The organism is Nonomuraea cypriaca (genome assembly GCF_015645445.1).
GTDB classification, from domain to species: Bacteria; Actinomycetota; Actinomycetes; order Streptosporangiales; family Streptosporangiaceae; genus Nonomuraea; species Nonomuraea cypriaca.
In genome coordinates this window covers 1-57,671 of record NZ_JADOGI010000007.1, presented here as the reverse complement: position 1 = coordinate 57,671, position 57,671 = coordinate 1, and the positions used below count along the sequence as shown (strand labels likewise).

Sequence of the window (57,671 nt, the reverse complement as noted above, 5' to 3'; positions counted from 1 at the left end):
ACGCGATAGTTGCGTCAGATACGCGACTTCTTCTTTCATGGGCGATATTTCCCGTGTGATCATCGCGCCGTCTTGATCGCCGGTTGCCTGGCCAGATTCCGAGCGATCGTCCTCAACGGCGTCGGCAGTCCTGTGATCGTCATCGCACTCTTTAGCTGAGAATGCATGTAGGACCGAGGCGAGGGATCGGGCGTGAGTTGCCACGTCGACCGTCGTACCGGCCGTAGATTGCTGCTCAAGGTGTAGATCGCGGTAGGGCTCGAGAATTAGCAGGCCGTCGCGGATCTCGATCACGCGACGATACAACCTGTACCCCACGGCATCACTAAGCGTGTGAGTCGGTTGCCTTCTCACATATGGCATCGCGGTCGTCAACGCCAGCCACAGGGGGTGGAGCTGGCGTAGCGCCCGTTGCTGAGTCGCTGCTCGCCAAGGTGTTGCCAGGCGGGGTCCCCATATGCTGATCGTGGGGCCGGAGAGGACAAGGAGCAGAGCACCGAGGCCAAGATACGTAGCCGCATAGGTGGTCGCCCCAGGCGGCAGGGGCAACGACAGGTAACTCATTACAACCGTGCCCCCCAGGTAAAGGCTGTACACCAGGCCGCAGATGTCGCCTGCCACGAGAAGATACATCCCCACCCGCAGATACTGCTGTTGCGCATAATTCTTATACCGCCAGGCCAAACGCAGCGTACCGATTAGGACTGTAACGATGTAGCTGAGGAATATCAGGTAAAAGCAGACCACTAGGTGGTTGCCCCCGTAGACAGCGAGGAAGCTCGCGCCCACGTCGTCTCGGGACCCGGAGCTGAGAAGCAGCACCCCCATGACAGCGATTGCACCGGCCGCCCATAACAGGCGAGTTCGAACCCGCGGAGGGTGGCTATCTCGGCGGCACGTCACGTAGCCGATCATCATCCAGAACCCTGCCATCGAGCAAAGGAAGAGGCTGAATGCAAGCCAACGACCGAGACCGTGGATACCAGTCCAAAGATCCAGCAGCGGGCGTACATCCGGGGACTGCACCAACGCTCCGAGAGCGAACGTCATCACATGCACAAGCCATGCACAAACCACTGGCGAGCGGCGGCGAATGGACAGATGGCGAACCGTTTGAACGGCGAGAGCCCAGACGAGTAAGGCCTCTATCCAATAAAGCGCGCTAGTCACGCAAGCCCCCCACCTGCGCACCCCAGGCGCGTTCGATGTTCCTGATCACATCGGCGATGTCAGGAGGCGGTTCGGTTGACGACATAGTGTCAAAGTCATGCGTGAGGGCCCGGGGAGCCAGGATGAGCTCGGCGAATGTTTCGGCTTCGTCTTCATTGGGGCTGACGTAACCGTTACGACAAAGAACGCTCTTTATCATCTTGGGGTCCAGGTCAGGCAGGAGCAGGCGGTGAAGATCCTCACTGCGCCAGCCGCTGTCATGGTGATCGAGCAAGAGATGCCCGAGCTCGTGCAGGATAATGTGGCACTGGTGCAGTGGAGATTTGCTGCGGGTATAGCAGAGGAAGTCAGTATCCTTTGTCTTAACATATAGGCCACAAGGGGCATTGTGAGACCCAGACATGGCGACCAAGCGAATTGGGCGGCCCCGTCGTTCCTCGACACGGTTTATGAAGATACCAATATTGAAGGGGTTGGGTAAGATCTCACTGTCCTCCAGCGCCTCAATCAATAGCTCGCAAGGCGTCCGCCGTTTTCTCGTGAATAACACCCATCCGGCCTCTCAATTGTTATGCCTCAGCCTCAGGGCATCGTGTATTACTGCACACGGCGCCAGCTCCTAAAGAGCGAGCTTAAGAGTGTACGTAGACACTGTAGCGCCGGTCCTCTTTGCGCCATGTTCCGCCCGCTGAGCTCATCCATCTGTTGTGTCCGGCGGCGTGTGGGCGGCTGGCGGGGCAGGGCCTATGGCAGCTTCCAGGCTGCGGATCGCCTCGATGATTCGACTGATTCGCTCGCGTCCATCTGGCGAGGGATCCAATAGGCGACCTACCAGCCACTGAACCTGGTTATCCCGCATACTTTGCAAGAGTTTCAGCTGCTCATCGATGCGGCGGATCTGGGTATCGACCCGGGCTTCGTCTTCCACACCCAACTGACCGGGCTCATAGAGATAGATCGGGTCAACGCCGAAGAAATTCGCTAGAGCGACGACTTTGTCGAGGCTTAGATTGCCCGGCCGGATTCCTTCGCGGATCATCTGCAAGTACTGGCGGGAGATGTGAACACGATCCCCGGTCTGCTGCCGAATAGCCTCCGCAACTTCTCCATAGGAGAACTGGCGTCGAGCGGGGTTCGAGTCCTCGGCGCGCTCAGGATGTAGGCGTAGCTGGAATAGGGTATCCAGCTTCTCCGCCAAGCTGAGTGATCTGTCTGAAGCAGGCATAGGTCTCCGAAGCCGATAGCAGCGTGTCAACCAATGTACAAGTGGATCAACTGCTGAGGAACCCCCGGGTTGCACTCTTCAGTGGCGCGAGCTGACATCTCGAGTTTGGCCGTTATCCCGTTGCGTAAGTCCAGGTCAGCTCGTCGTCGCTGATTTTCGTGGGGTCGGGTTGCGCGGGCCAGGTCGCTGAAAATCGTGAGGCGATGACCTGGCGGCGGAGCAGGGCGAGCATGTCGTCGAAGCTGGGCCGGCTCTTGGTGCGATACCAGGGAGCGCGGCGGCGGTGATCGGCGACGACATCCGCGGTGTGGTGGGCGTGGCGGGCGTACCAGATGATGACCAGGCTGTAAGCGATCATGCCCAAGGGCAGGGTGCGCTGGACGGCCTTGACCGTGCGGTTGCGAGCTTGACCGACTCCGAGCAGGTGGCGGGACTCCAGGAACGTCTGCTCGATGGACCATCGCCACGAGTACCGGACAACGAGATCCTCAGCGGCAGTGTGGAGGTCGGTGGTGACCAGCGCCAGGTCGAAGGCCTTGCCGGAGTCGAGGTGGCGGACCCAGATGACGCGCACCGGGCGGGGCCCGAAGGAGCCGTACCACAGACAGCGCAGCTCGCTGATGCGGACGGTCTGCTCCTTGTCGTACAGGGACAGCTTGCGGATCTTCCAGGAGCGGGTGGCGGCCAGCTCGGCGACCTGGCCCAGTCGTTCGCCTTTGGTGCGTGGTCTGCCGCGTCGTTTCCCCTGGGGTGCGGGTGGCAGCTCGTACAGGACGGCGTTGCGCGGGATCCGGCATGTCCAGGACACCTGCGTGGGCAGCTCACGCAGGGGTTTGCCGTGGTAGGCGGCATCGGCGGCGACGTGGATCAGCCGGTCGCCGCCGGCGTGGGCGAGCAGCGTGGTCAGCTCGGCGGCGATGGCGACCTTGCCCGGGCCGTCCTTGAGGTAGAGCCGGATGAAGACGGGCAGGCAGACCGCGCGGGGCAGAAACGGCAGGTGGACGACGATGCCGGCGGTGACGAAGCAGGTGCCCCGGCTGGTCTTGCGGCTGCCGGGCGCCGAACCGTCGTACTGCCAGAACGCGCCGTGGACCTTCCTGCCCGAGCGGCGGGTGACGCTGTCGTCGATGGCCACCACGATCGGCGCGCCGGCCGGGACGAACCAGGCGATGATCAGCCGGGTGAGCACGAGGCCGACGTGGTCGATGCACCAGACCGCGCGGGAGAAGCCCGGAGCAGCGAGACCGCTCGATACAACGCCTCGCCCAGGACCGGACCTGACCAGCCAGTGCCATCACTCATCGGCTCCACGCTGGCCGGTGGCTGGTGGTCGTAGGTGAGGGCAGCGAACCGCTGCGCGATCACGCTGGCGGTGCCGGTCGAGTGGCCGCACTCGGCCAAGGCGGTGCCCAGCCAGTCGGCAACCGGCACGTAGGTGGTCAGCGCGTGCAGGACCATCTCCGGGCTGATCTGCGCGGCCTGCTCGCGGCGCTGCGCAGCGAGCACATAGACGACCATGGCCGTCACGACGACCGCGTGGACCTGCTGCGGGATGTAGGCCCGGCCATTCCATCGCGGCGCGTGCCAGGGCGCAGCCCGGCGCACCGCGTCGGCCCAGGCCGGGTCGTCCTGGCGGGTGAGGTACTCGACGAACTGCGACAGGGAGTGGCCGTCGTGGTCGTCCTGGAGCGGGTGGCGGTCGCGATGCCAGGGCGACTCAGGGCTCACCTGGGCGGCGAGCTGCTGGGCAGCGTCGCTCACCAGGTCAGCCATCCGGTCGCCGTCCTCGCCGAGCAGGGCGGCGTCGTGGACGGGATCGAGGATCGCCCGCAGCGCTGGCCAGGGGGCCAGCTCATACTCGGACCGGCCGATCACCTCCGGGACGTCCCGCCACGCCCCACTGGGGTACTGTCGTCCCCCGGCCAGTCCTGGCGCCACCGCCCGCAGGCGACAGACGGCCCGGTAGGCGGCGGTCGACCGGCTCATCCTCGGGTCCTCGGCAGGCAGCCCCTTCAGGTCGTCCTGCGGGAAGGGCGGAGGCGGAAACTGCCCTCGGCTGTACCGGTCGACCATGACCGAGGCGGCTGCCCGGTAGGCGGCCAGCCGACACTCCCGCCATTCGTCGCTCTCCACCTCCATGTCCGAGAAACTGCGGGAGGGGGCGTTGGCGGTGAACCACGGCCAAAGGTCGGCGAACGATTCCCGCATCGCGATCCTGTACCGCTTCATAACTCATCGCGTGGTGCTTGATCTGCGGCTTTGACCTCCACAGGCCCTACGGGCAAGATCGCAGTTCGTGCCGGTTCGTCTGCTGTATCTGACCTTGATCCGGGTGTTCGGTTGGCTGGTGTTGCTGGGGCGTAGCCAGGCTTCCAAGGATGTCGAGATCATGGTGCTCCGCCACGAGGTTGCGGTGTTGAAGCGTCAGGTTGTGCGGCCGAAGCCGGACTGGGCCGATCGGGCGCTCCTGGCGGCCTTGGCCCGTTTCCTGCCGTCGGTGCTGCGCGCTCATCGGCTGGTCACCCCGGGAACCCTCTTGGCCTGGCATCGTCGTTTGATCAAACGCGCATGGACATACCCACACCGCACCGGCCGTCCCGGAACCAGCAAAGAGGTCCGGGACCTGGTCCTCCGCCTGGCCCGCGAGAACCCAAGATGGGGATACCGGCGGGTCCACGGTGAACTGGTTCGGCTCGGTTTGCAGGTCAGCGCGGCGACCGTGCGGCGGATCCTGCGTTCACGCCGGCACAGTCCGGCGCCACGAACCTTCGACACCTCTTGGCGGACGTTCCTGCGCCTGCAGGCGAAGGGACTGCTCGCCTGTGACTTCTTCCACGTCGACACGGTCTTCCTGAAGCGCTTGTACGTGTTGTTCGTGATGGAGGTGGAAACGCGACGTGTGCACATCCTGGGCGTCACCACTCATCCCACAGGCGCCTGGACGGCTCAGCAGGCGAGAAATCTGTTTATGGATCTCGGCCGTCAGGCAAGGTCATTTCGGTTCCTCATCCGTGACCGGGACGCCAAGTTCACCGCCGCCTTCGACGAGGTCTTCACCAGCTTGGGCATCACGGTGATGAAGACACCGCCACGAACGCCCCGAGCCAACTGCTACGCCGAACGCTGGATCCGTACCGTCCGAGCCGAATGCACCGACCGCATGCTGATCTACGACGAATGCCACCTTCGCTCGGTTCTGAACGAGTACGTCGAGCACTACAACGCGCACCGCCCGCACCAGTCCCGCCGGCAACGCCCACCTGATCAAGACGAGGACGTCGTGGTGCCGCTGGAAGGCCGGGTTCAGCGCCGGAGGGTGCTCAGCGGAGCCATCGGCGAGTACCACCGTGCCGCCTGACTAAACCGAAGAAACACCAGCTCAGACCACGTGCACGAGTTTTGAGGCGTTACAGGTTTGTTACCCGGTGGCGCGATCGACGGCCGAGGCGTAGGCGCCAGCTTGAGGATCACCAGAGGGGATTCGAGACACTCTCTCACTCTCGCGGACACCACCAGGCCGGGGTCTGTGGTGAGGCAGAAGTGCCGCCCAGGCCGGGGCCTTTGCTCTCCAGCGAACGCGGGCCTTTCACTTACGGCCATCGCGCACTTCACGGGATCGTCTTGTGGCGGTCCCCCGCTGATCGGTAGGTCGGGCCATGTGTCCAGGACCGGCCGCAAGGGTGGTTCGCAGGAAAAGTCCTCGACGTACTCCAGCTCCGGTTGAGCAAGGGATGGAACTGGTCACGACCGGGGCCGTCCAGGTGGACGTGGATGGTCCCGCAGGACTCGGCCGGTACCCGTAATTCGCGCGCGTCGTACACCGCCACGTCGGCCACCCCTTCGTCGCCCTCCGCCTGCGAATTCACCGATGATGGCGTGGGCTGGTGCGGGGACGGCCGCTTCGTCGTGGGGCTTGTCGGAAGGCGGGTGCCAGGCTCTGGTCCCCAGCCGAACGGATCGGGCAGAAGCCAGGCGGCCAACGTCACCACCAAGCTGGCTACGGCAAAGATCGCTGCGTTCCGTGACTTCTTCTGGGACTCGCCGGCGCCCTCCATGACGGCATCATGCTCCTGGAAGAGCGCAATTACACGGCGCATGGTCGTAGACGAGTAAAGCGGTCGATCACGAGCGGACCCGGTCCACAGGGGAAGCCAGTACGGCCGCCGCCACGAACGGCACGTGAATGTGGCCGGAGGCGGCTTGACCAGTGCTTGGACGGGTCTGCGGTCAAGCCGGGCGTGTTCCGCCCGCCAACCCTTCCACCATGATCTTCTGTTGGGTGTCGCTCGGGTCTGGCTTGACGATGCGGTCTCAGGCGGCCGATGCCCGGCACCGCAAACCGGCTCATTTCGATCACGCCGTCGGCCCGCCGATGTGCCGGACGCGTGCCGAAGAGCATGTGACGAGCAAGAACTCGGCCATCTCCACCTCGGAATAGAGGGCCGAGAATCGAGAAAGTGCAGGTCGGAAGGGGTATGGAGTGGTAGGGCGCCCGGGGCTCGAACCCGGAACCTACGGATTAAAAGTCGACAGCTTTTATGTTCAGCACTGTTGAACTATATCTGAATGTATCACTCTGCCCGCAAATGTTGTCGTCGAAAATGTCTAAGAATGCCGCCCGGTGCCATGCCGTGTCAGGTGCCGACGAGCATCCAACGAGCAACCACGGGGCGGATGGCATCCCTTGACCGTTCTTACTTTACTTCCGATTGACGAGCTGACGTCCCGGATGGTTTGTGGTCTCGAAGGGGATGGATGTCGTTCGCAGCGGACCTTTGATGATCGTTCATGTACCAGCGATTCCGGGACGGAGCCGTCACGCGTAGCCTGATGACCCCGTCACAGCCCCCTGGCCGGCGACCGGCCAGGCGTCACTGATAAAGGCATGCAAGCCGGATGGCCTGATCGGCGGAGTCCTTCGCGAATACGCACATGACGCTCGAATTATGTAGATGAGTTTTCGGGCACACGCAGGTCGGAGTGCTGGTTCACGCCGTCATTCTTCTTGGGCAAGTAGCCCTGATGATCGCACGCAGCGCGTCGGCTCATTTGGTCGTAATGATTGCGATGCATTCAGATGGCTGTCGGACCCCCCGAATCGTGAAGTTTTATCGGGCATGTTGTTTCTAGCTGATTGACATCCTCATCTGTGATTGTGCCGCGAAGACTGCCTCCGACTGCCCATCGTCCAGTTAGACGCCCATGCTGGCCTGCAACGATGGCGGTTCCCATGCCTAGTTTGGCAGACAGAAGTAGCAACTGCTGACGTGTGGTGGCCCGTGCGATCAGGTCGCGGGCGTTACCTGGGAAGAGCATTTCCTCGGCAAAAGAGTTAGCTTCCTGCTCGGGGGCGTCATCAGAATTTCCTTCCAAGTCCAGGAAGGTGGTTCGCCGGGGATGAAGGGCGATGTGGCCGATTTCATGAAGCAGGGTGAACCAGAAGATGTCGGGCTTGCGATTTCGTTCGGTCAGCCCGATGACCGGTCTATCGGCTCCCAGCCACCATGTGGCTCCACACACGCGAGTGCCAGGGACCTGCCGGACGAAGGTGAGAACCACTCCGGCCTCAGCGAGCGCAGCTCTGGCCGTCGCGAAGCCGTCGGTGATGGTTAGATTTGTCATCCCTCGGATAGCTCGCGCGGCTGAGCGAAGGGTGCTCACCCGCAGGCGCGGTACCTGCGCCTGTTCTGCACTGCATTCAACGAGGCGAAGCCATAGGGCAGTGTTCTGTTCCAGAACGGTGAAGGCCTGGCTTCGACGGAATGACACCCGTGGCCGTTGCCAAGTTTGCTCAAATGCTTCCGGGCTGGCTACACCGAAGAACTTGAGGATTTTATCCACTCTGTGGACGGGGTCGTCGTTTTGGCTCGTGACTCCGTGCCGAGCCAGTGTTGGCAGATCGAACGCCTTAGCCCATATTGTGTATTCAGCGAGAGCTGCCTTGGCGCGTTCCCGGCTGGAATAAGCTTGGTAGTCCGCATCGGCTCGAATCCAAAACTCTGCATCGATTCCGAGCGCTCGCTCAAGAAGCAATGCGACATCCCCAGAGATCCCGATGATCTCTTTCACGACCTGGTTGATGTGCTTCGGAGTCAGTCCTGTGCGTTCGGCGAGTTCGGATTGGCGAATCCCGCGGGCTTCCAGAACCTGTCGCAGGAGCGCACCGGGATGAAGGGACCACCCTGGAGTGATGCCAGCTGGTTCGTTCTGGGCGGTCACCCGACCATCCTGAGCCCGAGCCCCGACCGTCCACCGGCGACAAGGTCGGTGATCTCCAGCCTCCAGACGGCAGCAGGCTGAAGATGGGGCTGCAAGATGCTTTCGCCTTCCTGGCCCTTCGCGTTCGCGGTCATCACAACACTCCCGAACTTCAGTGTGATTTCAGAGGAGATCCTCTCAGGCAGGGGGATGATCATGGTGACCAGCCCGAGCTGGAACACCTCGACCAGGCTCGGCGCGGCCATCCGCAACACGTGGATGAGCATCATCACCTGATCGCTAGCGCCTGGCCACGTCTGGGCCAACGCCACGGACGACGTGATGATCTGCGCCAGTCCGGTGTCCATCGCGGTCATGATCACCCCTCCAGTATTCCAGCCATCGGTTGAGACAGCGAGCGACTCAGGTGACGCGTCCGGCCTCAGAAATTAACCGAGATCGCGAGATCTATGCTTCACTGGGAAGTGGATCAGGCCTAGATCTGGATGGCAATCTTCAAAGGATCATGAAAGGTAGGACGTAGATGCGTATCCACACCTACTCGGCTGCAGATTCAGCCGTGCTCACGCACTCCGAGGTCTCTCCGGGTACCCGCATGCGGGAACTGCTGACGCTGGAGGCCGATGACATCGCCTACCGGCTGGACGAGGAGGTCGAGCTCGACATCGACGCGACGGTCGCCGAGATCTTCGGAGACAAGCCGGGGCACGTGATCGTTCACCCCTGCCGTGCCATCGCCGTCACGGTTTCCTACGCGGGCTCCCAGGTCCGCATCACCACGGCCCCGTCCACTCGGCTCAAGCGGGTGCGGGCCAAGGCCATTGCCGAGTTCGAACTCAGTGACACCGACGCTGCTGACCTGGTCCTGCGCCTGCCCGGCTCCACCGACGACCTTCCCGCCACCAGCCCGATCGGCGTGTACGCGCCCAAGGGCACCTGCACAGCAGCGCTCGACCTGGTGCACCTCGTGCGCCCCCAGGGCTGAGCGCCACATGACTGTGCCTGGCATCGACCCCAGCAGCCAACGGCTCGACCTCGACCTCGCCTCCAACGAGTTCGAGAACGGGGTCGATGCCGGGCTCTGGCGACTGGTCACCCTGGACTGGCCGCACCTGCTCGTCGCGATCACCGCCGGCGACGGCCACGCGCTCGGCATGAAGATCCTGGTGGACGGCTACCCACGCCTGCCCCCCAGCGGACAGCCATGGGACCTGGAACAAGGTGCTCCCCTCCCGGTCGAGCAATGGCCCACCGGAGGAACCGCGGCGCAGATCTTCCGCACCGATTGGTCGGTGGGAAACCAGAACGCCCCGTACATGGCATGCGACCGCCAAGGGCTGGCCACCCACACGAACTGGGCGGCAGAGCATCCCAGCAGAGCATGGAACCCCAGCCGCACGATCACCTTCTACCTGCAGCAGATCTCACTGGAACTCCAAGACGCCGTACTACCCCAACCTGCGCCGGAGACCCCATGACCACCCCGAACCCTCGGCTCACGATCGACGCCGCTCTCTTCGAGGTACTCCTCCACGAACTCGCCCGCCGCGGGCAAGGAAGCCGCGAATCAGGAGCATTCCTGCTGGCAGGCGTCAACCCGATAACGGAGCCGCAGGAACGAGGAGAAACCGTGGTCAGCCTCGCGTTCTACGACGACCTCGACGAGAACTGCCTGACGGGAGCAATCAGCTTCGGCGCTGACGGCTACACCACTCTCGGCATGATCTGCCGCGACCAGAACCTCCGCGTCGTCGGCGATATCCACACCCACCCCCGTGCCTATGTCGGCCAGAGCAAGATCGACGCCGCGCATCCCATGGTGGCGCTGCCCGGACACATCGCGATCATCGCGCCCCGGTTCGCCCAGGACCCCATCACGATCAGCGAACTCGGCGTCCACGTCTTCGGCGGACGCGGCCACTGGACCTCGCACTTCGGCGACGACGTGGCCGACATCCTGCACGTCCACGCCTCTCATCACACCGTCAGCAAGACGGCGGCCACCTTCGCCGCGCTCCGGCGTTGGGGCGCCCGCCTCAAGCGCCGCATATCCCCTTGGAGCTCGCAATGACCGCACCTCTCAAGCCCGATGACATCAACCGCACCGCCCTCCTGGCCGCGCACGACGGTTCACAACCCACCCTCCAGGCGGCGATCACGGCGCACGCCGCCACCGGAATCATCATCTCCGCTGACAACGCCACATGCTTCGACGCCAACGGACAGGCGGCTCTGCTCACCGCAGTTGCGACCGCTACCAGGGCCTTCGGCACTGCCGCCGTCATTCTCGACGCACCAGAGACCCTCATCGCCAGGGGGCCCTTCACCGGCCGCACCCTCGCGGAGGCCATCACCGATCAGGGCGCCCACCTGGTCGCGAACGAGGATCGAGAAAGGATCAGCGCCGACTCTGCAGATTGGCCCGCTGTGCCCATCGGGGCTGACGCTTTCGTGCCCTCTGACCATGCCGGACGCCACGGCAAGCCGCGCCCCATATTCCGCGTCTCCTGGTCGGGGTGGGTCGCACACGTGCACACTGGCCAACCACCGGCGCCGCAAACGAATGGCCAGCCATGTGTCTTCGCGGCGATCACCGCTGCGGCGTTGGCGATCAGTGAAGCCTTCGCCTACATGCGAGCGCGACCAGGCAGTGATGCCGGCTTCCGCGACATCACTTTGAACCTGTGGAACCTCGGCCACGACGGCAGCGACAACGGCCCGGCGCTCGCTCACGCCCCCGACTCGTGGTGGCTCGTGGGCCTCGGTCACCTCGGCCAGGCCTACAGTTGGGCCATCTCTTGGTTGCCCTACCTGGATCCGGCCGAGGTTCACATCGTCCTGCAAGACGTCGATCGGACCGTGCCCGGCAACCACAGCACGGGGGTTCTAACTCCACGCGACTCACTCGGAACCCCGAAGACCCGTCTGGTCGCGGCAGCGCTGGACCATGCCGGATTCACCACGCAGATCATCGAGCGCCGCCTCGGAACAGACCTTCGCCGGTCCGCAGACGAAAGCCATGTCGCACTCATCGGCGTCGACAACCTCCGCACCCGCCGCGTGATCTCCAACGTAGGTTGGCGTACCGCCATCGACATCGGCCTCGGCAGCGGATCGGAGACCTTCTCCTCCCTCTTGATGCGCCGATTCCCCGGCGTCCAGGCCAGCGAACAGGTCGAGGGCTGGGCCACCGACCCACCCCCGGCAGCCGTCCCGGCCACCCAGGCATTCGCAGATCTGAGAAATCACCACAACGCTTGCGGAATGGTCGAACTCGCCGGCATAGCAGTGGGAGCATCGTTCGTCGGCATCATCGCCGCCTGCATCGCACTTGCCGAGGCCACCCGGGAATTGCACGGCGGCACAGGCTGCGACATCCTGGCCGTCGACCTCGCCACCATGGACCTGCAGAGCGCAGCCGCCAAGGCGATCGCTGACATCATCAGCATTCCGCTATAGGACCGGATGCGGCTGCTTGGTTCGGAACGGGGTTGTCTTCATGGATGAACGCAATCTGCGAGCGGGGTCATCGGCGTCCAGCGCTGCAAAGTGTTGAATCGCATTCGATTCATGGCCGACCCGCGTGGCCCTAGGTTCGCCACCCTCTCCCTCCTCCGAGACGGGATTTAAGGCGCATGGATAAGCGAGTAGAATTCTGCGAGCGGGTTGTTGATTTTCGCGCGAAGCGTCCCCTGGGACAAGAGCGCTTCATCGCACAAGGGGCCCAGCTCTGCCTCGCCGAGGACGATCGCTGCGACGAGCGCCCGGCGGAGGATCGATCTGACCTGTGTGGCGGCTTCGGTCAGCTTGCGCGGGCGTGGATCGCTGCCATGGGCAATGCTGCTGCGAACGTTGTAGGCGTCCTTCACGCAACGGAGTGTGCGTAGGCGGTCGCCGTCATTCTCGCCGATGAGGACGGCGGCGCGTTGTGCCGTCCTGCGAGAGAGATCTGTGTGGCTCTCACTGCCGCCAGAAAGCAGGTTCTCCAGTGACGTCACGTAGTTGAGCACCACCTGCGGCTCGTCATCGGAGAACGTCACATCGGCGCGGTAGCCGACCATGTCCGACGTACTCAGGAACCGCAGCGCACTACGCCGGATGCGGTCGTGGAGCTTGGTACCGAGTTCCCGCTCGGTGAGCCGGGTAGTGATCTCCGTCAGGAAGCGGATCAGCCGCTCGCTGTGGCTGTCGTCCACGTGAAGCGGCCCGAGCAGCGGGACCTCGCACTCATCGCCTGGTGATCCGATGTACGTGTAGGGGATCGAAGAGTACAGGCAGTCGACGGTCCGGCCGGGCTCCACCACATACTCGGCCACGACCCGGGCCGGCTCGTCCGACCACAGGTTGACAGCCAGGAGCGGCGCCCACACTGACCTTGTCGACGGACCGCGGGAGAACAACCGCAAAGGCAAATCCCGCACGGGTGCCAGCTCCGGGTCAGGGGTGGCCAGGACGACATGCCATCCCGACTCCAACAACGGATCCCACGCCTGGGTGGCCGCGTGGTCCGCTGCGATCGGGACCGGCCGCTGGGCTCTCCATTCGTCTGCGCCGGGTCGCGAAAGTCTCCATCCGCCGAGGTCGGTCGGACGTGGCAGCTCCCAGTCGATGTTGAGAACGAAGTATCGCCACAGGTCTTCGGGCGGCCCGGCTAGGTACGCGGCGAGCTGCCCGGCCAGAGCCTCGGCGTTGAACTCGTGGTTGGACCTGAGTAGGGCGGCGACCCCGAGCCGGAATAGCGCATCGCCCTGCAACGCCCGGCCCGCATGTCGATCGCCGCGCTCGCCGTTCAGATACCCGTTGGCCCGAGCGGCCGCGTTCGCCGCCCGACGTACGGTGTCACCTGCCGGCGACTCGGCGATTGCATCGGCTGTTTCCCGGTCGGTCAGATCGGCATGTTCGCCGGCTCGTGGTCGTGCATCGGAGATGAGGTCGACCAGCGCTGCCACCAACTCCAGATGTTCGGGGGTCACAGCGACAACGCTAGCCCTACCCGCGACGCCGCACACAGCAGAGACCTACACTCACCGGTCCGTCGTCCACGGCACCGTCCGCCCCTCAGCTGCTCTGCGGTGCTTATCGCAGGCCGCAACACCAGCGTGGTTGATCGTGCTACTCCTGAGTTGGGAACCCGTTGTGGCGCAATCTGGTTGCGTACGGTGGCGACTTGATGTCATCTAGTGATATGCGTCGCTGGGCCAAGCTGAACGAGCGCCAAATGGCGGCCCTGCGCCGCATCGCGGAGGGTGAATCGGTCACCGCCAAGGACAGTGATTTGGCTCGTACCGTGTATGCACTCCGGGACAGGGGATTAGTTTCGACCCCACGAAAAGACGGCATTTGGATCGCTGAGGTAACGGAGGCAGGTCGCTTCTACCTCGCGCATGGCTACTACCAGGGCGCCGCGGCTCTGACATCTCCCACCGTGAGTTCCAAGAGCGGAAGACGAACTGCCGACCTTAGGCCGCAATCACCTCGCGCCTTGGCGGCTGAACTGATCAAGCGCTTGCAGGACGAAGGGGGGACGCTGCATATCCATGACCCGGACAAGGCCACCAGGGCACTGCATCGACGGGCCTTGGACGCGGCCAAGCGTCACGGATTGATCCCTGAGGGCTTCCGCCTCCTACATACCGGTCGCGACCGCGGGGACCTCATCCTGCGACTGGAGGATGCTGCACATCCCGATGAGACGGACTGGAATCGCATCCGGTTGAGCGTCCGTGACCTGATCACCGACCCTGACGAGCTTGCGGCTTGGCTTCGGGAAGATCGTCATTCCATCGACGTCACCGACGGGACGATCGGCCGCGCGCTGGAAGTGGTACGAGCCTTAGCAGAGGATCTGCTGAAACGCGGCCATTGCATCGGCATATCCAGGCGAGGCAAGCCACACGGCCTTCACGCGCACGCGCGTGGACACCACTATGCACTGAACATCAAGGAGGAACTCGACCGCGTTCCTCACGTGTTCACCGAAGAGGAACTCCGGAGCCGAAAGCTCTACCCATGGCAACGGGTCACGCCCGAGTATGACGAGGTCCCCTCGGGCCGGCTCAGGCTCGAGCTGGGGGAAGGGCGCGGTCTGCAGAGCTGGGCGGATGACAAGCGTTCACGCCTGGAGGACAAGATACGAGCAGCCGTCACAGAGATTGAGCGGCGCTCCGAGGCTGACCAGCAGGCGGGCCTGGCGCGAGAGAAGGCTGAGCGGGAACGCGCTGAGAACTGGCGACGCGAGGAGGAGGAACGGCAACGACGGGAGGCGGCGCGGCGAGCAGAACGCGATACGGAACTTGCACAGGCCGCCGACCAGGCAAGGGAGGAGCACAGGCGGCGAGCCTTCGGCCAAGCGCTAGAGGGATGGGCTTGCGCTGCGGCTATCCGCGAATTCTGTCTGGAGCTGGAAGCACTTGCGGCGACGCTGCCTGCACAGGAGGCAACGATTACGCAGTGGGTGGCGTGGGCGCGAGCACAAGCAGATGACATGGATCCCCTGCACACGCCGAGCGTGCTGACCGAGGCGGACTTCGACAGCGAGCCGACGCTGAAAGCCCTGCGCCGCTACCTACGGGAAGAAAGGCGAGGCGAACGAGAATCACGACCGGAAGAACCCGCTGGTGTCAGGTATGACGATCTCTATCCATCAGCATGGCGATGGGGACGCCCAGGTCGCTTTCAATGGTGGCGGCGGTAGCCGTGGCCCCGCGCTTGCGCAGTGCCTCGACCGCCCGGTCGAGGAGCTGGCCAAGCCGTACAACTTCGTTGCGCAAGGCGATCAGCTCATCGAACCGCTCAACGGCCTCCTGTCCGCACCACTGCCGCACCATGGCGTGCACAGGTTCGCGCTCGCGCAGCCGTACCTTGCGCTCGTCGCGGGCATCCTCCCAGGATCGTCGATGGGAGTTTCCGTAGAGGGACTCGTCACGGAACTCAGCTTCTTCGCGGTGGATCGCTTCCATGACGTCCTCGGAGAAGACGCTCGCGATGGTCGGTATCAATCGCTGTGCCGCTTGCCAAGGGCTGATCAACACCCCATGGCGATCATGGAAGGCCCGCGAGCCGTCTCCTAGTTCTTCGGGCGTGAGCCCCAAGCGTTCGGCAACGCTCGTGGGGTTGTCGATCCGAAGGACTCCGGTCTCGCTCCTACTTCGTCCGAGGATCAGCCGTCGGCCAAGCCCGCAGTTTTTCACGACGAGCAACGCAGCTTCGTACTCCACCGTGCCGCCAGCTGTAGTCGACACCTCTCTGACTGCCAACAGCCGCCGTTCGTCGTTGAGCCGCGGTTCGATGGCGGCCCAGCGATCCAGCAGAGAGGTGTAGGAGACCCATTCCTGCAGCCCGGCGTCATCGCCGTCCAGCCGGCGGATCCTGATCGAGTCGTCGCTATCTCGTATCTTGACGATCGTGACGCGGTGCACGGGATCGCCCAGCGCCCTCGGCCGCTCGCGATAAGCCCACTCTTCTCCAACCTCCATGCCTGACATTAACTCCGGCCGTGTCACCGTGCGGTCACTTTACGCGACATCCGGCCGGTCGCTCTGCTGCGGCCGATGATCCTCATGCACGATGGGCGGAGGTGTATCAATCGGTTGTAGTTGCAGCAGGGGCCCGGGAGTGGAGGGGAGCCCTATGGGAGGCAATTGGGCAGAGGTTGAGCCGTCACCCGAAGCTCTGATCGTTCCTATTGCCCCGTTATGTGCCTATTTTCCGCTCAGCCGCAATCGCGCTAGCAAACTGGCTGGGAACTAATTGTTACCGAGATACAACAATAGGATGAGACCATCGAGCCGATGCCGTACCATCCGCTAAGGCGAACCATGTAGCTAACAACCTTCGAAGCGATGCGTGCGGAGGATACCGTTCGGATGGACTGCACTACTGCCGTGACCCACTCTGCGTCACTCTGTGCCCACGCACAGGTTGACGACCTTCGCTTCGCCTGCCCCTCAAATGTTCGTCCGGCTCCAACGCAGTCTCTTCCTTCAGACAGTTCTCTTCAGCTTTCCCTCAGGATCTGAGCGTCTGTGAACGGCCGGTACACGATCTTCGACCTGCTAGAGACTGCGGCACATGCCCAGTCTCTCGTCGACTCTCGTGTGGCCCGTACGATTACGAGGCTTGTCCGAGATGGCCTCGTCGCAAAGATGCCGTCTGATGCGGTGCTTGCTGTGGCATGTCTCGGTGACCCCATCTCTGCTGTTCGCCGCCTCGCTGACGCCGGCGTATTGCCCGATGAGCTCCCAGAAGAGCAACGCTGGGCTTTGTCGGAACGCCTGTCGCTAGGACCAGCTGACCTGAGCGCGCGGGCGGTGCTTGCGAATTCCAGTCGCGTAGCCGTCTTCCTCGGGCTACCTGAAGCCCACAGCGACAAGATAGCGGCTCTGCCCACCCAGGCCACTCCGGTGTATGGACTGTTTCCTCATCAGCGGCGGGCCGTGACGGAAGCGCGGTCTCTGCTAAGTAAAGGTAGGACTCGTCTTCTGCTGCACATGCCGACGGGGTCGGGGAAGACCCGCACGACCTTGAGCATGGTGTGCGACTTTCTTCGAGAACATGAGGGGCGACCAGTGCTCTGGCTTGCCTCGACGCGCGAGCTGCTTGATCAGGCGGCTCGAGAGTTTCACCGGGCCTGGAACGCGCTGGGTAACCGTGAAGTTCCTATCCTGGCCGCATGGAGCGGCCAGGATTGGAACAGCGATGACGTGATAGATGGTCTCCTCGTGGCGAGCTTGCAGACGATTTATGCACGCCGGAATGAGCCTGAGCTGCTCCGTGACCTCGGACGTCGGTTGGGGCTGATCGTCTTCGATGAAGCTCACCAAGCCATTGCGCCAACCTATCGGCAGGTGGTGGAACAGCTATCCGTGGCAGGGCAGCCGATCACGCCCATCGTTGGTTTGAGCGCTACGCCAGGGCGTACGTTTGTGGGCTCTACCGCGGACGAGGAGCTCGCCGCATTCTTCGAGCACACCAAGATTGAGCTAGATACTGCTACGGATGGTGGCGCAGCCGGACCTGTTGACTACCTCATACAGCAGGGCTATCTTGCCGAGCCGGAATTTCGCCTGCTTGGTGAGCTGCCAGATGCGGAGGAGGAGCCGGCACCTGTGGCTGATGACCCGGCAGAGCTGGGGATGGATGAGGATGGCTATCTCAAGGAAGTTGTCGCGGCAACGCTGCAGCTAGTCAAGGAGTCGCATCGCCGGATCATCGTCTTCGCGGCATCTGTTGATCTAGCCCACGTTGTCGCGGCGACCCTACGGGCGGCGGGGGTGCTAGCTGACGCGGTGGACGGTACTACAGCACCGGAGATCCGCGACACTGCGATCCGCATGTATAAGAGCTCGGCACGCGTTACTCGTGTGCTAGTCAACTATGGTGTGCTGACCACAGGCTTCGATGCCCCACAAACAAGCGCGGTAGTCATAGCCCGGCCCACGCGCTCGCTTGTGTTGTACAGCCAGATGGTAGGCCGAGGCATCCGAGGCCCGAAAGCTGGCGGAAACAAGAAGGCAGTGGTCGCCACCGTTGTTGACCCCTCCGTTCCAGCATTCGGCACCATTGCTGCTGCTTTCACGCACTGGGAGGACTTGTGGTAACACCAGGTATCGCGAGGCAGGAAGCACCCCTTCTTTCTGGTTCGCAAACAGTGAAGTCAATCCGTGACACCGGTTACAAGGGCACCGATTATGCTCTAGCTGAGTTGATCGACAACTCATTTCAGTGGGGCGATGCCAACACGGTGTTGCTGGTTATCGTGCAACGTACGGTGCAAGGCAAGCAGCGCGCTACGAAGCGGGTCGATGAGATATGGGTCATCGACGATGGCGGAGGTATGACAGAGGAGGCACTCAATCTCGCACTGTCTTTCGGCGGCTCAGGCAAATACGACGATCGATCCGGCATCGGACGGTTCGGTATGGGGCTGCCACAGGCGAGCGTCTCGCAGTGCAAGCGAACGGATGTTTGGACCTGGCAGAAGACACAGCCGGAAAACGCATCGCACACGTACCTCGATCTGAAGGAGGTCGAGGACTCAGCCAAGAAGGGAGCGCTGACCGTTCCCTGGCCGACCCAGCCGTCAAGCCCGGCCTACGTGGCCTTGCCGGACTGGGTCCTTGATGTTTATAAGGATCACGCTGTTCCCGATACCTCCATGGGCCAAGCGCTCTACAGCGGAACCGTGATTCGGTGGACGCACCTTGACAAGCTGCGTTGGGTGCGCGCTGAGACGATGTTTGCCCATACGGAATACCTTCTCGGGCGCGTCTATCGGGAGTTTCTAACCTCTGATACTCGACGGCGCAGTATTCAGGTAGCCGTGATGGAAGCGGACACGTTGGGCGGACCTGATGGGTTCCAGGAGGTTAGGCCGAACGACCCGTTGTACCTCCACCCGGTTGCTGAGACAACGCTGGGATACTGGGAAGCATCCGCCGAAGATGATGGAAAACCTCTGGTTCCCATCACGGACGAACCGCCCTTTGCCGAACACCACACGTCCCGCACGTTCGTCCTTCAACGACCGGATGGTGAGGGTACCTCGACCGTTCGCGCTCAGTTGTCGCTTGCGAAACCCGAAGCACGGCCGGGTCGCAACGCTGGAATCAGCACTCACCAGGGGCGCCACGCCCGTGACAATTCCGGTATTTCTGTCATGCGGGCTGATCGCGAGCTCGTCCTGGAGAAGACACTGGCTCAGGAAGCTACGGACCGTTGGTGGGGCGTCGAGATTGCCTTCGACCCATGCCTCGACGAGATTTTCGGGGTTACCAACAACAAGCAGGACGCCCCTAACCTCGCACAAGCACTTCGTCTGGCGCGGGAGCACCGTCTAACTAAGGACGAGGCGATCGAGGAGGGACTGTTCGACGAGGACCACCCGATCGCAGAGCTTTACGATATGGCCTACCAGCTCGTGGCCCTCGTCAACGCGATGAAGCAGGAAGGGAAGAACGCGCAGCAGGCTGCCTCGGGCGCTCGACGACCCCAGCCTGCCATCACGAGCGTCGCCTCCAATGTCAAGAAGACCCGCTCCGGTGTGAGTCCGACACCTGGCGAGGCTGACTTCGCCAACAACAAGCCGGACCCCATCAAGGCGGCCGAAGCGATCGATCACAAGCTGGAAGAGCAGGACGTGCCGGCGGAAATCCGTGGCGCGATCATTGCCAACTACCAGCGCGGCGTTACAGTGCAAGTAGTTGACCGCCCCGTGAAAGAGGCGCCAGCATTCTTCTGGCCCGACGAGGCACTCAATCTAGAGATTCTGTGTATTAACAATGCGCACCCGGCTTATAAGAGCCTGATCGGCCCCCTCCGCGTTGCTAATGACGAAATCGAGGCGATGAGCGAGGAAGAGGCTAAAAGGCTGTTGGTGCAAAGCGTAGATGCGGTGACATGGCTACTGCTCGCCTGGTCCCGGTATGAAAACGAGCACCGAACACACCCGTCCATAGGGATGATCAAAGAGATCCGCGAGGGGTGGGGCCGCCGTCTCGGAGAGTATGTTGGGGACGTTGCTTTCAAGGCCGCTTCACTGTTTGGCGGAGAGGATGATACTCAGGATGGGGACGGTGACGCGTGACCCAGTCGGGGCTTGATCCGCAACGCTGCGGTGAGCGTCTCCTAGGGCTGGCGCGGGATGCGGAAGGCCTGACAATAGTCTCGCCCTTCATCACGGTCTCAGGAATTGAGCCCTTACTTGCAGCGCTTCCTAGCGGATCCTCGTTAGAGGTATTTACGCGATGGCGACCAGATGAAGTTGTAGCTGGAGTGAGCGACCCGCGGGTCTTCGATCTCATTAGCCAACGCGGTGGGACTGTTGCACTTCACCCTGTTGTGCATGCAAAGGCATATATTGCAGGGCCTCGTGCCCTCGTCGGTTCTGCGAACATTACTTCCAACGGGCTGGGATGGCACCGGCCAGGCGCGGTCGAGATCTTGGTCGAGACCACAGCAGATGACCCCGCACTCGTGTCACTGCTAGCTGTGTTGCAGGGCACATCGGCGCCAGCCACAGAAGCTGATCGCGATGCGGTCATCGAGGCCGCTGCAATGCTGCCGACCGCGCCGGTCCGACCACCTATCGAGGCAACAGACCGCACAGACTGGCTGCCCATGTATCGCCCTCCAGAAGTCCTCTGGAGGGTGTACACCGGACAGCGTGAAGAAAGCGTGGCAGAAATCGTTCGACCAGAACTAGCCGCATTGGGCGTACCCACAGGTCTAGCGACAGAAGAAGCATTCAATAGATATGTAGGGGCTATACTTCGGCAAGGTTTTACCGGACGAATTGCGCGCGAATGTAGCAATCTGACCACTATGAAGGCTGTTCAACGACTTGTTGAGCTCTGCGGAGAGACTGGGCGCACGATTAGCGATCCTGCAGACGCATGGGAAACGCTTGCGGCCTGGATCGCCCATTTTCTTCCCAACTATCAGCGCATCTCTGGAGGCACGCGCCTGATCGGCTAACGCCACATCCCAATCGGTCGCCCGGTCTCGGGATTCAGGATCCTTTCGTGTTCCGGAAACGATGGCGATTCTGCGCTCTCGGCGCCGGACCGAGGGACGCTTCCACACCGATCAAGAGCCGCACGCAACAGGCCAGCGGCTCTTGACATACCGTCGGCTTCAGCCGCGGTCAGAAGACGGTGGGCACTTGTCGTTGCCTCGGTCTCCACAAGACCACCGAATCCGCCTGCCTCGACCAGGCTGCCAGAGTTGGCCGCTGGCTCACTAATGCGTTTGCGCATCCGGGCAATCTCATCTCGCAAGATTGCGTCGAAGCCCGGTGTCGAAGGTTCGTTATCGCCCCGGGGCTCCTGAACGAGGGCAAAGAGCCTTGCCACCGAGTCCGGCACGCCGCTACGACGGGCGCGCTCTAGGTTCCTCGCGCGTTGCGCCTCGAACCGGCCGCCGTTCAAACCAGCCATCTGCCCCGCTCTCGCATCAGATCGATCGCGCGCCCTTGCCTGCATCGATGCTGAACGCGAGCGTCAGCGAGTGTTGCCCTGACAAAGTCAACACCAACGCGGCCGAGGCATCCCTAGGGTAGCGGAAAACCAACCTCTATCACGCTTTGAATTTGTGCTATAACCACCTGCTCTAAACCTCCGCACCACCATGACGGCGCAAAGAGCGCGTTGCCGGAGAGCCCGCCTGAAGGAGAGTCTTGGTGGGCATGCGGTCAGAGGCCGTCACCGGGCGACTTGGGCAGCTTGGTGACCTTGCCTGCCAAGGCAAGCCGACCCTGTTGATCGCTCCTCGAGATGCGCCAAGTCGCGATTGATCGTGCATCGCTCCAGCGGTGCGTCAACTCCTCATCCCGGTGCACAGGCATGATCCAGCGGTGTGCCCTTGGTCGCGGTGGGGTCTACGATGGGCCAGGTCGTATGACACTTACGGTCGGTCGTCGATCTACCTCTGAGCCAGCCGGCTGAGCCACCGGGTCCGCTATGGCGGGAGAAGTGCCGCGTAGTGACCGGTCATGGGCGAAGACGCCGGACTGCCCTAGGGACTTACTCCATTATCCGTGAGACAGCCCACGATGTCGCAGGGGTTAGCTAGGATCTCAGTGCACTCCTGGAGGGATGTGAGACGCCTGCGAACCTCGCCACCAGGAGCCACAAGAGGAAGGCATGGGGCGGTGGGAGCTAGCGTGTCGACTGATACTGGTCGTGCGGACGTGGTGTACCTCGACTACAATGCGACGGCTCCTCTGAGGCCGGAGGCGCTCGAAGCCATGCTGGAGGCCCTGGGAAGCGTCGGCAATGCTTCCAGCGTCCACATGGCAGGCCGTGACGCGGCATCGCGTGTCGATCTAGCCCGCCAACGACTTGCCCGCTTGCTCGGCTGTACGCCCGGCGAACTCATCTTCACATCTGGCGCGACAGAAGCGAACAACCTAGCGCTTCGTGCGGGCTATTCGAGCGGTGAGATTCTTGCCACTACGGCTGTTGAGCATCCCGCGATTCTTGAGGTGGCCCGCGCCATCACTGCGGAAGGCGCAGGCACACTGGTGGAACTGCCTGCGGACCGAGACGGCGCCGTCGAGTTGGCACCTTTGGAAGCGGCGTGCCATCAAGGCAAGGTGGCGATCGTCTCGGCAATACTGGCCAACAATGAGACAGGCGTCCTAACCGACCTCGGCCCCATCATCAAGCTGGCGCATGAGGCAGGAGCGCTCGTGCACAGCGATGCCACTCAGTATGTGGGTCGCCTTCCGCTGGATCTGAACGAACTTGACGTCGACCTGCTGTCGCTGTCCGGTCACAAATTTGGAGGCCCGCAAGGAGTCGGTGCGCTTTTTGTTCGTCGCGGCGTATCTCTGCTTCACCGCCCCCTTCTGATCGGAGGTGGCCAGGAGCGGGGTTGGCGCGCAGGCACACTGAACGTGCCCGGCATTGCTGGTCTAGGTGCTGCCGCCGAGGCTGCCCGCGTTCGACTGCACGACGAAGCCGCTCGTATCGTCGGACTGCGTCATGTACTTGAGGATGGATTGACCTCTCGTCTACCCGACTGCCGTATTAACGGTGCCCGCGCAGCCCGGCTGCCTGGTGTCACGAGTGTCACCTTTCCAGGGGTACCCGCGGATGCGGTTCTGGCCGCGATGCCGGAGATTGCTGCCTCTGACGGCAGCGCCTGTGCTTCGGGTGCTCCAAGTCCGAGCCACGTGTTGGTGGCGATGGGGCTAAGCCGCCAGGACGCTGACTCGACGCTGCGTTTCTCCCTCGGATATGCCACTACCGAAAACGACATCGAACGGACGATAGCGGCCACGACCCGCGCCGTCATAGAAGTTCGAACGGCCATGGCAACCACTGCAGAGCCCTAAGCATCCGCCATCACGCGGAACTAGCCCTACCACCCACCGAAAGGTTCCAGCGCATGTCCGACAGTCGGCTAGCAGAAGCGACAGAGCCGAGATTCGCCCGGCACGAAACCTTCGCTCCTCGCTATGGCTGGCTCTATAAAGCCCACACCGAGATTGTTCGGGACGGCGAGGGCGGCAGCGACATCTTCCACCGGGAGAACGCGCCTGTGCTGCTGGGCGTCGGCCGGAACATGGTGAACGCTATCCGGTTCTGGTCGCAGGCGTTCAAGGTCACACGAGAACACCCACACCGAGACCCCTCCAACCGGGCCTATATCGCCTCTCCGACCTGGAGGGCGGAGTGGCTGCTAGGTAAGAACGGCGCGGACCCTTACCTGGAAGACACCGGAAGTCTGTGGTTGCTGCATTGGTGGCTGCTGTCCAGTGAAGACGGGGAGCACGGAGCCAAGTGCATGGTGCCCAGCTGGTACGTGATGTTCCACCTGGCGCCGTTCTCCAAGGTCACGACCGCAGAGATGATCACTCTGATCACCCGGCATGTGCACGAGAGCTACCCCGAGAACGCTGTGCCGGCCGCAGAGTCGATCAAGCGGGACGTGGACTGCCTCATCAAGATGTACGCCCTCGACCTGGAGCCCAATCCGCAGTCGCAGGGCAGCTTTGAAGATCAGCTGATGAGCCCGTTCCGGGAGCTCGGTTTGCTGGAAGGCCAGGGCAAGGGCAAGAGCCGCGTCTGGCGGTTCACCACCCGATCCCGGGTTAATCTGCCAGCAGCGGTGCTGCTCTACGCCTGCCTTGACTACGCCTCGCACGTCACCGGGGGCAATTCCATCTCTTTGGCCCGGCTCGCGAACGAGCCAGGCGCTCCCGGGCGTGCCTTCCGCATGCGAGAGCCCGAACTCATCAAGGTTATAGAACCGCTCGTCACGGATCAGGATGATCTGCAGATCACCGACTCGCTGGGCCAGCGGAGCCTGTCCTTTGCCGTAGATCCTCAGCAGCTGGCCTGGGACATCCTGGATCGGCACTATGGACACATTCGTCGCCAAGCCGACCTTCCGACCCCTGAGGAGTGGAAACAGCGCTATCCCGGTCTGGAGCGCGCCAGCAAGGGCCGCAAACGTGAACAGCAGTCTGAGCAGCCCGAAGTTCTGGAATTGACCGAGGAGCAGGTGTGACCATGGCCACCAATCCCCTTCCTGGCACCCGTGAGGACCGAGCTAGCGCGCAGCTTCCCGCCGGCATCACGCTGATCGGGTCGGAACTACGTTCCACCAACCTTGAGCGCGATGTCCGCGATCCGAACTTGAACTCTCCCTATGTGGGAGCCAGGGCGCTGGACGTTCTGGATCGTGTCGCTAACGCGGTGGCAGACCTCAAACGGACACGTGCATGGTCCTTCACCGGCCCCTACGGCTCAGGAAAGTCGACCCTGTCGAACCTGCTCGATGCTTTCTTGGGCCATGACACGGATCGGCAGAGGGAAGCTCGGCAAGCCGTGGAGGCTACAAGTCCGGGCCTCGCTGCGCGAATGGAGCACGCACGTGATGAACGTGCCGAAGAGGGGTTCCTGGGTGCCGTGGCGACCGCACGCCGCGAACCCCTGGCTGCTACCGTGCACCGAGCGCTGGCCACTGCGGTGGAACGCAGGTGGGGGAAACGGCCGCCGAAGGCCGTGGCACAAGCTCTCCGTGTCTGTGCGGAGCGTGAAGTCCCTACGACCGAGAACCTCCTGGATGCGCTCACCGCACTGTGTGACACTGGCCACCCGGTTCTGCTGATTCTCGATGAGTTCGGCAAGTCGCTGGAATACCTCGCCGCCTCGGGCGACTCTGGCAGCGCCGAGAACGATGTGTTTCTGCTGCAGATGCTCGCTGAGAAGGGCGCGGGACGGTCAGGACTTCCGCTGTTCATCTTCACCCTGCAGCACCTGGCCTTCAGCGACTATGCAGCGCGATCCAGCCTGATCCAGACCAAGGAATGGGCCAAGGTCCAAGGCCGTTTCGAAGACATCACCTTCACGCCGAATCTCGGCGATGCCGTCCACCTCCTGCAAAGACGCCTCGATCAGTCGGCCGTCGCCGAAGCCGGCCAGCGGCTCATCCGCGACCAGGCGGAAGCGGCTGCCCAAGCCTGGACCGAGCATGGACTGGATTCTGTGGTTCACATCTCCCCGGAGATGCTCGCCGGCCTCTACCCCTTGCATCCCCTTACCGCCGTGACGGCACCGCTCCTTGCCTTCCAGATCGGTCAGCACGACCGCAGCCTCGTCGGATTCCTGACCAACGACGAGCCCAACACGGTCCGCCGCACCATCGACGAGGCTTCAAGCTCCGAGCCCAAGCGTGCCTCCACCATCAGGCTGCCCCAGCTGTATGACTATTTCTTCGCCTCCGGTCGCACCACCATCCTGGCCTCGTCCAACGCCAGTCGCTGGTTGGAGGTGGACAACCGGCTCAACGAGGCCCACGGGCTTCCCTCTGAGGATCGAGACATCCTCAAAACGATCGGCATCCTGAATCTCATCGATGTCGATGGCGTTCTGCGGGCAACTCCGGCGATGATCCAGTTCGCCATGAACGATCCGAGCAGCGCCGCGGATCCTGAGCGATTTGAGATGCTGCAGCAGCGGTTGCACCATCTCGTCGAAACCGGGTTCCTAACCCATCGGACCTACAGCAATGAGTACCGGGTCTGGCAGGGAACCAACATCGACATCGATGCCCGTGTCAAGGACATCGCCGTCCACGTCGCCCCCAGCCATGTCGTCGACCACCTCGGCGAGCATCTAGGGACGGTTCTTCCCAGGGAGGTGGTTGCTGGAGCGCACATGCAGCGCACCGGGATGATGCGATATTTCCGCACCGCGATCAGTCTCCAGGCTGACAAACTCGACGGTCCTGGCGTCGTGAGCGACGCCGCCGATGGCATGATCATTTTCCATCTTGGAGAGCCCGGTACGCGGCCACTGGTCAACTCCCCACTGCCCGTACTCATCGGAACCACGAAAGACCCTGCTGCCATCCTCGATGCAGGGGTCACTCTCAGAGCTCTCGAAGACCTCCGGCACCAGGACGACATCGATCTCGTGGCAGGACGCGAGATCGAAGAACGCATAGCGGAGATTTCACATGAGCTGGGAACCCGACTCGACGAGGCATTCAACCCGCAGGGCGATGAGTCCTCCTGGTACCTATGGCAGAGTGGGCAGGACACACGTTCTGAGCAGCGCGAGTCCATCGAGGCCCGCAGCTACGGCGCGTTGGTGTCGGCTGCCTGCGACCGGGTGTACCCGCAGACACCGCACATCCGTAACGAGATGGCAGGCCGTCACGAACTCACCAGCAATGGCGCGCGTGCACGACGTGTGCTTCTGTCCGACTTGGTGACTAACACGGGTCTGGCGGTGCTGGGATATGACACCACCAAGTATTCGCAGGAACGGGCGATGTACCACGGTGTCCTGGAGTACCTGGGGCTGCACCGTGCTGCCAAGGAGGTAGGCCAGGCGATACAGGATCAGACCATCGCCACTCACGGTGTCTCGCGTCCGGATCCGAAGAAGCATCCAGAGGTCATTCCTACCTGGGAGAGGCTAGAGCAGGCACTCATTGATGCTGCTCAGCCCACCCCGATTGTCGACATCTATGAGAAGCTCATGGCGCCGCCCTTCGGCGTCAAGGCTGGCGTTGTGCCGATCCTGATGGTCGCTGCGCTGATCCTCCGGAGCTCTGACGTCGCGCTTTTCGAAGAGGGAAATTATTGCCCGCGGCTCAACCCGGAGATCATCGAGCGCCTGCTTGCGGACACGGGGCCAGACCGGTTCACCGTCAAGGCTGTACCCATCGGGGAAGGACAGCGGAGCTTGGTTGTCGAGCGCCTTGCTGCGGCTCTCAACGTGGATGCTCCTCGTTCCCGTATGGCCCGCAACCCGGCACTGCTGTCAGTGACTCGGGCAATGCTAGAGCGCGTCATGGTGCTTACTCCTTACGCGCTCCACACCAAGCGCCTCACCCCGGAGGCGCTGAAGGTACGACAAGTTCTTTCCGAAGCAACCGACCCCGACCAACTGGTCTTCACTGCCCTGCCACAGGCACTTGCACTCAACGCCATTCCTACTCACGCGACTAAAGACGAGCAGGCCGCCGAGGCGTACGTCACTCGGGTGACCAACGCCCTAGACGCTATCTCTGGAGCCAGCACAGCACTGCGGCGAGACGTTGTAGCCGCAATAGGCCAGGCTTTCGGTATCCCCGGCGACCTCACCCAACTGCGCGCAGGGCTTGCTGAGGCTCTTAGCGGCTTCGCCAGCGCCAGCCTCGAGCTTGATTTGCAGGGGTTTGTCTCCCGCATCCTCAACACCAGCCTGCCGAACGAGGACTGGCTCGATCCGATCATCATTCGCCTCACTAATAAGGCGCTCGGCGACTGGACCGACCAGGACGTCGACAGCTTCTACCCACGTGTCAAAGAGATGGCCCGCCGACTGGACCGCGTCGGTCACCTCTACCAGGTGCAGGAGGTACCCGCGCCCCAGACACGTGCGCCCGAACCCAAACAGATCAACACCCACCTGCTGACACTCACCACACCCCAGGGGACAGAAGTACGCACGCTCATCCATGTGCCCAAGCAAGCCAGGGACATTGCCAAGAACTTGGTTGTCGGTGTCATAAGGCAAGCTGAGCAAGAGCTAGGGCCTGGCGGTGCGCGCATCTTGCTCGCCGCCCTCGCGGAGCGTCTCACCGCGACGGACTCTGACCATGACCCCCAGGAGGAGGAGAAGCTGTGACCAAGACCAACGACTCTGGCAGAGGGACTCGGCATGTGCTGGGCATCTCTGGAGGGAAGGACTCCTCAGCCCTGGCCATCCACATGCGCGACCGGGTCCCCGAGATGGAGTACTTTTTCTGCGATACCGGTGCCGAGTTGCCTGAGACCTACGAGTACCTCAACCGGCTGGAAGCTGCGCTTGGCAAGCCGATCGAACGGCTCAACTCCAGTCGCGACTTCGATCACTGGCTCGAGGTCTACCAGGGGACGCTTCCAAGCCCTCAGATGCGCTGGTGCACCAAAAATCTCAAGATCAAACCGTTGGAGACTTGGGTCGGCGATGACGACGTTATCTCCTACGTAGCCATCCGTGCAGACGAGAACCGCCTCGGCTACGTCAGCACCAAGCCCAACATCACCGCCGTCTTCCCCTTCCGCGAAGATGGCATCGACAGGGCCGGGGTCGACCGGATCCTCGACGAGGCCGGCATCGGCCTGCCGGCCTACTACGAATGGCGTACCCGCTCGGGTTGCTACTTCTGCTTCTTCCAACGAAAGCACGAATGGGTCGGGCTCAAGGACCGCCATCCCGAGCTGTTCGAGAAGGCCGTCGCCTACGAGGAAAAGGTCAATTACCAGCAGACAGCAATGAAGGGGCGCAAGTACACCTGGTCGCAGGGCGAGTCGCTTGATGAGCTCATCGAGCGACGTCAAGAGATCGAGGCCAAGCACCGCGACGCGATGGAACGTGCTGCGCGACGAACCAAGCCGAATCGCCCCCTTCTCGAGATCCTCTCCGACGCGCATGACGAGGACGACGACCAGGTTGGATGCGCTGTCTGTCACCTCTGACGCGCTGTGAGCTTCGTCCCCTCCCCGCGCTGATGCCAGGGAGGGGGCGATGAATCACATTGGCTGCGACCCTCAGCCGTCCTGCAAGGACGCGGCGCTGCTGATCCGTGACCGTCTGATAAGCCTCAGCGAGCCATCTGGAGGAGCACGCTAGTGTGACCTCTGTACGGTCTTGATGAGCCCGCGAGGCTCGGACGGCGTTGGGGAGAACGTGGCCATGAGCACGGAGCGTATCCCGTACCTGCTTGGCTATCACGAGATCGCGCAGCTCTTTCGGGTAGCCCGCGACGCCCCGCTGCTATGGCGCAAGCGTTCTCTTCTCGGGGATCCTGATCTGATAGTTTCTGGCAGTCCTTACTGGTTACTCCCCACGGTCCTGGCCCTCACCAATTCCGGTTACCGACAGATAGAACCGCAAGCGCTCGACGACTACAAAGCGGGCATCCCAGGCGGCTACGTCGCAAGCGGTATGGATCAACTACCTATTCTGATCGGAATCCAGGAAGTCTCCTGGGTTTTTAACAAGACGCCAACCGCTATCAGTCAGTGGCGCAATCGCGGCACTCTTCCTAGCCCCAACCTCGCTCTGTCAGGCTCACCTCTCTGGACACTGGAGAGCATTCTCGCGGACGCTTCCCAGCGAAACCGCCCTATGTCTGGAGAAGCTATCGCGCGGATCAGAGCCGGGGAGAGAGCGCAGCCGAGGCGACGGCGGCGCGCCGACTCCCAAGCAGATGAATCAGAAACGGCTCCTGCAGTGCAGACTTTCACTTGTGACGAGAACTCGGCCGCCGCTGACTTTCTTGAGAACGTACTAAGGGCTGGCTACAACGTCGAAATTCGGCCATTTTCTTAAGGTATGACTGCTTTGAAGCAACCTGAATGAGCACCAATACTCCACGTGGTGGCACGTTCACATAATTCGCGCCTCTCGCCGCGCTGGATCAATCCGCACAAGTTTCGCATCTATCCCATTATGCAAAGTGCTTGACGCGCTGACCATAACTAATTATGGTCGTAATGGAGGTGTCGAAATGTTTAATTCTGCAGGTACGGGGGCTCGCGTCGAGGGGTCCGTCGAGCTCGACCGAGCCGAAAGCTTGAGGGTGATCTCGTACGGTGGAGGGGTCCAGTCAACGGCATTGCTAGTGCTTGCCGCGCAGCGCAAGATCGACTTTCTGACATTCCTATTCGCCAACGTCGGAGATGAAAGCGAGCACCCAGCCACTCTCGCGTATGTACGGGAGATCGCCGCGGCGTACGCCGGACGGCATGGCATTGCCATGCATGAGCTACATCGTCAACGACGTGACGGAAGCATAGAAACGCTCTGGGAACGTCTCCATGAACCCCGGCTGCGATCAATCCCGATACCTATCCGCATGGACAACGGCGCGCCGGGGAGGCGATCTTGTACATCGGACTTCAAAATCAAAGTAGTAGCTAAATGGCTTAAAGAGCGTGGTGCGACACCACGCAATCCGGCGGTTGTCGGAGTAGGAATCTCCTTGGATGAGATCCATCGAGCAAACAAGCGTCGGTGCGAACCGTATGAGCAGATTGATTACCCTCTACTCGACCTCGCCCTCCGCCGGGATGACTGCGTTCAGATCATCACTACTGCCGGCCTTCCCGTTCCTCCCAAAAGCGCCTGCTTTTTTTGCCCTTTCAAAACGGTCGCCGCATGGCGACATCAACGACGTTACGAGCCTGAGCTGTTTGAAAAGTCCGTGCAGCTTGAGGCCGTGTTGAACGAGAAGCGAGCGATGCTCGGTCGCGACGCCGCCTACCTGACCCGTTACGGTGTCCCTCTAGATCGTGCTATTCAAGCGATCCCCGAGAGGCCGGAACACCTCGATTCAGGCTGCGACTCCGGCTGGTGCGGGAGCTGAACTCGCATCCGGTGCGGAGCGGTGCGTGTGCGGGTTGGCCAGGCTACCGTAAGCGCGTGGATGCGCGCGCTGAGCGGATTGCCTTGTTTCTCGCCGTGCGGAACCTGCCGTACGCCACGGACGGCGCCCACGACGCCGTGACGCTGATGACGGTGGGGCGCGGTGATTGCCTGGCCAAATCGGCCTACCTGATCGAGGGCTTCCGGGCGCTCGGTTACCAGGCCCAGCGGGTCCGGTGGCTGTATCACCTGCCCGACCGGCCGGCAGAGGTACGGCTGCTGCCGTCCCGGGAGGACGTGCATTCGGCTGCCGAGGCGATGATCGATGGCCGGTGGACGCTGGTCGATGCCACTCACGATCCGCCCCTTGCGGCCGCCGGGCTGGCTGTCGCCGAATGGGACGGCGTCACCGATACCGTCCCGGCCTACGAGCCGCGTGGACCGCTGTGGCGACCGAGGGACGGGCCCGAACCGGTGCCGAACGCCGGTGTCAACGAAACCGCCGATGGCGACCGCGGTGACTGCTATCAGAAGGCGTTCAACCGCTGGTTGCGCGAGGTTCGTGGCAGAGCTGCAACGAACGCACCCTGGCCGGGAGCGGCTGATGTCTGACGCCTCGCCGCTCTATGGCGATGCCGCCTTTGTCCACCACACCTACCTTGTCATCGACTTCGAGGGGTTGACCCCCGCCGGGCGGCCCGCCGTGCCAGTAGAGGTGGCGGTCCTCGCCCTCACCGTTACCGCCAGCGGGTTGTCGGAGCTGTGGAGTTTTGAATCGTTGATCGCGCCGCCCGCCGATGTGCCCGTCACCTCCTTCGACGTGCGCATGACGGGCATCACCGCGGCGATGCTGGCCACGGCTGCCGGACCTGAGCAGGTCATGGCCGACCTAGATCGCCGGCTCGCGGCGCCGCCGTACCGGCTGGTCGCCCACCACGCGCCCACCGAGGCAGGAATTATCGCCCACCAGCGGCGGCACTGCCCCAGCTTGGCTGCTGTCCCGCTGCTGGACACCGTACGGCTGGCCCGCGCGCTGCACCCGGAGCTGCCGTCACACCGGCTGGACGACCTGGTGAGGCATCTGCGTATCGAGCCGCCTGCGCGTCGTCATCGGGCGATGCCGGACGTGCAGGCCACGGCGCGGGTATTCGAGCGCCTGGTGGCCGAGGGCGGGCGGACAAATCGATGGCGCACGCTTCTCGATCTTGACCGCGTTGGTGGGTTGGCGCCCAAGCGTCTGGCATCACCGGACGGAGTTCAGGCCGGACTGTTCTGAGGCCACAGCACGAGGCATGGCGATGGTGGCCTCCACGATGCGGGAGAGCCTTCCTATCGCCGATGTCGATCCCTTCACCAGTCTCAGCCTGCCTACGTTCAGCATGCCCGCTCGTGAGGATCCACAGTATTCGCTGGGTGACCTGCGGAGACGCTTGGAGCATCGCGTTCGTGTTCGCGAGCCTGCAGGCCGTGGCCGTATCGGTGCTCACCCGGGTTCCGCAGTTCGTAGTCACACAGAGCGGGTGGGTTGGAAGAAGTAGCAGGTAGATGACCTGCCGTGTGCTTCGGACCGTCGCAAAGGGTCGAGACTGTAGTAACACGAGCGCTTGGTGGCCGAGGGCGGGCTAACCGGTCGATGGCGCGCTTTCGATGTTGACCGCGTTGGGGGGCTGGCACCCAAACGTCTGGCATCACGGGACGGGGTTCAGACCAGACTGTTCTGAGTCCACCTCAGCAGGTATGGGTCTGTCCCGTGGTGATCGGCACACGTCACCTGCGCCCCTGGTGCGCCAACGGGAAGCCCTGCGCGCGTTGAGAGTGCCCTGGTAGTCGCGAAAGGGCGCGATCTGGCACCTTTGTGGCCCCCTCAGCTTGCTCCTCGCGTCCTTGCCTTTCCTGCCCTTGAGGTGGGCCTGGTTGCGATACTGGGCAAGCCGCAATAAGCGGTCACGGGAGGCAACGCCGGGTCGCTCGATGGGGAGGCCACATGCGGTGGCGGAGTCACAGCAAACGACTTGCCTCGGAGGTCACCACGGAGGGTTCCCGGTGGCGGCCGGTCGTCGCGGCGATCCCGAGACATCTGCTCGTGCCCCGGTGGTGGTCCACTCCCGAGGGTGAGTCGTGGGGTGTCTGGCAGGTACGCGACGGCGCAGCGAGCCCGGACGAATGGGTACGGGCGGCATACCGGAACGTTTCCTTGGTGACCGAGGTGGAGCGCGCGCATGCCGACCTCGCCGCCGACGGTACTGTCCTGACCGGTGTGCCGACGTCGACCTCCGCGATGCCGAGCCTGGTTCTGCGGCTGCTGCGCCACGCCCAGATACATGATGGGGCGCGCGTCTTGATTGTGGGCACGGGGTCGGGATATCCGGCTGCCCTTGTCGCCTACCGGTTCGGCGCCGAACGGGTCACGTCGATCGACATCAGTCTGTACCTGACCGACGCTGCGGCCGGACGCCTGGCCACCGTGGGGCTACAGCCGACGTTGCTGGCTGGCGACGGGACAGGGCCGCTGCCGAGCTCTTACGACCGGATCGTGTCCATGACGGGAGTGCGTCCGATTCCGCCGTCGTGGCTGACTGCCTTGCGGCCCGACGCCCGACTGGTGACCACGATCGCCGCAACTCCACTCATTCTCTGCGCGGTTAAGAACACCGACGGGCGAGCCTATGGCCAGCTCGCATGGGACCGTGGAATCTTCACGGCCGCCGACACGCCCAGCCAGAACCCGAGCGAGGCTGTGCCGGCCGTCGCCGAGGACACCAGTGGGGAGGAGGGCCTGAGCCGCTTTCCTGTGGCGCGCATCCGGCCGTTCAGCGATCTGGCTGTCATGCTGGAACTCGCAGCGCCAGGCGTTCGGCACAATTACGAAGAACACGCCGACGGACGGCACACCATACGCATGTCGCACCCAGATGGTTCCTGGGCCCGCGCCACGGCCTGCGCCGATGAGCCGTCGCCGGTCGTTCAGGGTGGCCCGCGACGCTTGTGGGACCTATGGGATGAGGTCCGCCACGACTGGCTCCTTCGGGGAAGCATGCCGGCATATGGGGCTCAGGCTGTGATCGAGTCCAACGGCGCCGTCCAGTTGTCGCGCGGAACGTGGCGATGCATCGTCCAATAGCCCATGCCGATCTCGCTGGCTAATCGTGGTCTATCGGTTAACGCGATGACGGTCGTCTCACCAGATCGGATAGAACACTCGCGGCGACTCCCTCGATAGGACGCCCCAGCGCCGGCCTTTGATCCACCCGGAAGCGGGCAACATGTACGTCGAGCAGGACAGGCAGCATGACCGGCTCCAGACCGAGGTGCAGCAGTTAGCGATGGCCGTCGCGCTGTCGTCGCCCCGTCGCTGGCAGATCTGGAAGATCGTCGTCCGAGCACAGGCCTTGTCCGAGGTGCGGCGCTTGGTGTCCGAGCACACCGGCGTAGCCTCCTGACGGACGAACAAGGACCTGGCTTCCAGCGATTGGTCGAACTGGGCCGTCCTGTCGGGGTGATACCAGCGGCCAGGGTAGAAGGTGGGGCCTATGCCTTCGGCGGCGAGGTCGATTCGGGCCGCAGGGGAAGGGCATTCCTTGCCTGCGGGGAGCCTGGTCAGGAACTGGAGGTGTCTCCTGGGGCGAGTCGCTGAGAAAGATCAGAGGTCGAAGCTAGGGTCTGGGAGGTGCCGACACCGACAGAGACCGTCACCTCCGAGTCCGCGCAGCAGCTCCGCTCTGCGATGGTCGCAGCACTGCTGGAGCAAGGCTCGATTCGCCGGCCCGAGGTGGCGGCGGCGTTTCTCAAGGTTCCCCGTGAGGTTTTCGGCCCGGAAGCCACGAGTATGAAGGCTGTCTACGCGGTCTACGAGGTCATCCGGACCCGGTTCAACGACCGCGGGAGGGCTACTAGCTCTGTCAGTGCGCCGTGGCTTCAGGCGCAGATGATCGAGGCGGCACGAATCGGGCCGGGCGATCGGGTGCTGGAGATAGGTTCCGGGGGCTACAACGCCGCCGTCATCTCCGAGATCGTTGGACCTGAAGGGCACGTCGTCACCGTCGACATCGACCCTTGGGTGTGCGAACGAGCGACCAGGTTCCTCGCCGAGACCGGCTACACGCAGGTACAGGTCGCTCTCGGCGATGCCGAACACGCCGTCAACGACCTTGGCCCATTCGACGCCATCTTGGTGACGGTCGGGGTCTGGGACTGCCCGTGGGCCGGACTGCTCGCACCGGGCGGCCGCCTGGTCCTTCCGCTGATCTTCAAGTCGACCACTCGGTCGATCACCTTCGTTCAGGAAGGCGATCGGCTCGTCGGCCATGATCCGACCGTGTGCGGGTTCGTCGCGCTACAGGGTGAGGGTGCTCACCGGTCTCAGGAAGCCGAACTCGCCGGCGGTGCCGTCTCGTTGACGATCGACGGCGGAGCCGAACTTGACGAGGCCGCGCTCAACCGTGCGCTGGAGGCGGACCGGACGGAGCTGTGGACGGGCGTCACAGTCGACAGTCATGAGTCGTTCGAGACACTGAACCTGTGGATCGTGACCGAAGACGATCTTTTCGGACACATCTACCGCGACCCCGCCAGTGAATGCGCCTTCGTTCGCACCGCCGCGCGCTGGTTCTGCCCGGCCCTCATCGCGCCTGACAGTTTCGCCTATCTCACCGCCCGCGAAGCCCACCGCGACGATCAGAGCGGCAAGGTCCGGCATGAATTCGGCATCTACGGACACGGCCCACAGGGCGCCGATCTGGCCGACCGCCTGCACGCACACGTACTGACCTGGGATCGTGACTGGCGGCACCGCTCCGGACCCGGCTTCACCCTCTACCCCGTGGACGCCGCGATTCCCGAACCCGCCGTCGGCAGGGTCTTCCGCAAGCGCCACACGCAGCTGCTCATGCAGTGGCCGACGTGATCGGATCGGACTCCGGGGCTATCACGCTGAGGGCGAGGCCGGTGAGTCATTGGGCCGCCGGCAACGTGAGGTACAGGCGTTGCAGAGCAGCCGCGCCGGCCTCCTCGATTTCCGGCAGGGCTCCTCGTGCGGCTCGCATAGCGCGTTGGATCTGATGAGGAAGCCGGGTGCTCTCCGCGGTCGCGATCGACTGCAGAAGTGCTTGGGAGGCTGCGGCCCTGTCTCCCGTGGCGCGGAAGACTTCGGCGACGGTGACGCGTTCGATCGTCTGCCATTGCGGCGCGACACCAGCCGCATCCGGTGTGTCCGCTTCTGCCAGACGCGTCGCTTCCTGTAGACGGCCTGTGGCGAGCAACCCCCGGAGGTGGACTTCTCGTAGGACGAAGGGATTGACCAGTGGCGTGCCGTGGTGGGAGTCAACGAAGCGTCGCAGGTCGATGATCGCGTTGTCGAAGTGCTCGGCGTTGCCGAGTTCGGCGAGGGTACGAGCCAGGGGGATGAGGACTGCGCCGCGTTCGGATGCCGGAGCGATGTCGGATGCTCGCTGCAGCCGGGCTGCGGCTGCCGGCTTCTTTCCGATCTTGCGTAGTTCGTTGCCGTGGACGCGTAGAGCGCGGGCAAGAAGAGCGACGTCGTCGAGGCGATGGGCGATGAGGAGGGCGCGGCCGGTCCAGCGCGCAGCGGCTGCGAGGCTTTCCTCGGGAAGAACGTCACCGAGGGCGACGCCGAGCATGGCGCGGGCTTGTCCGAGGAGTTGTGCGGCGGCGCGGTCGGCGCGTCCTTGGGCGAGCCGTGCTTCGAGTCGCCAGACCAGGGGCCACAGTTCGTTGATGGCCTCGGCGCTGTGTCCTGACTCGCGGGCCACCGAAGCCAGGCGGATGGTGGATTCGCCGAACTTGATCATGGAGATGAAGTCGGCGTCCGCAGGGTCGGTGACGCCGAGCACGTGTGGGGGCAGTCCCAGGTGGTGTGCCACCCGTCGAAGGGTGGGCACGTCGGTGATGACGCGCCGCCCGTTCTCGATCATCGAGATGTAGGTCGTGTCGTAGCCGAGCGCTGAGGCCAGGGCGGACTGAGTGACCTGCGCGGTGTGTCGGTATGCCTTGATGATCACTGCCAGGTTGCCTGAGGCCAGCGCTGGGCTCGCGGACGGCGATGTCCACAGCCAGAGCGGTGACCCGGTTGAGGCGAGGCTGGGCAGTGGGGCGCCGCTGATGACGTGACAGGCCGGGCACAGGCGGGAGGTGTTCCATCCGTCGTCGACGACGGTCTCGCACGCGGCACACAGCATGAGCTACCTCACTGGGTCACGCAGCCTGGAGAACCAGTCGGCGATGGACCGCTTGTAGCCTTGCGGCATCCGCAGGTTCTCCACTTCCTGCTCAGCGAACAGGCCGACCTGTTTGTGCTCGTGGCTGAGCACCGGCGGCTTGTCGGTGGTCACGGTGGCGCCGTACGTCACGATCAGCACGTCGACGCCGTCGCGGATGTGGTACTGCCAGGAGTCCAGGATCGGCCCGATCTGCGCGTCCCAGCCGGTTTCCTCGCTGATCTCGCGCTCCAGGCGGGCCGGCGGGTCTTCGCCGAGCTCCAGTTTGCCGCCGGGCAGTTCCCATTCGTCGCGTTCGTTGCGCAGGAGCAGCACCTGGCCATCACGGACGATCACGCCCTTCACCGACACAGGAAAGGTGTGGGGGCGGTAATTCATCAGCAGCGGCCTCTCTCCGTTGATGGCTGTGCCTGGAACCTAACACGGTCGACCACCGCTGACCGGGGTTCCGGAGGTTGACAATCTGTCACTTGTCCAATCCGCAGGGTCTACCGGACGCTGAAGTCGAGACTCCCCGCACGGCAGATATCGGAGGTGATGACGGTGGACCACGAGGCTTTCGCCAGCCACTACGTGAGCCTGGCGAGCAGTGATGGGCTGGTGCGCGCCGCCGCGATGTTGTCGCGCGACGGTCTGGTCACGTTCGACGGGGTGCACGACCGGCAGTCGGTGGTTGAGCTCGCCTCGCGGCTGCTGACTGCGAGGGAGCACCGGGACGCCGCAGCCGACGGTGTGACGATGATCGCCGACCGGGGCTCCGTCGCTGATCGTCTCGGCTACGCCGGATTCGGGGCCGGAGAATTGCAGCCGCACACGGACTCTTCGGCGCTGGCCCAGCCGCCCAGGCTGGTGATGCTGGTGTGCGTCCAGCCGGCGGAGTGCGGGGGCGAGTCCTCTGTGGTGGACGGGGCCGCCGTCTATGCCGATCTGGCTGCCCGCTCGTCTGACCTTTTGCAGGCATTGAAACGGCCTGGCACGGTCCGGTTCGGCGATCCGGGCTATTGGGGGTCGGTGTTCGAGCCGACGGTGGACGGCCGGATGACGGTCCGGCTCCGTCTTGACGGCCTGGAGCATTTCACCAGCCCCGTTGTCGAGGCCGTTCCAGCGCTGCGCGCCGCGATCAGTGGGCATGTGCGGGTATTGCCGCTGCAGCCAGGACAGGGTTACCTGCTGGACAACTGGCGCGTGTTGCATGGGCGCCGCGGTTTCCGGGGATCTCGCCTGATGTACCGCGTTCTCGGCGACCCCGTGACTAGCTGTGTGCTGCCCTCTGGATTCATGCCGCGCTCTCTTGCCACGGTGGGAGCCTCTCCTGACGCGTGGGATCGTCCATGACGATCTCAGTGGCAGCCCGCTGGGCAGGTGCGCAGGGCCTTGTCGGGGTGGCGTCCGCGGTGTGGCGGGCGTGCGGCGGCTCACCGTCTGCGCGCCGCCGCACCCCAGGCACAGATGGCGGCCCTCCCCGGAAGCATCTCGGACGGCGCTATCAGCGGCCCATGCTTCCGGGGGAGGAAGGCTTGCCGGAGGGTCAGGCCGATGCCGCCGCCGACGCGGTGGCCGAGAGGCATGTCAGGGACCTCCAGCAACGTGCTTGTGGGCTGTTCCTGTTGATGTACTCGCTCTACTGGCGCCGCTTTGTGGCCATCTACATGGGCGAATGCGATCACGGCATCATCCTCCGAGCGGCCACGCCAGATGAGTTATGGCAGCTCATGAGCCGTGTTGCACCACCGGACTGGCAGAGCGGTTCCCTTCCACCCCTCGTGGCCAGGCCCTCCTCGTCCGGCGACGCGCCCGGCATGCCGCCTGTACTTCCAATCGAAGACATCGGCCGGCTCTCAGGCCGTTGATCGCGCTCTCAGAGCCGCCGACGTTGAACCCCTTCCCTTCACGAACGCCAACGCAGGACAGGAGCAGAAGCCAATGAGCACTACAACCATCGAGCAGAGCACCGGACAGGTGAACGCCGTCACCGGGGCGGAAGCAGCGTTCGACCCGTTCAACCTCGACATCAAGCTCGCGGAGAACACGCCGGCGGCCAACACGTCGCTGAGGTGCGGCACCGGCGACACGTGCGGGAGCTCGTGTCCGAGCGCCTGCACCACGTCATAACCCCATCAGCCCGGTTGTCTCTCGACCGGAGCCGGACCTTCCGCGCTTCCCGGATGGTGAACAGGAACGGAGTGAACACGATGACGCGGACGCGGATCAGACGGTATCGCCGCACCGGCGTCGGGATGCTGCGCGCCACGCTGCATCTGGCTCCTCCTGCTCTTCCGGATTGGCCGAAACCGGGCTGCTCGATCGAGCAATGGCGGTCGTGGCTGTCCCCAGTGTGGGCCGATGAGCCCTTCCGGCAGGCGGTCACCAACGCCAGCCCGGACCTGGCCCGCCAGGTCCGGGCCGTGCTCGACGGGCAGGTGGACAACCCCCGCCGGGCCCGACGCGCCGCGCTCGCCGTCGCCCGATACGCCCTGCGTTACGCGCACCGCTCCACCCCGTTCGGCCTGTTCGCCGGTGTCGCCCTGGTCGAGTTCGGCGACAGGTCCCTCGTACGCGTCGGGGATACGCACAAGGCCGTCAACCGGCCCGACCCCGCAGCCCTGGACTCGGCGATCACCGCGTGGGAGACCGGCGGGGAACGGATGGCCGACGTCGAGGTGTGCGTCAACAACCTCGCCCGCGTGCGCGAGGGCCGCGTCCATGTTCCGGCCGAGGGCGCGGACGAGTTCTCTCTGGCATCGACGACGGCGGTGGAGCTGGTGCTGCAGGCCGCCAGCTCCCCGATCTCGTACGCCGCCCTGCTGGGGAAGCTCGCCGCCGAGTTTCCGCAGGTCGAACCCTGCCGCCGGGCCGAGCTGGTCGCTGAGCTGCTGCGTACGCGGCTGCTGCGCTCCCGGCTTCGTGCCGCCGCCACCGTCACCGACCCGGCCGCCGTCGTGCCGCCCGCACTCCTGGCCGCCTGCCACCGCAAGGCAGTGGACGTGCGGTTGGACGCCGAAGTACGGCTGCCCGAAACGGTCGCGGTCGAGATGGAGACCGCGGCGACCGTGCTGGCTCGGCTCGCGACCCATCCCGCAGGTACTCCGGCCTGGCGGCGCTACGCCGAGCGGTTCGTCGACCGCTTCGGCGAGGGGACCGAGGTCGCGGTGGAGCAGCTCACCGACCCCGGCAGCGGATTGGGGCTGCCGGACGGGTTCGGCCTGCTGTCGGAGCCGCCGCGAGCGATGTCGCGCCGCGACCGGCTGCTGCTGGATCTCGCTGGGACGGCCGCCGTCGAGGGCAACCGGTCGGTGATCTTGTCGGAGGCGATGATCGAGGACCTGGAGGCCGCCGCGGCTGAGCCGTTCACCGATCTCGCGCCCGCGCCCCACTTCGAGGTGTGCGCCCAGGTTCAGGCCCGGACGATCGCCGCTCTCGACGCGGGCGACTTCCAGCTGTGGGTCCACACCGTCTCCCGTGCGGCCGGCGCCATGTCCGGACGGTTCTGGCATCTGCTGCCGGACCTGGCCTCCGGGTATGCCGCTCTGCTCACCGTCGCGCCCGGCGCGGTGCCGGCGCAGTTGTCGTTCCATCCCACCCGGGCCGAGGCCGACCTGCTCACGCGGGCCCCACGCGTCGTGCCGAAGCTGGTCAGCGTCGGCGAGTACCGAGACGGCGGGAAAGAGGACGTGCTGTATCCGCGTGATCTGGTCGTCGGCGCCCGTGACGGCCACCTGTATCTGGCGGTGGCCGCGACCGGGGAACGCCTTGAGCTGCTGGCACCCACGGCGATCAACTTCCTGTGGAACAACTACACGCCGCCGCTGGTCCGGTTCCTGGCCGAGATCAGCCGCGCCGCCACCGCGCAGGTGACGTGGTTGGACTGGGGCGCCGCGTGGACGTTGCCGTTCACCCCGGCCCTGCACTACCGGCGCACCGTCCTGGTCGCCGCCCGCTGGCAGCTGCGCGCCCGGACGCTGCCCGGCCGTACGGCGCACCTGGACGAGTGGACTGAGCGCTTGCACGCCTGGCGTGGCCGTGCCGGGGTGCCTGAGCGGGTACTGCTGGCCGTCGACGATCAGCATCTGCCGCTGGACCTGGCGCGGGAGATGGACGTTGACCTGCTGCGCGCGCACCTGGGCGGGCAACCGGTCGCGGTGCTGTTCGAGGCGCCGCCGCCGGATGCCGATGGGTGGATCGGCGGGCGGGCGCACAGCATCGTCGTCTCCCTGGAGTCGAAGCGATGAGCGAGCTGGCGACGCAGGCTCTGGCCGAGGGCGCGCTCGGGGCAGCGCTGCTGCACATCGAGCACGCCGACCTCGCCGCCGCGCGACCCCTGCTGCAGGAGGCGGTCGCCGGCGGGGTCAGTACCGGGTCTAACGCCAGCCTCTATCACGGAGCCCCGGCTCTGGAGTTCGTTCTCGGCCGTGCCGGGCGCGTCGACCGAGAGGTGCAGGCAGGCGTCGACCGGGTCGTGGCCGCCCGCCTGGCCGCCGCCCGCCGGCGACGGCTGGCCCGGCACTTGCCGACGCTCGCGGAATTCGACCTCATCCGCGGACTGACCGGGCTGGGGGCGCTCCTCCTTACCCGCCCCGGCCCGTCGCCGCTGCTCGAAGGCATTCTGAGCCACCTTGCGTCGTTGGCGTGCCCAGTCGAGGCCGAGGGGAGGATGCTGCCCGGATGGTGGTCGCCGGAAAGCCCCACGCACGGGGTGGGCATCCCCGGCGGCCACGGCAACAACGGCATCGCGCACGGCATCGCCGGACCGCTGGCGCTGCTGTCCCTGGCCGCCCGCCGCGGCATCCGCGTCGACGGCCAGAGCAGCGCCATCACCACGTTCGCGACTTGGCTGGAGCAGTTCGGCAGCTCCTACTGGATCACCCTCGACCAGCTCACCGCCGACGAGCCCCCGCAGTTGCCGCCGCTGCGGCCGTCCTGGTGCTACGGGGACCTGGGGATCACCCGCGCGCTGCAGCTGGCGGCGCTCGCGCACGGCGACCCTGCCCGCAGGCAGAAGGCCGAGGCAATCGCCCTGGCGGCCCTTGCCGACTCCGACCGTCTCGACCGGGTGAGCGATGCCTCCCTCTGCCATGGCTGGGCCGGAATCCTGACCGCCGCCACCGCCCTCGCCGCCGACAGCGCCACCCCCGACCGGTTCACCGTGAGCATCCAGCACGCCCGCAGGCGACTGGCCGAGGGAATCGGCGAGCTGCCCAAGCCGGGGTTTCTGGAAGGGCGCGCCGGGGCGCAACTGGCATTGGACGGCTCCAACGTCACCGGCTGGACCTGCGCGCTACTGATCCACTGACCGCCTCGCCGCACGACCTGACCCCGTATCGAGCAGGAGCGACAACGACGACATGGACAGCTACGAGGACAACCTCGCCCCACCGGCCGAGCCTGAGTGGTGGCAGGCCACGATCCGCTTCCCCGGCGATGCCGGGGTGAGCCCCGAGACGGCGGCCACGCTGTCGGCCGCGCTGACCGGACGGCGCTTCCACTTCCTGCGCAAAGACGGAGGGCTGCGGCTGCGCACCGACCGGTCAGCAGGCGCTCTGCTCGACCAGCTCGTCGCCGACGAGGTAGTGGCCGAGTGGGTCGGCGGCATCTACGAAGCTGAGACCGACGCGTTCGGCGGCCCGCAGGGCATGGCCATCGCCCACGCGGTGTTCTGCGCCGACAGCCCCGCCGCGCTGGCCGAGACCGGCAGCCCCGACAGCAAAGAGCGGTGCATCCTGCTGCTGTCCTCGATGTACCGGGCGGCCGGGCTGGACCCGTTCGAGGTCGGCGACGTGTGGGCGAAGATCGGCGACCTGCGCCCTCCGATCGACCCGCCCACCGAGGCTCGCAGGGCGGCGGCGATCACCACGATGCGGCGCCTCATGAACGCTGACGCCGCCCAGCGGCCCGACCCCGAACCGGGTTGGGTCGAGCGCGTGACGGCGTTCGAGGACGCCGGACGCCGCCTTGCCCGCCTCGCGAAAGGCGGGCACCTGAAGCGTGGTTTGCGCGCCGTCCTCGCCCACCACGCGATCTTCGCGTTCAACCGGAACAACACGCCCGTGGCCGAGCAGGCCGCCGCGGCGTGGCTGGGCTGGCAGGCCGCCTTCGGAGATACCGAACCGGCGGCCGTGTCTACCAGCCGGACCTCACCAGTACCCCCTACCTCGACCAGGATGGAGACCGCCATCAGCACCACCGTCGACCCCACCAAGCTGCGCGAGGCCATGGTGGCCAAGTACATCGACTCCGGCCACCTGCGCACCCCGGAGATCATCGATGCCTTCCGTACGGTCGAGCGCCACACGTTCATCCCCGACGCCAAGGTCGAGGCGGCCTACGTCGACGACGCGGTGCCGATCAAACACGACACCGGCGGCGAGATGATCTCCTGCATCTCCGCGCCGTCCATCGTCGCCACCCAACTGGAGCAGGTAGGCGCCCGCCCCGGCCACAACATCCTGGAGGCCGGGGCAGCCACCGGCTACAACGCCGCCCTCCTCGGCCACCTGGTCACCCCGACCGGCCACGTGTGGACGATCGACGTCGACCAAGATCTCGTCGACACCGCCCGCACCCACTTGGCAGCTGCCGGGGCCTGCAACGTGACCGCCGTGCTCGGCGACGGCGCGGCCGGGCTGCCGGAGCACGCCCCCTTCGACCGCATCCAGTTCACCGTGGGCGCCGGCGACATCCCCACCACGGTGCTCGACCAGCTCGCCCCCGACGGTCGCCTGGTCATCCCCATACGCATCCGCGGCAGCATCTCCCGCAGCTTCGCCTTCGAACGCGACGGCGACACCTGGAAGACCGTGTCCTGCGAGATGGCGACCTTCGTGCCGCTGCGCAAGGGCATCTGCGACGACCTCTACACGCGCGTCCAGATCGCCGGGGAAGGCGTTGTGCACCTGGAGACCTTCAGTGAGCAACTCGTCGACCGCGAGGTGATGCGGACGATTCTGGACACCCCCGCCCACCCTGCCTATACCGGGGTGAAGTTCCGGCAGGGCGACCCGTGGCAGTGGGTGTACCTGTGGCTGGCATGCGTCCTGCCGAACGGGCTGTCACGGATGCCCGGCCAGCGGGCCGGGTTCACCCCGCACTTCGCGTGGGGTTCGATGGCCGCGCTCGACGGCGACACCCTGGCCTACCTGACCATCCGCGAAGGAGAAGACACCGGAGGCCGCTTCTGGGCCATCGGCGTCATCGGCCACGGCCCCCGCGCCGCCGTCCTGGCCGAGCAGGTCGCCACCGCGATCGAGGAATGGGACCGCGACTACGGCAACCACGCTCCCGCCCCCGGCTTCCGCATGGCCACCGGCGACAGCCGTGACCAGCTCAAGGCGGCCGACCCGCGCTTCATCATCGACAAGCCCGCGAGCCGGCTCGTCATCGACTGGCCGTAGAAGGGACCGAAGCGCCGTGATGAACCCTGCGATCGCCGCCCGCATCCCGCTGGTCTGCCGTACCAAACCGCCCGGCAAACCCCTGGCAGCCCGCATCGCCGATCTCACCGCGCTGACCATCGAACCCGCAGGCGCCGACCACCACGACCTGGTGGCCCGCGCCTGCGGGGTCCTCAACATCTCCGCGCTCATCGCCTCCGACGCCGGACTGTCCGGCCGGGCCGCAGATCTGTGCTGGAAACAGCACAAGATCTTCGCCGAGCGCGGCAACCTCGACCAGGAGATCGCGGTCATGTCGTTGATGCCGCTGATCAACATCGCCCGGTTGCTGGTCCGCGAAGGCGACGGCAAAGCCGCCTACGAGGTGCTCGACCAGCTCTACCGCGCCGCCCAGCAGCGCCGCGCCACTGTGATCCACGGCCACGACGTCAACCTGACACCCCTGACCCGCAGCCGCGACGACCATCGCGCGATCTGTACGGAGCTGTGGATCGCCCTGCTCATCGACGGAGCCCGAGCTCTGGCCCAGCAAGGCCGCTGGAGCGAGGCCGCCGAGGCCATGGCCGCCCACCGCGGCATCGGCGAACGCATGCTCGATGGGCGCCAGCTCAAGATCCTGGCACTGATGGAGCAGGGCCTCCCCGACGAGGCCTGCGCCATGATCGAGGCCACCGTCCCTGCGGAGCCGTGGGAGCACACCGTCGCGGCGCTGTTGCGCATCGCGTGCCGTCCGCCCGGCAGCACCACCCCACCGGACGAACTGGACCATGTTGTTCAGGAGACGCTGGCTCTGATCACCCAAGATGAACCGATGACAGCGGCGTTCCGGGCACGACTCGGCCTGACCGCACGCGACCTGACCGCCGGCCAATGTGCGTCATCTACCTACCGTCTGGGCGTAGCGCTGGTCGAGGTGGCCTCCACCGACGCCTACGCCGCCCGCGACGTCCTCGGCCATCAGGGGATGCGTTGCCACATGACTGACCAGCAGCAGCAAAGCCTCGGCGCGGTGATCACCGCTGCAGGGCTTGGAATCGGGCGTCTGCCTGAAGCCCATGAGCACGCTCTGATTGCGGCTGTGGGTTATGCCGAAGATCGGCTGTGGGAGCTGCTCAACCAGTGTTCGGCTCGACCGGGTACCGATCACCGACGGCGGAGCCTCGACCGGCGCGGCTAGGTCGGAAACTTTCGACAGGTCTGCTCAGCTGGTCCGGGCCGATATGGTGACCGCTCGCGCGATACGGTGACCGACGAGGCGCTCAGCCGCGGCGATGGCGTCCCCTGGAGTGGTGTAACTAGGTGATCAACTGCTGTGCCTCTGCCTGGGTGGTCAGTGCGGCCGGGTCGCGCGCGGTGGCGCTGGCGTGGAGATCGGCCATGGAGGCCTCCGACAGGTAGCGGCGGTCGGTGACTTGCCATTCGTCGTGGAGTTCGGCCAGGATGGCGCTGGCCAGCCGTTCCAGCGCGGGAGGGTTGGGGAAGACCTGCACGACGTCGGCACGGCGTTTGACCTCGCGATTGAGGCGTTCCAGCGGGTTGGTCGACCAAATCTTCTTCCAGTGCGCGACGGGGAAGGCGGCGAAGGCGGCGAAGGCGGTGATGTCGTCGGCGGCTTTCAGCAGCATCTCTTTGACCGGGGGAACGGTCGGCCGAGCATGGCGGCGGCGGTGTGCAGCTGGGTGCGGACGGCCTGGGCGTCGGCTTGGGCGAAGATGGTGCGGATGGTGGCTGCGGCCATCTCGCCCGACCCCTTATGGATCTTGGCCAGCACATTTCTCATGAAGTGCACGCGGCAGCGCTGTCAGGCGCTGCCGAGCAGGACGGTGCGGATCGAGGCGACGAGGCCGGTGTGGGCGTCGGAGATGACCAGGCGGACGCCGTGCAGACCGCGGGCGCGCAGGGAGCGCAGGAACTCGGTTCAGAAGGCTTTGTCCTCGCTGTCGCCGACGGCCAGGCCGAGGACTTCGCGGTGGCCGTCGGTGGTGATGGCGGTGGCGATCACGAGGGCCTAAGAGACGATCTGGTGGTTGACGCGGACCTTGCAGTAGGTGGCGTCCAGGAAGAGGTAGGGGCAGGCGATGTGGTCCAGCGGCCGATCCTTGAACGCGGTGATCTCCACGTCCAGGCCCTGGCAGATGCGCGAGACCTCGCTTCTGGAGATGCCGCTGTCCGCGCCGAGGGCTTGGACGAGGTCGTCGACGGCGCGGGTGGACACGCCGTGCACGTAGGCCTGCATGATGGCGGCGAACAGGGCACGGTCGACGCGGCGGCGCCGTTCCAGCGGGCTGGGGAAAGAACGAGCCGAAGCGCAGCTTGGGGATCTGCAGTTCCAGATCGCCGGCGGTGCTGGACAGGGTGCGCTCACGATGGCCGTTGCGGTGGGTGGTGCGCTCTGGGCTGCGTTGATACGGCGCGGCGTCGATCACGGTGGTGGCTTCGGCCTCGATGAGTTCCTGCAGCATGCGCTGCAAGGCACGGCGGACCATCTCCACGCTGTCAGCGGCGCGTAGTGACTCCAGCAGCTCGGTTGAGTCGGGCTGGGACAGAGCCATCGTGAGCGTGTCCTTCCGGGAAGAATGAGCGCTTCCCTTCGACCGTCAGACGATGGCTCACCTTCTGCCAGACCCTGGTGACTGATCGTCATGAACTACGCCACTCGATGGGACACCATCCAGCCGCGATCGCCCCGACCACGTACTTCCGCGTACCGAAGTGAGCGATCGTCACGGCCTTAGCCGTCAAGCGACGTACATGTGGTCATGATCAGCCGCCGGAGCCACATTATGTGATGTAAGTCATACTGACGCCTCGTCGCTTGCTGACCTGCAAGAAGTGAACAAACGTACGACTCGAGATAGTGCGCGCCTCGAGATGGCGCGCTCAGTACGCGTGCTAAGCCAGTTTGTGTGCCATGCTGAAGACATCAGAGCAGAAGCCCTGTGATCAAAACCTAGTCGCGTAACCCCACCCCGCACGTGTTTCCGAGACAGCACGGAGTGGGGCTGCGACAACCGCTCCGCCTCATGCGAGAGCAGAAGGGACGTCCCATGCCGAGAGACGCCTGCGTCCATCATGCCCTGCCCGCCTCCCTCCACGCGACGCGCGCGGTGGTTGTCTGCCTGGTGATCATCGTCTGCGCCTATCTGGTTGGTGCTCTGCTCGACCACGGCGACGTCATCGTCGTCGCGGTCGCCACCGCCACGGTCGGTGTCGCTGCGGAGCGGCTCACGCACCTGATTCTCCGCCGTTGGGTTCGCGTGGTCTGAGTGACGGTGGGCTGGGCCGGCAACTAATCGGCCCCGCCCACCGATCTTGATGTTAGGGAAGAGGTAACATGAGAGAACATCCTCAGGTTCTTTTGGAGGATGTATACGAGGTAATCGCAGGGCCGTCAGGCCATTTGCTTGATGCGCTGCATGACGGGCCAGAGGGTGTTCCGGTCATCGGACCGCAGAATCTGGCTAATGATCACTCTATTGACGCACGTAACCTGCGCCGAATTCCTGACGAAAAGGCACGTAAACTTGCCCGTTTTGCTGTTCAGTCTGGCGATCTGATAATCGTAAGACAAGGTGCACTAGGGCGACTAGCAATTGTGGGGCAGGCCCAAGAGTCATGGCTCTTTGGAGCTTCATGCCTACGATTGCGGGCCAATGACACGCGCGTGTATCCGCATTTTCTTGCATGGTACCTTAGTGGCCCTTTCGCCCAGAATAGGCTTCAGCAACTAGCCAGCGCTGGTACGATTCCGGCCTTCAATGTCGCAGCTCTGAAGAATATGGAAATTCCGGTGCCTCCCGTGGAGGACCAACAGACCATCATTGCGATCCTTCAAGCTGCTCAAACCCAGGCGAAATTGCACAGGGAAGCCGCTCGACGTCTGGAGGAACTTTGCCCTTCCCTCTTTATAGAACTGCTTGCTAGAACGAGGCGCTAATGACGAAGATGACCCGTTCGGAAATATCTGCCCGGCTTTTTGCCGCAGCGGACGCACTTCGGGGATATATGCGGGATCCGGTTGACCTGATGGCTGGTCTTTTGGTTCTCAAGCGTGCCCATGATCAACCCGAGTTTTTGCGCCCGCCATCCCAGGATGTGTGGAATTGGCTAGTCTCAAGCGGCGATAAAGGTTGCAGTTCAAAAATGGGTGAAGCCTTCCGCACGTTGGAGAGCTTGAACCAGGGAATCCTTTCGGACACACTAACCTTTCTTACTCACGGTCGCATACCTGATTCTGCCCTATGGAGAGCGATTCAGGAACTGAACTCAGTATCCCTTGCAGACGGGGACCTAGAGTTCACTGACACTCTCGGCAAAAGCTTCGATGCTTACCTCCGTAGATACGCTGAAAGTGAAGGAAAAGGCGGCGCAGCATTCTATACGCCACCTTCAGTAGCGGAACTTGCGGTTCGCTTGGTTGCACCGAGCGAAGGGAACAGCGTGCACGACCCCTTCGCAGGAACCGGCAGTATGCTCATACAAGCTCTTAAGTTTATAAAAGACAGGTCAGGAAGCAAGGCTCATCTGAGATTGTCCGGTCAGGAACTTGTCTACGGCGCCTTGGCACAGCTCAACCTCCTCTTGCATGGAATAACCGATGCCGAGATTCGCCAAGGTAACTCGTTGACCGACCCCGCCTTTCTAGTCGAGGGCGCACCAGAGAGATTCGATCGAGTAATCTGCAACCCACCTTTCTCTACTAAATATGACGATAAATCCGTCTCCTATCCGGAGCGAATGAAATACGGCTGGGCCACGCCTGCACACGCTGACTTCATGAATATCCAGCATGCTATGGCCTCACTTAAGACAACTGGAAGGGGCGCTATAATCGCCCCGCATGGCATCCTCTTTCGATCTGGCGCGGATGCCGCGATCCGTCGTCGCGTCGTGGACAGTGGGCGCCTAGTAGCTGTCATCGGCATTGGTGCCAACGTCTTCTACGGGACTGCAATACCCGCGTGCATACTTGTCTTTGACGGCGAAGGGGAAAGTGGGACATCCACGCGCAATGATATTTTGTTTATCAACGCTGAACGAGAGATTGTTTCGGGTCGAACCAAGAACCAGCTCGAACCACAAAACATCGAGTTGATTGTCAACGTTTTCGAAGAAGAAGCACAGATTACTGGGTTTTCGCGACTCGTCTCTCAGGATGAAATCGCAGCAAACGGCTACAGTCTCGGTATCCGACAATATGTCGACTCACACACATCGTTCCCACCACCACTCGACGCGATGGCCCTGCTATATGGGGGGGTTCCCCGCGGCGAAGTTCAGGCCAGTGCTGCGAAATTCCATGCTCACGGAATCAGTATTGAACACCTCTTCCGCGAGAGAGACGAGCGCTACTACGACTTCCTCGAAGAAGGGTGGGAGACGACAGCCGCCAGAATCGCCGAACTTGGATCCACGCGAAAAAAAGCGCTTTTGCGTGAATTCTCAGTATGGTGGAATTCGATCAACCCGCGCCTTGAAGTGCTGAGAAACGATGGGCAGCACCCGGGGGAAAGTAAGAGCTTGACTGCTGATTTCGCTGCTGCTCTGGCACCCCTCGGGATAGTCGATCGGTACCGTCTCGCGGGCGTTTTTGCGCGCTGGTGGGCACTTCACGAAGAAGATATAAGGCGAAAGTCTGTTCAAGTGGATACTCTGGGCGAGGGCCTGCGCGCCGCGCTAGAAGCACAAGTAGCTGCGGAGCTACAACGGCTTATTGCCCTGTATAAGTCATGGGGCGAGCGTTACGGAACGTCTCTCGCCGACGTCGAAAGGCAGCTTGAGGCAGGGAGGGACGTACTCAATCAACATCTGAAGAGTGCTGGCTTCGCTTGGCCATGAGCGGATGCGTCGCCCATCCAACTGATGACGTCCCCTGGGGTGATGTAACTTCTGGCGATCTTCGCGAGGCGCAGAGGGATGATCTCCTGGCGTTTTGGGAATCTCGAATCATGAGCTCGACCGTGGAAATTACACCACCTGACGGGACGTCATCGCCGTGGCAAGCGGGTATCAGGCGGCACCTTTCACCTCGGATCCTTGGATGCGCCCTGCGTCCGCATCCGTCATGAAGCAGTAGCCGATGTCAAGGTGGTAGTGATCCGGTTCATCTTTGTCCGGTCGAGCCGGGACCATGCCGTACTCGACGTAGACAGGGGTCTGTGATTCGGACGAGGGAAAACTCGGCCGGGATCGACATCGGTTTCCTCCGTCAACTCGCGCACTGCTGCGTCGATCAACGTGGTATCGGTCGGTTCGAGGTGACCGCCGGGTTGCAACACGATCCCGTACGAGAGGTGCTCAACCAGCAGAATCTTGTCGCCACGGACCAGCAGCGCGCCGACAGTCACGTGCATCCGGAAATTCCGCCGGGAGGAGAAGTCCCCTCCTTGAGACAGCAGCTGCACCGGCTCAGATAGCGGCGCAGCCTCGTCCGGGTAGAGCCCGAGGTAGGCAGACAGCGCGCTTGAAATGTCCGCGTCACTGATCGCCACGGGGCGCCCCCAAGCCAGCACGAGAGCAGAGTGCGCAGTCACCGATTGCTCGGATGTGAGCGACGAGCATTGGCACAGTCAGCTCCTTGGGCACGTCGTGTACGAGGACGTTCGCATTGCCGAGCGGCGGAGAATCGTTCAGGCGATCGCCGCGCCAGCGCTGGCTGCAGCTCGGTGCGGCGCAGAAGGAGCGCCGTCACCTCAATCCGGACGTCTTTCCTCCTGCGCTGGTCGCTGTGACCACCCCTCCGTGGACTGGCTACGCTCGACCGCCCGAACCTGCAGCGTGACACAACCGTCACAGGCTCCGCTCGGCAATACCCAGAACTCATCAGCCACCCGAGACAACCTGGAGCACGGTTCGGTACTCGGATGCGGCAGTGTTCAGGAACCTAGAAGACTATGGCACGCCATGTTGCGCACCCGAAACTCCTGCTTGTGAGCGGGGAACATCTCGTCGCACTGCATCTCTAGTAGCGATGGCATCGTGCCGCGTCCGGGCGGTGTCGGGTGCTCGTGGCGGGGACGGCTCGGAGCACGCTTCGGCCGAGGCTTCGGTCGGGAAGGGCGATGGTCGGCAGCAGGGGCGGTCAGCGCAGGCGGTTGTCGGAGTTCGTGGAGTGCAGGCTCATCGACGCGCTTTCGGTTCCTGGTCGCGTTGACACTTGCGGCGCCACCGCTGACTTCGTCAGCTTCTGCGATCTTTCGGTGCGAGAAACTGGTGTCGTTGGCTAGGACATTCGAGGTGCGCTGCACGGGGCCAGAGGCAGGGACATGATCGCCCGGCATGCCTGCCAGAGCGTCCACGGTATGAGGTGAAGAGTCCGGCCGGCTAGCGAGCACTCCAGCACTGCCCAGAGCTATCGCGGCAGCTATGACGGCGGCGGCTCCGCCCACCGTCAGCAGAGTTCGGGTGCGGGCTCGTCCACGCGGTCGTTCAACCCGGTCGGGCATTCTCGGCTCCCCGATATTCCTGATCGTCACGGTGCGTAGCGTAACCGCGACCCCTCGGATGCGCTGCTTGTTGGATCTTGCGTGGACGAGTTATGGGAGTGACATTCCACGCGGTCTACCGGATAGCCCCGACGTCGCGTATGGGCCGCATCCTGGGAAGGCAGAGGGTACGCGTCAGGCGGTCCCCTCTTGCGGATGAGGCCCTGTTTTCGGTGGGACTTTCAGCCCACCTGGAGCGCTTCGGGGCGGTCGGCGGTGGTAGCGATCAAGTGGGTGTGGAGGAACGTGCTGATGGCTTCGTAGGCGGTCAGCTCGTTGGCGCGGTTGGTGAAGCCGTGGCCCTCGTCGGGATAGATGTCGTAGCGGACCTGCACGCCGCGTTCGCGCAGCCGGGCGACGATCTGGTCGGATTCGGCCTGAGGAACGCGCGGGTCATGGGCTCCCTGCAGAACGAACAGGGGAGCGGTGATGTTGTCGGCGTAGGTGACGGGGCTGCGCTGCAGGAGCTGTTCGGCGCGGGTGTCGGGATCGCCGAGGACGGTGGCGACGAAGGTCTTCCAGGTGGGAGGTGATGCCTTCGCCAGGGTGAGCAGGTTGCTCGGGCCGCACATGGAGACGCCTGCGGCCCAGGGGTAGGGGAGGCGGGCCAGGCAGGACAGAGCGGCGAAGCCGCCGTAGGAGGATCCCATGACGGCCAGGCGGTTCGCGTCGGTCCAGTCGAGGGTGTGCAGGTATTGGACGCCGTGGTCCAGGTCGTCGAGGTCGATACCGCCCCAGTCGCAGTAGATGAGCTTCTGGTGGGCGGTGCCGTAGCCGGTAGAGCCCGCGAAGTTGGGGGCCAGGATGGCGATGCCCTGGTGGAGGAGGTGCTGGTAGAGGCCGGAGCGGGCGTAGATGGGGCGTTCCTGGGATTCCGGGCCGCCGTGGATGAACAGCAGCACCGGGTGCGGGCCGGGGCCGTCCGGGCGGTAGAGCAGAGCATGGACGTCGCGTCCGTCGCGAGCCGGGTAAGTGATCAGCTCGGGGGCGACCGGGTCGATGACGTGCAGGGCCGGGGGGCGGGTGTCGGTGAGGTAGCGGAACTCGTGCCGGGCCAGGTTCACGACCGCTATCTCCGCCGGCCGGGCCGCGGAGTTGATCAGGATGATCGCGAAGGAGGCGTCGGGCGCCAGGGACAGCGCGGAGATGACGCCGGGCGGGATGTCGGGCAGCGGGATGGGGCTGCCGTTGCGGTCGGCGTGCAGGCGGGAGCTGCCGCCCTCGTTGACGGACCAGATGCGGACTCCTGTGGCGGCGTCGAGGACCTCGACATCCCAGTTCGGGCGCGCGATGGCCTGCAGGGAACGGGCTGCGAGGTCGTAGAAGGCGGCGGCGGTGAATTCGCTCCAGTGGTCGGTGAGCAGGTGGAAGCCGCTGGCGTCTGGGGCCCAGACGCCGGGCTCGAAGACACCCTCGCCCAGAGCGGACGTCAGGCAGACCGGCTCGGCGTCCGGGTCGCTCAGATCGGTGAGGTAGATGGCGATGTCGGTGTTGGACCGGAACCCGGTCGCCAGCAGCCAGCGGCCGTCAGGGGAGAGGCTGACGGCCTCGAAGGCGACCCCGTCAGGGGGCGTGAACCGGCGAAGCTCGCCGGTCTGCAGGTCGTGGACGATGAGGTCCTGGGCGGCGGGGTCGCGGTCGTTGGCCGTGTAGGCCAGGAAACGTCCAGTCGGGTCGAACGGCGAGGTGGCCAGGACACGCTGACAGTCCGGACCGGAGCTGACCTCGGTCAGGCCACTCCCATCCGAGGCGACGAGGTAGAGGCGGAACTGCTCGTCTCCGTTCTCGTCGGCGGTGAAGACCAGCCGCTCGCCGCAGGGTGTCCAGGCGATCTGGCGGACAGTGCGGTCATCGAAGCCGGCCACGCGACGCGGCTCGCCACCGACGACGGGAACCACCCACAGGTCGTAGTGCCCGGAGACATGGCTGGAATAGGCGACCAACTGGCCGTCCGGGGACAACGCGAGGGTGGGCTGGAATCGTTGCTGGGGAACAAAGTCCAGGTATTCGGGCATGGCAAGACCTTTCGGGTTCAGTCGATCCAGCTGCGGCGTACTGCTGCGGCTCCGGCGGCGAAGCGGGTCTCCACGCCCAACTGTTCGCGGATGGCGGTCCAGTGCCGCCGCATGGTGTTGACGCTGATGTCCATCCGCCGGGCGATCGCCTCGTCGGACAATCCCTGATTGAGCAGCTTGAGCACCTGTACCTGCGCGGGCGTGAGTGGTGCGACGGCCTTCGCGCTGCCAAACGGGATTGCCTTCTCCCACAGCAGCTCGAAGTACTCCCGTAGTGCTCCGACGATAACGGGGGAGCGCACGAGCAGTGCCCCTCCCATGCCTGTCGGTGTCAGGGGAACAAGGGCGACTGTCTCGTCGGCGAGCTTCATCTTCATCCCGATGCGGGGCAGCAGCCGCGCCTGCTCGCCGGCTTCGACCGCAGCTTCGATCGTCTTGGCGCCGATCGGGTGCTCCGCGCAGCGGGTCTCATAGATCGCCCGGCATTGCACCTGGCCCTCGAAGACCGGGAGCGGTACGTACCCGGTGGAGTCCTCGACGGGCGCCTCCAGGACGTAGTTGTCCAGCGTGAGCCAGTCGTGCCGCGCGGCGTTGATCAGTGCGTAGGACAGGGAACTGATCTCGTCTCGGTCGGTGACGATGTGCACGAGCCGGTCCATCGCCGAGTTCGAGGATGCCGCGGCTGGCGTCTGGTGGAACTCGCTCAGTCGCTTGTGTCCTGCCAGCAGCCGCTCCTGATCACTGACGAGACGGCGTGAAAGATCCGTCAGGACGCCCTGCAGCGCGAGTTCTGGGGGAGCGGGCACGAGACGCGGCGGCATCGCGGGGCCGTCCGGCCGGCGATGCGCCATCCCGCGAGCCGTCAGCTCGGTGACGTGCTCCTTGCTTCCCAGCAGGGACGCGGCGTCGTCCTCTGGGCAGCCGCCCTCCGTGAGCAGTATGGAGTACGACACGAAAATCTCATCCGGGACGACGCCTTCCAATAGGCGCTGCGCTTTGACCTGATCCTGTCCGTCCACCGCCACCTCCGATCAGAGAGTAATGGCGCCGAGGCTCTCCGTGACGGTTCTTCTTACCGTGTCGGGTGATGGGTGGTTCCGCGCGATGGTGACTTCTCACGATCGCGTGCTCTGCGCCGGAGAGCCCGCTGTCATAGGGGTTCTCGCCGCCCTGGACTCCGCCTCCTCGGTCAGTAGGTGCCGTGGAGGGTTTCACCACCCCTGCTGCGAGGCCTCGCACGGTCTGATCAGTGCGAAGGCTCAAGAGCGGCAGGGAGGCACTATGCGGCGGCAGCTCGTCGGGGACGTGGTGAAGAAGCTGGGCGCACTGGTTGCGGCGTCGGTGGTGTTGGCCGCGAACTCACCAGCCAGTGCGGTCAATGCAGCGCCTTACTGTCCTGCCGTGGGCCAGGTACCACAGCAGGTGTACGACATTAAGAAGGTGTGCGCGTTGGTGTACGGCGACCTGGTGCAAGGTCGAATGCCGGCCCTTTCGGATCTCCTGAAGTATCTGGCGCGGTCGCAGCGCAATCCGGCATATACCACGCTTACTTCTGAACCGCAGAAGGTGTCGAAGCCACGCGATGCGATTTCGACGATAAAGCAGCCTAAGGCCGACCCAGCCCAAGTTCGCAGGCGGGATCCCGAACGGCGACCGCTTGTACAGAGCAGCGGCGAAACTGGCCGGGCTCGGGTTCTGAACCGAGATCGTCAGACAAGGGCCCACCGTCAGCAACACCCGCACAAGGACGGTAGGAAGCCATCGTCCAAGACGGTTCCTCCATCACCAGCTCCATCGGAAACGCCCTTGGCATCGACCTCGACGCCGTTTCCTGTGCCCGCAGCGGGTTCTCCTGCGCCCGATCTGGTCGCGGCGGTTAGACCGCGGGCGCAGTCTCGATCTGAGGGGATGGGTCCGCTGAGTGGCGCGTTGGCATTCGGGCTCATGCTCATGGTCCTGACGACTGCGCTTATCGGTCGGCTGCGGCCTTGGCCGGCGCAGGCCGGCGCGAGCTCGTTTGCTGCGCGTCTGCCTGGAGGCGCTGCTGGTCCACGCGGTATCGATGGTCGCAACGGAGAGGAGATCGAAGCATTCCCGGCGGTTGTCCTGTCATCCGCTGGGGTGCAGGCGCCTACGGTCACCTGCGGGATGGCGGAGTCGATTGCCAAGCGCGACCGCGGTGAGCACTTGGCGACGACTCCGTCCCAGCCTGACCAGCCCGGCTTTCGCTCGGCGGTTTCAGAGGCTGAGGTGCCCCGCGTCTCAAGCGCTTCGGCCAGGGCGGGGTCGGGTTTCGTAGCGGCGGCGGGTAAGGCGAAGGTCGAGGTGCTGGGGGTGCCGCGGCTGTCGTATGGCGGGGCCGAGGTCTGTTTCGGTCGTGCCGAGGCCCGGGAGTTGTTGGCGCTGCTTGCGGTGTCGCGGGACGGGGTTTCGGCGGAGGGGATTGCCGAGACGCTGTGGTCTGGGGAGGTTGCCGGGCGCCGATTGGATTCGGCGGTGCGGGAGATCAACCGGGCGATGCGGCAAGCGGTGGGGTGCGCGGCCGGCGTACGGTTCGTGCTCAAGTCCGGAGAGCGGCGGGTGCTGCCGGCGGCATCGTTCGATGCGGACTTCTGGCGGTTCGAGGACGCGTGCAAGCTGGCCTCGATCGCGGACGAGGACGCTGTGCGGGTGGCGGCGTTGCAAGAGGCGCTGGCCCTGTACCGGGGGCCGCTACTGGCCGGGCGCGATGATTTGTGGGTGCTCCCGTTGCGGCAGGCCGCTCAACGGCAGGCGGCGGATGCCGCTGAGCGGATGGCCGAGCTGGTGCGGGCCGATGATCCAGGGCGGGCGGTGGACGTGCTGCGGTTGGCGGTCGAGTGCATCGATCCGTACAGCGAGACGTTGTGGTGTCTGCTGATGTCGGTTCAAGGCGAACTCGGGCGCCTGCCCGCGGTACGGCGTTCGTTCGAGTTGTTGAGGGAGCGGTTGGCGGAGATCGACGCGGTGCCGAGTCCGCAGGCGCGGCAGGTATATGAGCGGTTGGTGCGTTGACCAGCCGGTCCTGCGGGCGAAACCGGGCGACGGGAGGGCACTGGCCCGGCGGGGCTCATGCGTCTGTTCGGCGTAGCGCGTCCTGGTCGCGCGGGGCATAGGTGGTCAGCATGGCGGGAGTGAGCAAGCAGACAGGTCGGGTGCCGTAGACACGGGCCAGGAGGCGCAGGGCGTAGGGGGAGGGGCGGCGGCCCGTCGTTGGCCAGTTCTCGTAGTCATAGAGGCGGGATTCGCGCAGTCCCGCTCCGGCGGTGTCGGCGAGCTGGTGGAAGGCGTTGACTGTCTGCGTTGCGGTGAGGCCGGCGGCGTGGCGGTAGAGGCGGAGTGGGGTGGCGGGGTGGTCGAGGGCGAGGATGGTGGCGATCTGGTCGATGGTGAAGTCGTGCTGGCGCAGGTAGCGGCTGCGACGGCGGCAGTCGAGCAGCGTCTGGTATCCGGTTTCGGACATGCGTTGACATCCCCTTCATGTGGCGTGGTTCGGGGACGGTAGGCGGGCTCTGGGGAGGCGCTCCAGTCTCTCTGTGGGGTGATCGTCCGGGCGGTCGCGGGGGC

Annotated in this window: 46 protein-coding genes and 1 pseudogene (1 of these 47 running past the window's edge); 31 read left to right on the top strand and 16 right to left on the bottom strand. The window is 64.2% G+C overall.

Annotated elements, in window-relative coordinates; all coding sequences use genetic code 11:
- The 5 genes from ITP53_RS04130 to ITP53_RS04110 form a co-directional block, all read right to left on the bottom strand.
- Nucleotides 1-1,170: the 5' portion of an MAB_1171c family putative transporter gene (locus ITP53_RS04130; RefSeq protein WP_328813906.1), read on the bottom strand. It extends 30 nt beyond the left edge of the window; the window shows 1,170 of its 1,200 coding nt (coding positions 1-1,170); the start codon lies at nucleotides 1,168-1,170; the stop codon falls past the left edge of the window.
- Nucleotides 1,163-1,681, bottom strand: a complete 519-nt coding sequence (locus tag ITP53_RS04125; RefSeq protein ID WP_195893927.1) for an ImmA/IrrE family metallo-endopeptidase — start codon at nucleotides 1,679-1,681, stop codon at nucleotides 1,163-1,165. The genes ITP53_RS04130 and ITP53_RS04125 overlap by 8 nt, the downstream gene beginning before the upstream one ends.
- A gap of 183 nt (nucleotides 1,682-1,864) precedes the next feature.
- Nucleotides 1,865-2,368, bottom strand: coding sequence for a helix-turn-helix domain-containing protein (locus tag ITP53_RS04120; RefSeq protein ID WP_195893926.1), 504 nt, complete (start codon nucleotides 2,366-2,368; stop codon nucleotides 1,865-1,867).
- Nucleotides 2,369-2,507: 139 nt separating this feature from the next.
- A complete protein-coding gene (locus ITP53_RS04115; protein ID WP_195893925.1) occupies nucleotides 2,508-3,584 on the bottom strand; it encodes an IS701 family transposase in 1,077 nt (358 codons plus the stop codon).
- Entirely contained in the window at nucleotides 3,569-4,624 is a 1,056-nt protein-coding gene (locus ITP53_RS04110) for a hypothetical protein (protein ID WP_195893924.1), read from the bottom strand. The genes ITP53_RS04115 and ITP53_RS04110 overlap by 16 nt, the downstream gene beginning before the upstream one ends.
- 67 nt (nucleotides 4,625-4,691) lie before the next feature.
- On the opposite strand from ITP53_RS04110, the gene ITP53_RS04105 reads away from it, so the two are divergent.
- Nucleotides 4,692-5,753: an integrase core domain-containing protein gene (locus ITP53_RS04105; RefSeq protein WP_195893923.1), complete on the top strand. Its 1,062-nt coding sequence runs from the start codon at nucleotides 4,692-4,694 to the stop codon at nucleotides 5,751-5,753.
- Nucleotides 5,754-7,468: 1,715 nt separating this feature from the next.
- Here the strand turns inward: ITP53_RS04105 and ITP53_RS04100 are convergent.
- Complete coding sequence (locus ITP53_RS04100; RefSeq protein ID WP_195893922.1) at nucleotides 7,469-8,614, bottom strand: helix-turn-helix domain-containing protein; 1,146 nt, start codon at nucleotides 8,612-8,614, stop codon at nucleotides 7,469-7,471.
- Nucleotides 8,611-8,970, bottom strand: coding sequence for a hypothetical protein (locus tag ITP53_RS04095; protein ID WP_195893921.1), 360 nt, complete (start codon nucleotides 8,968-8,970; stop codon nucleotides 8,611-8,613). The genes ITP53_RS04100 and ITP53_RS04095 overlap by 4 nt, the downstream gene beginning before the upstream one ends.
- A gap of 167 nt (nucleotides 8,971-9,137) precedes the next feature.
- Here ITP53_RS04095 and ITP53_RS04090 point away from each other — a divergent pair, with 167 nt between their 5' ends.
- The 4 genes from ITP53_RS04090 to ITP53_RS04075 are packed head-to-tail and all read left to right on the top strand — an operon-like array spanning nucleotide 9,138 to nucleotide 12,073.
- Nucleotides 9,138-9,599 carry a hypothetical protein gene (locus ITP53_RS04090; protein WP_195893920.1) on the top strand — a complete coding sequence of 154 codons (462 nt, stop codon included), beginning with the start codon at nucleotides 9,138-9,140 and terminating at the stop codon, nucleotides 9,597-9,599.
- Nucleotides 9,600-9,606: 7 nt separating this feature from the next.
- Nucleotides 9,607-10,092 carry a DUF7665 family protein gene (locus ITP53_RS04085; RefSeq protein WP_195893919.1) on the top strand — a complete coding sequence of 162 codons (486 nt, stop codon included), beginning with the start codon at nucleotides 9,607-9,609 and terminating at the stop codon, nucleotides 10,090-10,092.
- The gene (locus ITP53_RS04080) at nucleotides 10,089-10,685 is read left to right on the top strand and encodes a hypothetical protein (protein WP_195893918.1); all 597 of its coding nucleotides are present in this window, start codon (nucleotides 10,089-10,091) and stop codon (nucleotides 10,683-10,685) included. Before ITP53_RS04085 ends, ITP53_RS04080 begins: the two co-directional genes overlap by 4 nt.
- On the top strand, nucleotides 10,682-12,073 hold the full coding sequence (locus tag ITP53_RS04075; protein ID WP_195893917.1) for a hypothetical protein: 1,392 nt from the start codon (nucleotides 10,682-10,684) through the stop codon (nucleotides 12,071-12,073). Before ITP53_RS04080 ends, ITP53_RS04075 begins: the two co-directional genes overlap by 4 nt.
- Nucleotides 12,074-12,240: 167 nt before the next feature.
- Here the strand turns inward: ITP53_RS04075 and ITP53_RS60075 are convergent, their stop codons facing one another.
- Entirely contained in the window at nucleotides 12,241-13,587 is a 1,347-nt protein-coding gene (locus ITP53_RS60075) for a HEPN domain-containing protein (protein WP_195893916.1), read from the bottom strand.
- Between the two features lie 212 nt (nucleotides 13,588-13,799).
- Between ITP53_RS60075 and ITP53_RS04065 the strand changes: the two genes are divergently transcribed.
- Nucleotides 13,800-15,308, top strand: a complete 1,509-nt coding sequence (locus ITP53_RS04065; RefSeq protein ID WP_195893915.1) for a hypothetical protein — start codon at nucleotides 13,800-13,802, stop codon at nucleotides 15,306-15,308.
- Here ITP53_RS04065 and ITP53_RS04060 read toward each other — a convergent pair.
- Complete coding sequence (locus tag ITP53_RS04060) at nucleotides 15,235-16,089, bottom strand: hypothetical protein (protein ID WP_195893914.1); 855 nt, start codon at nucleotides 16,087-16,089, stop codon at nucleotides 15,235-15,237. The two genes, ITP53_RS04065 and ITP53_RS04060, sit on opposite strands and share 74 nt — an antisense overlap.
- A 669-nt stretch (nucleotides 16,090-16,758) precedes the next feature.
- Between ITP53_RS04060 and ITP53_RS04055 the strand changes: the two genes are divergently transcribed.
- The 14 genes from ITP53_RS04055 (at nucleotide 16,759) to fxlM (ITP53_RS03990) (ending at nucleotide 35,869) form a co-directional block, all read left to right on the top strand.
- Nucleotides 16,759-18,213, top strand: a complete 1,455-nt coding sequence (locus ITP53_RS04055) for a DEAD/DEAH box helicase (protein WP_195893913.1) — start codon at nucleotides 16,759-16,761, stop codon at nucleotides 18,211-18,213.
- Between the two features lie 50 nt (nucleotides 18,214-18,263).
- Complete coding sequence (locus ITP53_RS04050; RefSeq protein ID WP_195893912.1) at nucleotides 18,264-20,198, top strand: ATP-binding protein; 1,935 nt, start codon at nucleotides 18,264-18,266, stop codon at nucleotides 20,196-20,198.
- A 356-nt stretch (nucleotides 20,199-20,554) separates the two neighbouring features.
- A complete protein-coding gene (locus ITP53_RS04045; protein ID WP_195893911.1) occupies nucleotides 20,555-21,088 on the top strand; it encodes a hypothetical protein in 534 nt (177 codons plus the stop codon).
- 1,186 nt (nucleotides 21,089-22,274) lie between these two features.
- Nucleotides 22,275-23,450 (top strand): cysteine desulfurase family protein, encoded by a 1,176-nt coding sequence (locus tag ITP53_RS04040; RefSeq protein ID WP_328813900.1) that lies wholly within the window; start codon nucleotides 22,275-22,277, stop codon nucleotides 23,448-23,450.
- Nucleotides 23,451-23,503: 53 nt separating this feature from the next.
- Nucleotides 23,504-24,628: a DUF4007 family protein gene (locus ITP53_RS04035; protein ID WP_195893910.1), complete on the top strand. Its 1,125-nt coding sequence runs from the start codon at nucleotides 23,504-23,506 to the stop codon at nucleotides 24,626-24,628.
- 2 nt (nucleotides 24,629-24,630) lie between these two features.
- Nucleotides 24,631-28,242, top strand: coding sequence for an ATP-binding protein (locus ITP53_RS04030; RefSeq protein ID WP_207755516.1), 3,612 nt, complete (start codon nucleotides 24,631-24,633; stop codon nucleotides 28,240-28,242).
- Entirely contained in the window at nucleotides 28,239-29,075 is an 837-nt protein-coding gene (locus ITP53_RS04025) for a phosphoadenosine phosphosulfate reductase domain-containing protein (protein ID WP_195893908.1), read from the top strand. The genes ITP53_RS04030 and ITP53_RS04025 overlap by 4 nt, the downstream gene beginning before the upstream one ends.
- A gap of 217 nt (nucleotides 29,076-29,292) precedes the next feature.
- Nucleotides 29,293-29,931, top strand: coding sequence for a hypothetical protein (locus tag ITP53_RS04020; RefSeq protein WP_195893907.1), 639 nt, complete (start codon nucleotides 29,293-29,295; stop codon nucleotides 29,929-29,931).
- A 127-nt stretch (nucleotides 29,932-30,058) separates the two neighbouring features.
- A complete protein-coding gene (locus ITP53_RS04015; RefSeq protein WP_207755508.1) occupies nucleotides 30,059-30,967 on the top strand; it encodes an adenine nucleotide alpha hydrolase family protein in 909 nt (302 codons plus the stop codon).
- Between the two features lie 56 nt (nucleotides 30,968-31,023).
- Nucleotides 31,024-31,578, top strand: coding sequence for a transglutaminase domain-containing protein (locus ITP53_RS04010; protein ID WP_195893906.1), 555 nt, complete (start codon nucleotides 31,024-31,026; stop codon nucleotides 31,576-31,578).
- The gene (locus ITP53_RS04005; protein ID WP_195893905.1) at nucleotides 31,571-32,242 is read left to right on the top strand and encodes a 3'-5' exonuclease; all 672 of its coding nucleotides are present in this window, start codon (nucleotides 31,571-31,573) and stop codon (nucleotides 32,240-32,242) included. Before ITP53_RS04010 ends, ITP53_RS04005 begins: the two co-directional genes overlap by 8 nt.
- Nucleotides 32,243-33,163: 921 nt before the next feature.
- Nucleotides 33,164-34,087: a methyltransferase domain-containing protein gene (locus ITP53_RS04000; protein ID WP_328813897.1), complete on the top strand. Its 924-nt coding sequence runs from the start codon at nucleotides 33,164-33,166 to the stop codon at nucleotides 34,085-34,087.
- Nucleotides 34,088-34,229: 142 nt separating this feature from the next.
- A complete protein-coding gene (locus ITP53_RS03995; RefSeq protein WP_195893903.1) occupies nucleotides 34,230-34,406 on the top strand; it encodes a hypothetical protein in 177 nt (58 codons plus the stop codon).
- 227 nt (nucleotides 34,407-34,633) lie between these two features.
- Nucleotides 34,634-35,869 (top strand): methyltransferase, FxLD system, encoded by a 1,236-nt coding sequence (fxlM, locus tag ITP53_RS03990; RefSeq protein ID WP_328813895.1) that lies wholly within the window; start codon nucleotides 34,634-34,636, stop codon nucleotides 35,867-35,869.
- Between the two features lie 46 nt (nucleotides 35,870-35,915).
- Here the strand turns inward: fxlM (ITP53_RS03990) and ITP53_RS03985 are convergent, their stop codons facing one another.
- Both ITP53_RS03985 and ITP53_RS03980 read right to left on the bottom strand, forming a co-directional pair.
- A complete protein-coding gene (locus ITP53_RS03985) occupies nucleotides 35,916-37,160 on the bottom strand; it encodes a helix-turn-helix domain-containing protein (RefSeq protein WP_195893901.1) in 1,245 nt (414 codons plus the stop codon).
- Nucleotides 37,161-37,163: 3 nt separating this feature from the next.
- Nucleotides 37,164-37,535 (bottom strand): NUDIX hydrolase, encoded by a 372-nt coding sequence (locus tag ITP53_RS03980; RefSeq protein WP_328813893.1) that lies wholly within the window; start codon nucleotides 37,533-37,535, stop codon nucleotides 37,164-37,166.
- 201 nt (nucleotides 37,536-37,736) lie between these two features.
- Between ITP53_RS03980 and ITP53_RS03975 the strand changes: the two genes are divergently transcribed.
- The 7 genes from ITP53_RS03975 to ITP53_RS03945 all read left to right on the top strand — a co-directional run bounded on the left by ITP53_RS03975 (nucleotide 37,737) and on the right by ITP53_RS03945 (nucleotide 45,764).
- Nucleotides 37,737-38,534, top strand: a complete 798-nt coding sequence (locus ITP53_RS03975) for a TauD/TfdA family dioxygenase (protein ID WP_207755507.1) — start codon at nucleotides 37,737-37,739, stop codon at nucleotides 38,532-38,534.
- A 161-nt stretch (nucleotides 38,535-38,695) separates the two neighbouring features.
- Entirely contained in the window at nucleotides 38,696-39,049 is a 354-nt protein-coding gene (locus ITP53_RS03970) for a hypothetical protein (RefSeq protein ID WP_195893898.1), read from the top strand.
- Nucleotides 39,050-39,122: 73 nt separating this feature from the next.
- Complete coding sequence (locus ITP53_RS03965) at nucleotides 39,123-39,311, top strand: FxLD family lanthipeptide (protein ID WP_195893897.1); 189 nt, start codon at nucleotides 39,123-39,125, stop codon at nucleotides 39,309-39,311.
- An 80-nt stretch (nucleotides 39,312-39,391) separates the two neighbouring features.
- Nucleotides 39,392-41,428 carry a lantibiotic dehydratase family protein gene (locus ITP53_RS03960; protein ID WP_236050423.1) on the top strand — a complete coding sequence of 679 codons (2,037 nt, stop codon included), beginning with the start codon at nucleotides 39,392-39,394 and terminating at the stop codon, nucleotides 41,426-41,428.
- Complete coding sequence (locus tag ITP53_RS03955; RefSeq protein WP_195893896.1) at nucleotides 41,425-42,489, top strand: lanthionine synthetase LanC family protein; 1,065 nt, start codon at nucleotides 41,425-41,427, stop codon at nucleotides 42,487-42,489. Before ITP53_RS03960 ends, ITP53_RS03955 begins: the two co-directional genes overlap by 4 nt.
- A 52-nt stretch (nucleotides 42,490-42,541) precedes the next feature.
- Entirely contained in the window at nucleotides 42,542-44,587 is a 2,046-nt protein-coding gene (fxlM, locus tag ITP53_RS03950; protein ID WP_195893895.1) for a methyltransferase, FxLD system, read from the top strand.
- A 19-nt stretch (nucleotides 44,588-44,606) separates the two neighbouring features.
- Nucleotides 44,607-45,764, top strand: a complete 1,158-nt coding sequence (locus ITP53_RS03945) for a hypothetical protein (protein WP_195893894.1) — start codon at nucleotides 44,607-44,609, stop codon at nucleotides 45,762-45,764.
- Nucleotides 45,765-45,882: 118 nt separating this feature from the next.
- Here the strand turns inward: ITP53_RS03945 and ITP53_RS03940 are convergent.
- Nucleotides 45,883-47,139: pseudogene (locus ITP53_RS03940) on the bottom strand (IS256 family transposase).
- A 495-nt stretch (nucleotides 47,140-47,634) separates the two neighbouring features.
- Between ITP53_RS03940 and ITP53_RS03935 the strand changes: the two are divergent.
- The 3 genes from ITP53_RS03935 to ITP53_RS03925 all read left to right on the top strand — a co-directional run bounded on the left by ITP53_RS03935 (nucleotide 47,635) and on the right by ITP53_RS03925 (nucleotide 50,425).
- A complete protein-coding gene (locus ITP53_RS03935) occupies nucleotides 47,635-47,853 on the top strand; it encodes a hypothetical protein (RefSeq protein WP_195893893.1) in 219 nt (72 codons plus the stop codon).
- A gap of 68 nt (nucleotides 47,854-47,921) precedes the next feature.
- A complete protein-coding gene (locus tag ITP53_RS03930) occupies nucleotides 47,922-48,524 on the top strand; it encodes a restriction endonuclease subunit S (RefSeq protein WP_195893892.1) in 603 nt (200 codons plus the stop codon).
- Entirely contained in the window at nucleotides 48,524-50,425 is a 1,902-nt protein-coding gene (locus ITP53_RS03925) for an N-6 DNA methylase (protein ID WP_195893891.1), read from the top strand. Before ITP53_RS03930 ends, ITP53_RS03925 begins: the two co-directional genes overlap by 1 nt.
- Nucleotides 50,426-50,649: 224 nt before the next feature.
- Here the strand turns inward: ITP53_RS03925 and ITP53_RS57000 are convergent, their stop codons facing one another.
- From ITP53_RS57000 to ITP53_RS60070, 3 genes are all read right to left on the bottom strand, one after another.
- Complete coding sequence (locus ITP53_RS57000; RefSeq protein ID WP_328813887.1) at nucleotides 50,650-51,078, bottom strand: NUDIX domain-containing protein; 429 nt, start codon at nucleotides 51,076-51,078, stop codon at nucleotides 50,650-50,652.
- A gap of 1,175 nt (nucleotides 51,079-52,253) precedes the next feature.
- Nucleotides 52,254-54,086: a S9 family peptidase gene (locus ITP53_RS03915; RefSeq protein ID WP_195893890.1), complete on the bottom strand. Its 1,833-nt coding sequence runs from the start codon at nucleotides 54,084-54,086 to the stop codon at nucleotides 52,254-52,256.
- A 17-nt stretch (nucleotides 54,087-54,103) separates the two neighbouring features.
- Nucleotides 54,104-55,111, bottom strand: coding sequence for a helix-turn-helix transcriptional regulator (locus ITP53_RS60070; RefSeq protein WP_195893889.1), 1,008 nt, complete (start codon nucleotides 55,109-55,111; stop codon nucleotides 54,104-54,106).
- 1,123 nt (nucleotides 55,112-56,234) lie between these two features.
- Here ITP53_RS60070 and ITP53_RS03905 point away from each other — a divergent pair.
- A complete protein-coding gene (locus ITP53_RS03905; RefSeq protein WP_195893888.1) occupies nucleotides 56,235-57,119 on the top strand; it encodes an AfsR/SARP family transcriptional regulator in 885 nt (294 codons plus the stop codon).
- A gap of 55 nt (nucleotides 57,120-57,174) precedes the next feature.
- On the opposite strand, the gene ITP53_RS03900 is transcribed toward ITP53_RS03905, so the two are convergent.
- Complete coding sequence (locus ITP53_RS03900; protein ID WP_195893887.1) at nucleotides 57,175-57,567, bottom strand: helix-turn-helix domain-containing protein; 393 nt, start codon at nucleotides 57,565-57,567, stop codon at nucleotides 57,175-57,177.
- Between the last annotated feature and the right edge of the window lie 104 nt (nucleotides 57,568-57,671).

Bases quoted from the DNA above. Each gene is read 5' to 3' on its own strand.
- ITP53_RS04110 (WP_195893924.1), bottom strand. From the start codon at position 4,624: ATGAAGCGGTACAGGATCGCGATGCGGGAATCGTTCGCCGACCTTTGG.
- ITP53_RS04095 (WP_195893921.1), bottom strand. From the start codon at position 8,970: ATGACCGCGATGGACACCGGACTGGCGCAGATCATCACGTCGTCCGTG.
- ITP53_RS04090 (WP_195893920.1), top strand. From the start codon at position 9,138: ATGCGTATCCACACCTACTCGGCTGCAGATTCAGCCGTGCTCACGCAC.
- ITP53_RS04085 (WP_195893919.1), top strand. From the start codon at position 9,607: ATGACTGTGCCTGGCATCGACCCCAGCAGCCAACGGCTCGACCTCGAC.
- ITP53_RS04080 (WP_195893918.1), top strand. From the start codon at position 10,089: ATGACCACCCCGAACCCTCGGCTCACGATCGACGCCGCTCTCTTCGAG.
- ITP53_RS04075 (WP_195893917.1), top strand. From the start codon at position 10,682: ATGACCGCACCTCTCAAGCCCGATGACATCAACCGCACCGCCCTCCTG.
- ITP53_RS04065 (WP_195893915.1), top strand. From the start codon at position 13,800: ATGCGTCGCTGGGCCAAGCTGAACGAGCGCCAAATGGCGGCCCTGCGC.
- ITP53_RS04060 (WP_195893914.1), bottom strand. From the start codon at position 16,089: ATGGAGGTTGGAGAAGAGTGGGCTTATCGCGAGCGGCCGAGGGCGCTG.
- ITP53_RS04055 (WP_195893913.1), top strand. From the start codon at position 16,759: ATGCCGTCTGATGCGGTGCTTGCTGTGGCATGTCTCGGTGACCCCATC.
- ITP53_RS04035 (WP_195893910.1), top strand. From the start codon at position 23,504: ATGTCCGACAGTCGGCTAGCAGAAGCGACAGAGCCGAGATTCGCCCGG.
- ITP53_RS04030 (WP_207755516.1), top strand. From the start codon at position 24,631: ATGGCCACCAATCCCCTTCCTGGCACCCGTGAGGACCGAGCTAGCGCG.
- ITP53_RS04020 (WP_195893907.1), top strand. From the start codon at position 29,293: ATGAGCACGGAGCGTATCCCGTACCTGCTTGGCTATCACGAGATCGCG.
- ITP53_RS04005 (WP_195893905.1), top strand. From the start codon at position 31,571: ATGTCTGACGCCTCGCCGCTCTATGGCGATGCCGCCTTTGTCCACCAC.
- ITP53_RS03995 (WP_195893903.1), top strand. From the start codon at position 34,230: ATGTACGTCGAGCAGGACAGGCAGCATGACCGGCTCCAGACCGAGGTG.
- ITP53_RS03985 (WP_195893901.1), bottom strand. From the start codon at position 37,160: ATGCTGTGTGCCGCGTGCGAGACCGTCGTCGACGACGGATGGAACACC.
- ITP53_RS03975 (WP_207755507.1), top strand. From the start codon at position 37,737: ATGACGGTGGACCACGAGGCTTTCGCCAGCCACTACGTGAGCCTGGCG.
- ITP53_RS03970 (WP_195893898.1), top strand. From the start codon at position 38,696: ATGCTTCCGGGGGAGGAAGGCTTGCCGGAGGGTCAGGCCGATGCCGCC.
- ITP53_RS03965 (WP_195893897.1), top strand. From the start codon at position 39,123: ATGAGCACTACAACCATCGAGCAGAGCACCGGACAGGTGAACGCCGTC.
- ITP53_RS03960 (WP_236050423.1), top strand. From the start codon at position 39,392: ATGACGCGGACGCGGATCAGACGGTATCGCCGCACCGGCGTCGGGATG.
- ITP53_RS03955 (WP_195893896.1), top strand. From the start codon at position 41,425: ATGAGCGAGCTGGCGACGCAGGCTCTGGCCGAGGGCGCGCTCGGGGCA.
- fxlM (WP_195893895.1), top strand. From the start codon at position 42,542: ATGGACAGCTACGAGGACAACCTCGCCCCACCGGCCGAGCCTGAGTGG.
- ITP53_RS03945 (WP_195893894.1), top strand. From the start codon at position 44,607: ATGAACCCTGCGATCGCCGCCCGCATCCCGCTGGTCTGCCGTACCAAA.
- ITP53_RS03935 (WP_195893893.1), top strand. From the start codon at position 47,635: ATGCCGAGAGACGCCTGCGTCCATCATGCCCTGCCCGCCTCCCTCCAC.
- ITP53_RS03930 (WP_195893892.1), top strand. From the start codon at position 47,922: ATGAGAGAACATCCTCAGGTTCTTTTGGAGGATGTATACGAGGTAATC.
- ITP53_RS03925 (WP_195893891.1), top strand. From the start codon at position 48,524: ATGACGAAGATGACCCGTTCGGAAATATCTGCCCGGCTTTTTGCCGCA.
- ITP53_RS03915 (WP_195893890.1), bottom strand. From the start codon at position 54,086: ATGCCCGAATACCTGGACTTTGTTCCCCAGCAACGATTCCAGCCCACC.
- ITP53_RS03905 (WP_195893888.1), top strand. From the start codon at position 56,235: ATGGCGGAGTCGATTGCCAAGCGCGACCGCGGTGAGCACTTGGCGACG.
- ITP53_RS03900 (WP_195893887.1), bottom strand. From the start codon at position 57,567: ATGTCCGAAACCGGATACCAGACGCTGCTCGACTGCCGCCGTCGCAGC.